Genomic DNA, 55245 nt, shown 5'->3' with positions numbered 1-55245 from the left:
GGCGTTCTTCTTCGTGGCGCGGACATGCTTGTAGCCGGCGCAAGTGTTGTAGATCGGCACGGTCTTGTGGGTACGGCCGCCGAGCAGCCGCCAGACCGGCTCGCCGAGCGCCTGGCCATAGATATCCCAGAGCGCGATGTTTACGGCGGAATTGCCGCGCACCTCGGCCCCGGAATCGCGCGCGCCGACATAGACGCTGCCCAACGTACGGTCGTGCAGCTCGATGTCGCGCGGATCCTTGCCCAGGAGGTAGGTGGCGACATTGTCGTGGATGTAGGAGGCGACCGGCCCCGGCGCCCAGAAGGTCTCGCCGGTGCCGATGAGGCCGGCATCGGTGTGGACGCGCAGCCAGAACAGGAACGGGAACTCCGCCAGCTGCAGCGTTTCGAGCGCAACGACTTTCATTTTTTCCTCCCTGCACAGACCGACCGCGCGGTCGGCGGACAATAGCACATCCCCGTTGACAGCCATTTATGGTACCGGTATCAATCCCGTCAAGATGGCCACCGGGAGGGTGCTCGCTTGCCTGCCGAAATTCTCGATACCACGCCGCGCAGAGCGCTGGTCACGGGCGCCGCCGGCGGCCTCGGCCGCGAGGTGGCGATACAATTGGCAGCCCGTGGTTGCGCGGTCGCCATCGCCGACATCAACGCCGAAGGCGCGGCCGAGACCGCTCGCCTTGTGAGGGAGAAAGGCGCCGAGGCCGAGACCATCGTCGGCGACTTCACCAGGGAAGGCGCGCCGGAGGCAGCGGTCGAAAAAGTGGTCGCGCGTTGGGGCGGCATCGACATCCTCGTCAACAATGCCGGTTATGGTGTGATCGAGCCCTTCCTCGACGCCACTTACAAATCCTGGACGCGCACGCTGGCGCTCAACGTCACCGCGCTTGCCATGGCCTGCAAGGCAGCGGGCCGGGTGATGCGCGATCAACGCTCGGGACGCATCATCAACATCACCTCACCCGGTTCGCGCATGGCGCTGCCCGACTACACCGCCTACACGGCGAGCAAGGCCGGCGTCGATTCCATCACCCGCGCCGCGGCGGTAGCGCTCGCACCCTACGGCGTACTGGTCAACAGCCTGGCGCCGGGCATGATGGACACCGAGATGCAGCGCTCGACCGAGGCCGATCTCGCCCGCGCCAACGGCCGCAACGATCTGCAGGCCTTCCTCGACGAGCGCACGCGCCGCATCCCACTCGGCCGCCGCGCCGAGATTTCCGAGGTCGCCGAGGCCGTCATCTGGCTCTGCCTCGATTCGCCGAAATACATGACCGCCGAGCGACTCAACATGTCGGGCGGGCTCGACAAGGACTGATCAGATGCTGCGCAACTCCCCTCCCGGCATCGCCGACATCAGCGCGCTCGAACGCAAGGCGACGCGGCTGCGCCGCCACATGCTGACCATGGCGCGCGGCCAGGGCCAGGGCTATATCGGCCAGGGCCTCGGCATCGCCGATGCGCTGGCCGCGCTGTATTTCCATGAGCTGCGCTACGACCCGCACAATCTGGCCTGGCCCGACCGCGACCGCCTCCTGTTGTCGACCGGTCACTATTCCATCGCGCTGTGGGCGGCGCTGGCCGAGGCCGGCATCATTCCGGTCGAGGAATTGGTCACCTATGGCGCCGACGACGGCCGGCTGGAGATGTCGACGCTCGACACCACGCCCGGCGTCGAAATGATCGGCGGCTCGCTTGGCCATGGGCTGGGACAAGGTGTCGGCCAGGCTCTCGGACTGCGCTTCGACCGCTCCGATGCGCGCGTCTTCGTCGAACTGTCCGACGGCGAGATGCAGGAAGGCTCGACCTGGGAGGCGGCAATGTCGGCCAGCCATTTCAAGCTCGACGGGCTGGTAGCACTCATCGACTGCAACGGCATCCAGGCCGACGGGCCTGTCGTGCTCGACATGGAGCCGGTCGCCGACAAATGGCGCGCCTTCGGCTGGGAAACATCCGAGATCGACGGCAACGACATGACGGCGATAGTCGGCGCGCTGGCCGGTGCACGTCAGCGCAACGGCAAACCGAAGGCGATCGTGCTGCGCACACTGCCCGGCAAGGGCGTTCCGCGCATCGAGAGCAGCGAGAAATCGCACTTCTTCCGCATCGACGTGGGGCAATGGGACGGCATCATCGCCGAGTTCGAGAAAAGCGCGGGAGCGGGCCAGTGAGCGGCGCGGCAATGGAGGCTGGCCGCACGCTGGTCATGGGCCAGGACGAAGCTGTTGGCGGCGACCGGCAGAGTGTCGACGCACCGTTCGGCCGCGCGCTGGCCCGGCTTGGCCAGAGCCATCCAGACATTGTCGGGCTGACCGCCGATCTCGGCAAATACACCGACATATTGCCGTTCCGCGATGCCTTCCCGGACCGCTTCTTCAATGTCGGCATGGCCGAGCAGAATCTGGTCGCCGTCGCCGCCGGACTGGCGCGCACCGGCAAGGTGCCGTTCGCCACCACCTATGGCGTGTTCGCGACGCGGCGCGCCTATGATTTCGTCGCCATCGCGCTTGCCCACTCCAACCTCAACGTCAAGATCGTCGCCGGCCTGCCGGGTCTCACCACCGGCTATGGCGGCACGCATCAGGCGATCGAGGACTTGGCGCTGATGCGCATGATTCCGGGCCTCACCATCATCGATCCCTGCGATGCGACCGAGATCGAGACGGCGACCGAGGCGATCGCCGAGCATCAGGGGCCGGTCTACATGCGGCTGCTGCGTGGCAGCGTGCCTGTCGTGTTCGAGCCGGGTTACCGCTTCGAGATCGGCAGGGCGCGGCGGCTTCGCAGCGGTTCGGATATCGGCATCATTTCGACCGGCTTCATGACCGAGCGGGCACTGGACGCGGCGGACGCTTTGCGCAAGCAGGGCATTTCCGCCGGCGTGCTGCATGTGCCGACCATCAAACCGTTCGACGCCGAAGCGGTGGCCGAATTCGCGGCAGATGTCAGCCATATCGTCACGGCGGAAAATCATGTCGTCGTCGGTGGTCTGGCCAGCCTGGTCGTCGAGACCTTGTTCGATGCCGGCATTGCGAAGAAAGTGACACGCATCGGCCTGCCCGACCGCTACATCGAATGCGGCGCGGTGCCGACCTTGCAAGCGAAATACGGCCTGACGACCGAGGCCGTCATCGCGACGATAGCCGCGCTTAGTTAGGGTTCCGCATGAAGATCACCGAGATCGAGACCTTCGCCGTCGGCGCCGGCTGGAAGAACTGGCTATTCGTCAAAGTGCATACCGACAAGGGCATCCACGGCATCGGGGAAGGCACACTGAACGGCTTCATCAAGACCACCGAAGCCGGCGTGCATGAACTCAAGCATCTCGCCATAGGCCAGGATCCGCGCCGCATCAACGCGTTGGCCAAGCGCTTGCTGGACAGCGTTTCGCTCGATGGCGGCCACATACACCGCACGGTGATCGCCGCGATCGAGGTCGCCTGCTGGGACATCCTGGGCAAGAGCCTCGGCGTGCCGATCCATCAGTTGCTCGGCGGCCAGGTGCGCGACAGCGTGCTCGGCTACGCCAATGGCTGGTACCGCACCGAGCGCACGCCCGAAGCTTTCCTCGATGCCGCCAAGGCGGTTCTGGCCAAGGGCTTCAGAGCGTTCAAGCTCGATCCGTTCGGCACCGCGCAGGGTTTTATTTCGCGCGAGGAGTTGGACCTGTCCTACGCGATCTGCCGGACCCTGCGCGACCGACTGCCGAAGGACACGCTGATCCTGATCGACGTCCATGCCCGCTTCACCGAGATCGCCGCCCTGCAGGCGGCGCAGAAGTTCGCCGACCTCGATATCTACTGGTGGGAGGAGCCGACCTCGCGCGACCGCCAGGAGACCGTGCACGAAGTGGCGCATCGCTCGCCGATCCCGGTGGCGACCGGCGAGATGTACGACACGGTCGGCCAGTTCTACACGCTGGCGGCCGGGGGCGGCGTCAACATCTTCCAGCCCGAGCCGATGTCGCTCGGCGGCATTGCGCCATCGATGCAGGTGGCCAACCTCGCGCTCGCGCATGGCAGCCATATCGCGCCGCACCAGAGCGGCGGACCGGTGGCGACGGCAGTGTGCCTGCAGCTGGCGGCGGCGGTGCCGAACTTCCTCATCCAGGAACATTTCGACGCCTTCAACGACCCGTGGACGCGCGACCTCGTGACCTGGCATCCGACCATCAACCCGGACAATGGCCATCTGTCGCTGCCGCACGCGCCGGGGCTCGGCATCGATCTCAACATCGATGCGATCAAGCATCACCCCTATGATCCCGACGCCTATCTCAACGTCCATGCCGAGGGCTGGGAAAAGCGCCTCGGGCGGCGCGAGGACACGGCAAAGAAACAGCCGTCCTGATCAAGCGCTCTCGCGGTCGACGATCTCGAAGCCGAGGCTGGTGATGGTCGGTACCTTGGTGTCGCCGCCGAGTCTTGCCAGTAATTGCCGCACGGCGCGCCGGCCCATCTCGTAGCGATTGACCTTCACGGTGGTCAGCGGTGGGTAGAGTTGGGCCGCGAGATCCATGTCGCCATAGCCGGCGATGGCGATCCTGCCCGGCACCGCCCAGCGACGGCGGTGGCATTCCTGCACGGCGCCGACGGCCAGCGTGTCGCTGGAGAAGAAGATGGCATCGATGTCCTTGTGGCGAGAGGTCAGCGTCACCAGCGCCTCGGCGCCGCCTTGCGCGGTGATCGGCACCTCGACCTCCATGTCGCCATGGTTCTTGATGCCGAGTTCGGTGAGCGCGGCGTGATAGCCGGTGCGGCGCTGCTGCAGGCGGTCATTGCCATGGATCGGCGTCGAAACGAAGCCGATCCGTTTGTAGCCCTTGGCCGCCAGATGCATGGTCATGGCGTAGGCGGTCTCGAAGTTGGACACACCGACCACCATGTCGATCGGCTTGCGGCCCTTGATCTCGGAAATCTCGACCACCGGCGCGCCGCTGCTCTTCAGCAATGCGCGCGCCGTTTCACTCTGTACGAAACTTTGCAGGATCATGCCGACCGGACGCCAGCCGAGCAGGGTGCGGATCGATTTCTCCTCTGCTTCCTGCGTGAACTCGCCCTGCACCAGGAGCATCGAATAGCCGCTCTCATGGCATTCGTCGGACATGCCCTGCACCTGCTCGGCGATGCCCGAATTGATCAGCGGTGGCACCACCGTGCCGATCATGCGACCATTGCCGCGCATGCTGGACGCCAGCCGGTTGGGCACGAAACCGGCCTGCTCGATGGCCCGTAGCACCTTGGCGCGCGTCTCCGGCGAGACCATGTCGGGATTGGACAGCACCCGCGACACCGTCATCGGCGCGACGCCGACGCGCTTGGCGATCTCACGGACGCCAAGGCGTCGCGGCTTCTTCTCGCCCGGGCTGTCCGGCCTGTCGGTCATCACAATGGCTCCAAGAGAGCGCGGTCCGCCAAAGCAATGTCCTCCGGGGTCGCGCGACAAACGCCATTCATAGCGGTTGCGGCGGACGCTTTCCAGCGATGCGCCCGACCATCGCGCGGTCGAAAACTTCACCGATCCGAAAGCCGGCGCATGAGACCGATGCCGCGCCAGCGCAGCGGGACCATGCTGCCGCCGATCCCGGACACCGGCCCGACCTCAAGCGCTTCAGCGTCGAGCGTCAGTGGGTCAGAAATTGCGCCCATAGCCTGCCATCCACCCACCGTCGACACCCAGCATCTGGCCTGATGTGTAGGTGTTCAGTGGATCGCAGAAGAACAGCACGGCTGCAACCGCTTCCTCGATGCTGCCGGCACGGCCGACAGGTGTGTGGCTGAGCATCGCCTTGTCGCCCGACACCATGGTTTCATCCTCGACCGCACCGACGCCGACGGCATTGACCAAGACCTTCGGGCCGAACTCCATGGCCAGCGTGCGCATGCCGGCAAGGATCGACGCATTCTCCATGGAAAAGCGCGGATGGCGGCGCATCGGCATGCCGGCGATCGCCGACAGCAGGAAGACAATGCGCCCCCGCCCACGCTCGGTCATGGTCACGGCAGCCTTGCGCGCGTCGGCATAGAGCGATCGCGGATCACCGGTCGCCGTTCCCGGCCGCAGCGGGCAGGAGATCAACAGGATATCGGCGGCGCGGGCATGAGAGCCTTCGACAAGATGGCCGCCATTGGCCTGCAGCGCGGCAAGCGCTGCCTCGGCAACCGGGTTGGTGTCGCCGTCCAGTGCGAAAGCGGTGCCCTCGAGATCGATTTCCATGGCGGCACTCACATCATGTATCCCGCCGTCCAGCCGCCATCGACGGCCAGCACCTGGCCGTTGACGTAGCTGGCGGCCGGGGAGGCAAGGAACAGCACGGCCTCGGCGATCTCCTCCGGCCGGGCAGGCCGGCCGAGCGGCACATGGGCAAGGAATTCCTGCGTGCGGCCCGCGAATTTGCCGTCGTCGCCGTAGAACAGCTTGGCGGTCAGCGCCGTCATCACCGAGCCCGGCGCGATCGCGTTGGTCAGGATGCCCTTGGCTCCGAGTTCGATCGCCATCGAGCGTGTCAGATGGATGATGCCGGCCTTGGCGGCGACGAACGGGCTTTGCAGGCGCATGGCGGCAAGGCCGACGACCGAGGCTATGTTGACGATGCGCCCGCCCTTGCCGGCGGCGAGCATGGGCACAAGCGCCGCGCGGCTCATGATGTAGAGGCCATCGAGATCGATGCCGGTGATGCGATCCCATTCCCCGGCCGGAAATTCATCGATGGTGACACGATGCGCCAGCGTGTTGACGCCGGCATTGTTGACCAGGATGTCGAGGCGGCCGTGGCGCTCCATGATCGCGGCGATCGCACTGTCGACCGATGCCACGTTGCGGATGTCGGCGGTGCAGGCCATTGCATTGCTCAAGCCTGCCGCGACCCGCTCCGCGCCTTCGCCGTCGATATCGGCGACGACGACCGCGGCGCCATTGTCGGACAGGCGCTTGGCGATGGAACTGCCGATCGCGCCCGCGGCTCCCGTGACCAGCGCCACCTTGCCTCGCAAATCGCAGCGCATGTCCCGTCAGCCCCCGAGCAATTCCCGGGTTATGCTATTATAATAATCTCAAGGCCCGGACAAGCAGGCGGGTCGTTGCAAAGCGGTTATTCCGCCGCCGCGCCGGCGACGTTTTTGCGGGCAGCGTCGACCATCAGCCGTCTTGCCCGGAACACGCCCCACTGCTGGTCGACCAGCACGCCGATGAGGATGACGCCTCCCATCACCGCGAAGTTGAGCGAGGAAGGGATGCCGAGCAGATTGACGAGGTTCTGCAGCTCCTGCAGCAAGACCGTGCCCAGGATGACGCCGATCAGCGAGCCCTCGCCGCCGCGCAGCGAGAAGCCGCCGAGCACCGCTGCCGCGATGGCGTAGAGCTCGTAGAACTGGCCGTGGCTGGCCGGCGAGATCGAGCGCGTGTACATGGCGAAATAGATCGCCGACAGCGCCGTCAGCACGCCGCAGATGACATAGGCGGCCATGACGACGCGGCCGGTGCGGATGCCGGAATATTTGGCCGCCTCCTCGTTCTTGCCGATAGCGTAGAGATAGCGGCCGAACACCGAACGGTGAAGCACCACCCACATGACGATGGCGATGACGATCAGCGCGATGAAGCTGTTGGGCACGCCCCAGCTGCGGCCGGCGGTGAGGAATTCGAGCTCGGGAAAGTTCTGACCGAAGGCGAAGCCGGCGGTGCCGTCGCCGGTGTAGAAGCGGGCGACGCCGCGATAGATCAAAAGGCCGCACAGCGTGACGACAAAGGGTTGCAGCTTGAGCCTGGTGATCAGCCAGCCGTGCACCAGACCGATGATGGCGCCGAGAGCGATGATCAGCACGAAGGCCAGCGGCCAGTCCAGGCCGCGCACGGCGATGAAGTCGATGAACAGTGTTCCCAGCAGCGCGACCACCGAGCCGACCGACAGTTCGATGCCGCCGGTGATGATGACGAAGGCCTGGCCGATCGACAGGATGCCGAACAGGCCGATCAGGTTCGAGGTGTTGGCGAGGTTGATCGGCAACAGGAAGCGGTGATTGATGGCCGTCACGACGGCGCCAACCACCAGGATCAGGATCAGCAGGCCGAGATCTTTCTTGCTCATCGTCTTCTCCCCAATGCCTGCCCGAGCGGGTTGCGCAGTCTTGCGAAACTCGCGGCAAAATTATTTCGGCTGCTTGCCCACCGCCAGCAGCAGCACGTTTTCCTGGCTGAACTGTTCCTTGTCGAGAATACCGGAGATCTGGCCCTCATGCATGACGGCGATGCGGTCGGACACGCCGATCACCTCCTCCATGTCGCTGGAGATCATCAGCACGGCGACGCCGGCATCGGCGAGCGCCCGCATCAGCCCGTAGATTTCCGCCTTGGCGCCGATGTCGATGCCGCGCGTCGGCTCGTCGAGGATCATCACCTTGGGATTCATGGCCAGCCACTTGCCGAGCACGACCTTCTGCTGGTTGCCGCCAGACAGCGTGCCGGTGCGGGTCTGCACCGACGGCGCCTTGATGCCGAGATTGCTCTTCTGCTTCTCGGCGGTGGTGGCCTCCGCGCTTGCCGATACCAGGGAGCGGCGCGCATGCGCCGGCAGGTTGGGCAGCGAAATGTTCTGGGCGATCGAGAGGTCCAGCAGGATGCCGGTCAGCTTGCGGTCCTCGGGCACGAGAAAAATACCGTGCGCGACGGCGTCCGCCGCGGAGCCGAGAACGAGCGGCTTGCCATCGCGCTCGAGCGCGCCGCCAAGGCTGCCGTCGATGCCGAAGAAAACCCGCGCCAGCTCGGTGCGGCCGGAGCCGACAAGCCCGGCAAGGCCGAGGATCTCGCCGCGCCTGACGTCGAGGTCGACCGGCCGGCTGGGATAGGCGGGGGTGCGGATGGCCTTGGCCGACAGGGCAACGGCGCCCGGTGCCCGCGCGGCCTCGGATGCCTTCTCGCGCTCCTTCAGCATGCGGCCGATCATCAGTTTGACCATCTGGTCGTGGTTGATGTCGCGCTTCTGCAGCGTGCCGGCAAGCATGCCGTCGCGCAGCACGATGACGCGGTCGGCGACGCGCTCGACCTCGTGCAGGCGGTGCGAGATGAAGATGACGCTGATGCCGTCGGCCTTCAGCGCCTTGATGACGTCGAGCAGCTTGTCGGTTTCGGCGAGCGGCAGGCTCGATGTCGGCTCGTCGAGGATGACCAGCCGCGCCTTGATCGACAGCGCCTTGGCGATCTCGACCATCTGCTGCTGGGCCAACGACAAAGCGGCGACGGGCGTATCGGCGGAGAAATTGGCGCCGACGCGCTTCAACAGCGGCGCCACCATGGTGCGCAGCCGGGCGCGGTCGACGAGCTTGAGCGGACCGGCGCGCAACGGCTCGCGGCCGAAGAAGATGTTGGCGGCAACGTCGAGATTGTCGAACAGGTTGAGTTCCTGGTGGACGAAGGCAATGCCCGACCCCAGGCTGCCTTCGACCGTCAGGCCCGTGTGGGCGGTGCCGTCGACCGTGATCGTGCCGGTGTCCGGCGTGGTGACGCCGCCGAGGATCTTCATCAATGTCGACTTGCCGGCGCCGTTTTCGCCGACGAGGCCGATGACCTCGCCGGGCCTGACCTCCATGGAGAAACCATCGAGCGCGACGACGCCCGGATAGGTCTTGCGCACGTTCTCGAGGCTGAGGAACGGAGCGGTCACCGATGCAGCAATGGATGTGTCGGAATAGTTCATCATGCCTGACAGCAGTTAGCGGGCCGGCCTCCCCGCAGACTGACGATCCGCGCCCGGTTCGTCAATGCGAGCAGCCGGCCCAAGCGAAGTTGAGCCGGCTGAACTGCCTGTTGTCTCAGTTTCCAGACATCGCCTTCAGATTGGCGGCATAGGCGTCGACGTCATCCTTGCCGATGATCTTGGTCGGGATGATGATGAGGCCGTTGGCCGGGATGCCCGACTTGTCGCCCTTGAGATAGGCGGCCATCAGCTTCATGCCCTGATAGGCCCATTCGAAGGGCTGCTGCACGACGGTCGCGGCAACCGTGCCTTCCTTGACGCCGCCCAGCGTGATCGGATCGTCATCGAAGCCGACAACGGTGATCGAGCCGAGCTTGCCGGCGTCGCGCAGCGCTTCATAGATGCGCGGCGTGTTGTAGGAGTAGAAGCCGACCATGCAGGTGACGTCGGGGCTGGCGACCAGCGCGTCCTCGACGTTCTTCTTGGCGCGTGCCTGGTCGATGTCGTCGCCGCGCACGTCGACCAGCTCGATCTTGGTGCCGGCCAGACCGTCCTTCATGCCCTGGATGCGCTCCTTGGCATTGTCGGCGCCGAGCAGGCCGACGAAGCCGAGGCACTTGCCGCCATTGGGCATCGCCTTCTTGGCGATCTCGGCCGCCTGCTTGCCGGCATCGACGTTGGACGAGCCGATATAGGCGACGCGCTTGGTCTGCGGGGCGTCGCTGTCGGTGGTGAACAGCGCCGTTTCCGAGGCGATCTTGTTGAGACCATCGGTGGAGGTCTTCGGATCGACGGCGGAAACCATGATGCCCTTCACGCCGGCCGTCACCAGATCGTCCATCAGCCGCTGCTGGATGGCGACCGAGGACTGCTCGGGATATTTGAGCTCGAGATTGTAGTCCGGCAGTTCGCCTTGCGCCTTCTTGACGCCGGCTTCGGCGGCCTTCCAGAAATCGGAAGCGCCGTTGACGACGAAGGCCAGGGTCGGCTTGTCGTCGGCGCGCGCGATTGCCGTCGCCGACAGGCCGAGCAGCAGCGCCGCGGCGGCTACGGATGCATTTCGTATCAAGGATTTCATGTTCAACCTCCCTTTTGGCTCAGTCGTTCGACTGACCGATCTTGCACTGACCTGATTTTGCATTTTTGCCGTCTGCGGCCTGGACGCCCTCCTCCTCAAGGGGTTCCCCGGCAACGAAAGAATGGCGTCGTTCCAGCCACGATCATGGACTTTAGAGACTCATCCATCGTTCGTAAATAGTCCGATTTGTCTGACATATCACATGTCCGAGACAGAGCTCGCGGCGGTATGATCCGCTCGCCATCGGGCCATCCATGCACACTTCCATCACGCCTGGACCGATAGGGCCGGGCGTGATGGATTGACGGTACAGCGCATTTTTGTATTAGTAAACAGTATTAGTTCCGGACATATCCGGACGCATCGTTGCGATGCCATCGCGGATTTGCCGACGAACTGCTGCCTTGGCCATACTGAAGCTCGAGCCTTGCGGTCTTTGTGTTCCCGGGGCATCCGGAACCGAATGACAAATGGGCCTTAAGGCTGATAATAGATATAAACGATGGCGGCCACTTTCTATAAGTCGGCGACACCGCACCATCTTGTCGGCCCGGCAGGCTGCCGCTAGACAGGCCGGGGATTGGGGACACGAGTGACATGAGCGAGACCAGGGATACGGACGGTCCGACCCTCGATACGGCTAGGCGCCGCAAGGCGCCGGCCAAGAGCGCCAGGGGTCGCGTTACCATGACCGACATCGCCAGGGCCGCCGGCTGCTCGCAGGCGACCGTTTCCTTCGTGCTCAACAATTCGCCCGGCATCAGGCTGTCGCAGCAGACGCGCGAGCGGGTGATCGAGGCCGCGCGTGCGCTCGGCTATGCGCCGCCGACCTTTTCCGCCCTGCGCGGCCCTGTCCCCGCCTTCGAGGGATCCGCCTTCGAAGGGCTTGACGGGGTGATCGGCTTCGTCGTCGACCAGCTCGCCACCAGCCCCGAGGCGGTGGTCGCCATCGAGGGCGCGCGCCAGGCCTCGTGGAATGCCGGCAACGTGCTCTTGGTGGCGCAGACCATGGGCGACGCCGTCATGGAGCCGCGCGCCATCGCGGCGCTGACCAAGCGGGGCATTTCGGCGCTGATCTACATGACCATCTTCACCCGCGAGATCACGGCGCCCGACTATCTCTACGGCCTCGACATCCCGGTGATCCTGCTCAACTGCTACACATCGGACTACGCCTTTCCCGCCGTGGTGCCGAGCGAGATCGCCGGCGGCCAGAGCTCAACCCGCCACCTGATCAGCCACGGCCACCGCCGCATCGCGACCATCACCGGCGAGCCCTGGATGCAGGCGGCACAGGACCGGCTGAAGGGCTACCGCCGGGCGCTCGCCACCGCCGACATCCCGTTCGATCCCGAACTTGTGGTCGAGGGCGACTGGTCGGCCAGCGCCGGCTATGCCGCGACCGTCAAGCTCTTGGCGCTGAAGGACCGCCCGACCGCGATCTTCTGCCAGAACGACCGCACCGCGATCGGCTGCTACGAAGCGCTGAAGGAAGCCGGCCTGCACATCCCGCAGGACATTTCCGTCGTCGGCTACGACGACGAGGAAATCGCCCGGCATCTGTTTCCGCCGCTGACAACCTCGATCCTGCCGCACATGGCGATGGGCCAATGGGCGATCGAGCAGCTCGAGGCGCCGGCACCGCCTGGACGGGGGCGCTATCCGATCACCAAGCTGGAGTGCCCGCTGGTGGAGCGGGAGTCAGTTAGGGCGGTGGCTAGCTAACGCAAATTGACTGTTTGTGCCCTTCCCGAGAGATGGGTGACAGTTCATTCCGGATAGATGGGTTACACTTTTGGCCCTTTGCAAGGAGAGCAAGGTGCCTTGGAAGGAGTGTAACGTGATGGACGAGCGGCTGAAGTTTGTCGCCCGGCTGCTGGACGGCGAGAAGATGGCCGTGCTTTGCCGGGAGTTCGATATCTCGCGCAAGACCGGCTACAAGATCCTCACCCGCTACAACGACAGCGGCCTGGAAGGGCTGACGGACCGGTCGCGCCGACCCTACCGCCACGCCAATCAGCTTCCGTTTCAAATCGAGAAGCTGATTGTGCGCCTGAAGCAGGACAAGCCGAACTGGGGCGCGCCGAAGATACGCGAGCGGCTGGCCCGGCTGTATCCCGATGTGCACAGGCCTGCGATCTCGACGGTGCATGCGGTGCTCGACCGGTACGGGATGGTCGAGCATCGCAAGCGGCGGCGCAACCGGGCGACGGGAACACCACTTTCAAAGGGCTGTCGCCCCAATGATCTGTGGTGCGCCGATTACAAGGGTGAGTTCATGCTCGCCGATCGGCGCTATTGCTATCCGCTGACCATAACCGACTTTGCCAGCCGCTATCTGATCGCCTGCGAGGCGCTCTCGACCACCAAGGAAGCCTATGCCTTCACCGTGTTCGAGAGCGTATTCAAGGAGTTCGGCCTGCCGAGCGCGATCAGGACCGACAATGGCGTGCCCTTCGCAAGCCCTAACGCTCTGTTCAATCTCAGCAAGCTGTCGGTCTGGTGGCTGCGCCTGGGCATCGACATCGAGCGCATCAAGCCGGGCTGTCCGCAGCAGAACGGGCGCCATGAGCGCATGCATCTCACCTTGAAGAAGGAGACCACCAAACCGGCAGGCGCCAACTTTCTTCAGCAGCAGGCCAGGTTCGATGACTTCATCGACGAGTTCAACTCAGAACGCCCGCATCAGGCGCTCGACATGGCCTGCCCGGCAGAGCGTTACGCACCCTCAACGCGACCCTATGCCGGCCTGCCCGATCTCGATTATCCGTTTCACGACAAGGCCGTCACCGTCACCACCTGCGGCCGCATCTGCTACAATCGCAAGAAGATCAACCTCAGCCTCGTCTTCGCCGGCCAGACCGTCGGCATCAAACAGGTCGAGGACCACATCTGGTTGGCCAGCTTCATGGATTATGATTTGGGATATTTCGATGACGAGACATGCAGGCTCGAACCACTCCAAAACCCCTTCGGGCCAAAAGTGTTACCCATGTCTCCGCTATAAACCGTAACCCATGTGTCCAGAATGGACCTTTGGAGGTTGGCGCACCCGACAGGATTCGAACCTGTGACCTCTGCCTTCGGAGGGCAGCGCTCTATCCAGCTGAGCTACGGGTGCTTCCCGGCGATCCGGAAAACGAACCAGCCGGTGAACCGGCAAGTCACGGCTTCTTAGCCGAAGCCGGGGCGGGCTTCAACGGGCAATTGGAGATTGGCGGCGCGTGCACAACCTACTGCCCCGCCTCGCTCCGCACCGTCCGCCGCCGGCGTGGCGCGCGCTTGGGCTTCTTGGCGCCGGTCAGTTCGTGCATGGCGTCGAGTTGCATCTGCTGCATTTCGGCCAGCCGCGTCCATTGGCGCGAGATGAGGTAGTCGAGCTTTTCGTGCAAATGGCGCACTTCCAGCTCGGCCTTGAGGTTGACCCGGTAGTCGTTGAAGGAGCGCAGGCGGTCCTTGGTCTCCTGGCGCTTCTGGCTCATCATGATGATCGGCGCCTGGATGGCGGCAATGCACGAGAGCAGCAGGTTGAGCAGGATGAAGGGATAGGGATCGAAGGCGGCGCGCATGCCGGCGATCAGGTTGATGCCTATCCACACCAGAAGCACGCTTCCGAACGAAATCAGGAACCACCAGCTGCCGCCAAAGGCCGCCATGTTGTCAGAGACGCGGTCGGCGAAGGTCCTGTGCTCCTCGAACTCCTCCTCCGAGTTTTCGGAAATGGTGTCCTGCCTGGCGATGCTTTCGACCACCTGCCGGTCGAGCTCGGAGAATTCGCCATGCTCCTGCTGCAGCAACTCCTCCATGTAGCGCATGCGGTAGCGGCCGAGCTCGGCGCGGCTGATGCGGGCGCCGGCCGGCAGGTCCGGGTGATCGGCGCGGATGCGGTCGGCGAGGCTCGGGCGCAGATTGTCGATGCGCACCAGATCGCGCTTGCGGAATTTCCGGCCCGATATCGCCGACGGTTTCTTCTTGGGCTTGCCGCGTGACGCGCCTGGACTGGCCGGCTCCGAGTCCGGCACGTCGGGCGTTTCGAGCTGCTCGTCCGAATTCTGATCCGCGTCGTGCTCCCCGATGGTGGGCGCCTCGAAATATTCGCCGCCACTGTCGTTCTGACTGTCCGCCGCTTGCTGCTCGGGCGCCTTGGGGATGGTGCTCATGGTGCGGGCTCCTGCTGTCGCGCTGCGAAGGACGATAAGCAGAGGTGGCGGCGCATAGCCAGCGCGACAGCGGATTTCGCATACCGGGACAAGCAATTTTGATCAATCGGAGGGGCGATGCTCTGGCTGCTGTGGCCGCTGGCCTTAGCGGGCTCATTGCGTGGACAATCAGAGACATTCAAGATTAGCCGAAGCCTCCCTGCTGCCCCCCTATTGCTGCTCGGCGAACATCAGCCTTGTCTTGGTGTCGGCAACCGTCGGCGACAGGCTGCGCTGGATCAGCGCCTCGACATGGTCGTTGCGCTGGCGCGCGCTGTCGGCACCCATCACCACCACGATCAGCTGGTGGCCGTCGGCGTTGTAGGAGGTGACGATGTTGAAACCGGAGGCCCTGATGTAGCCGGTCTTGATGCCGTCGACGCCGCGCACCCGGCCGAGCATGTCGTTGTGGCCGCGCACCAGCCTGCCGCGGAACATGAAGTCGCTTTCGGAGAAATAGTGGAACTGCTGCGGGAAGCGCGAATGCAGCGCCATGCCGAGCACCGCCATGTCGCGCGCCGTGGTCATCTGGCCGTCGTCGGGCAGGCCCGACGCATTGCGGAAGGTGGTGCTGGTCATGCCGATCTGGCGCGCCTTGGCGGTCATCATGGCGGCGAACTGATCCTCCGAGCCGCCGAGATATTCGCCGATCGCCACGGCAACGTCATTGGCCGATTTGACGACGATGGCGCGGATCGCCGAATCGACATCGATGGTCTCGCCGCGCCGGAAGCGCATCTTGGTCGGCGGCTGCGAGGCGGCATGGTCCGAAACCGGGATCTGCGTCTGCTTGGTGACGCGGCCGCTCTCCAGCGCCTCGAACAGGAGATAGAGCGTCATCATCTTGGTCAGCGACGCCGGATAGCGCTGCGCCGTCGAGTTGACCTCGAACAGCTGCTTGCCGGTCTTGGCGTCGACGACGATCGCGGCATATTTCTGCGGCGCCGCCGGCACCGCCAGCACCGCATCCGGCGGCGTCGTGGTGGTGCAGGCGGCAAGCAGCAGCAACAGGCCGAGGGCCGCGACAAATCTCTGGATGAGCGGAAGGGGACGCGGGTTGGACAAGGGCAAGTCTGTTCTGGCGATGCTGTTGCTGAGATGAGGCGAAGCTAACTTAACGCGCTCGATGCGTCCATTTGGTTAATGTCGGTCTCAGGGCAATTCCCCTGGGTTTTGAACTGGCCGCAACGGATTTGTCGTTACCTCCCAGCATTGGCGCTGCCCCTCACCCTTACCCTCTCCCCGTGAGAACGGGGAGAGGGGGTCGCCAGCGTTGGAGCAAGTCCCTTCTCCCGTACCTCACGGGGAGAAGGTGCCGGCAGGCGGATGAGGGGCGGCGCCGGCTTCGGATGTTGCCGCACACCCCGCCCCGAAATCGCCTGTTTCCTGTCCTTCTTGCCAAAGCCGCGTTTCCCGTGGGAAGGGGCGCGGCATTGGCTGGCTTGGGGGACTGGGGAATGGCGGACATCGGGGTTGGCGGCGCTGCGCCGTCGCTTATCAAGGCATCACTCAGCCGCACCGGCAAATGGGCCGGCGGCGTCGCTTTCGTCAGCGGTGCCGTTTCCGACGTGCTCAATCCGCTGGCGCCTTTTGCCGCTTATATCGCGCTGGTCGCCTCGGTGGCGGCGGTCATCATCGCCATTGCAATCGTGCTCAGGCTGGTGCTGGCGGCCAAGGCGCTGCCGGCGCTGGTGTTCGCCACCAGTGCGGCGGCTGTTGCCGGCGGCGTCTATGCCGTGCAGAAAGAGACCAATTCGCAGAACGGGGTGATCTCCAGCCTGGTGCCAGCGGTGGCCGGGCTACAGCAGTCGATGGGCATCGTCTCCGCCAAGGTGGCAAGGATCGAGCAGACGGTCACGCAAACGCAGAAGACGGTCGAACAGGTCAAGCAGTCGACCGACACGGTGGCGAAGAAGACCGACGAGATCGCATCCACCCAGCAGCAGCAGACGCAGCAGGGGGCCGAGACGCAAAAGACCGTCGAGGCGGTCAAGCAGACCACCGAGACGCTGGCCGCCGGCCAGGCTCAGCAGCAGGCGCAGACCAAGAAGCTTCAGGCGACGACCGAGCAGATCGCGGCCTCGATCGACACCATCGCCAAGGGTTTTGCCGCCCTTGCCGCGCAGGGCGGGGCCATCGCCGAGCCGAAGCGGCCGGACGAGTTCTACCACAATGCCCGCGTCTACGAATTATCGGGCGACATGCTCAATGCGCGGCGCTCCTATCTCGCCTTCGCCGGCTTCGATGTCGACGCCATCGACCCCTATACGCGCTTTGCCACGCTGCTTCGGGTGCAGGACGGCAAGACCGGCGCTCGCGAGGTGTTCGGTGCGCTCGCCGACAAGGGCAAGGCGCTGTCGATCAAGCTGGTGCACATCCTGCAGTTCGACGACGCCCAGCGCCTCGACAAGCTCAACGCCTTCATCGCTGCCAATGCGGATTTCGCGCCTGGCTATTTCCTTTTGGCGCAGGAGTTTTCCGAAGACCGCCTCGGCGCCCAGACGCTGGCCGACAAGCGCAACGAGGCCAGGGCGCTGACCAAGTTCGTTTCCTATGAAAAGGACGGCGGGCTGCTCAAATATTTCGTCGACCAGACCCAGCTCGCCGACTGGCTGGACCGCAGCCGCAGCCGGCTGGCCGCGCTTGGCGACGTGCTCGATCCCGCCCGCTTCGTGCCGTCGCTGACGCCGATGCGCTCCAACCAGGGCTGGTCGATGACGATCTCGCTGCCGGAGCCGGCGACCGGTATTTCCTGGCGCATGGGCGATAGCGGGCCGTTCACCGACACCGGCTTCCTGGCGATGAACGACCAGGCGACGGGCAAGCCGATGCCCAATCCGAGTTTCGAGTTGCCCGACAGCACGCAGGCCGGCACCATCGCCATCAAATATCTCGACATCAGGGGCCGCGAGACCGGCCCGTTCGACATCCGCTTCGACCCTGAGACTGCCCTTCAGCAAGGCAACAAGCAGATCCTCGACCAGTTCTGGACATCGTGGATCGCCTTCGATGCCAGCGGCAATCATGGGCTGGTCTATTTCACCCAGATGCTGTCCTACCGCTGCGCCATCAAGGAGGTGCACTACAGCCTGAACGGCGCGGCACTCGACAAGGAGATCAAGATGCCGGCTTGCGACAAGAAGGACCCCTACGCCATCCCTTACGACTACCAGCCCTACTTCAAGGTCGCCGACAGCGTGAAATCGATGTCGGTGCAAGTCACCTACACCGACGGGACAAGATCGCCGGTACGGGAATACAAGCGGCAATAATGGTTCGAGCTGGCTTCTCATCCTTCCCGACGTCTGCGCTGCCCCTCACCTGCCTGCCGGCATCCTCTCCCCGTATAGTGACGGGGAGAGGGGCGCATCAACGATTTCGCCAATCACCCGCGTTGCAGGTAAAGCACCGGCGGCACCGCTGCCTCCCTTCTCCCCGTCACTATACGGGGAGAAGGTGCCGGCAGGCGGATGAGGGGCAGCGCCCACCCTCGACGGTTGGTCTTCCACACTGCGTTTCCCGCTCCACATGATGCAAAATGCCCATTGTGATGCTTGCGCAATCCACGCCGAAAGGGTTCTGTCTGCGCCTCAGAATCGGTGAGAGCGCAATGACCATCAGCACGATCAAGGCAAAAGGCATTTCGGTTTCGGTTGACCTCACGGTCGGCCATCTCGCCGACATGGTCATCGACAGGGACGGGCGCCAGCTCAAGCCGCTGCATCGCGCGCCGTGGGTCGACGCACCCGAGACGTTGCCGAAAGACCTGCCGCAAGGCACCGTTCGCCTGTCCGGTGACTTCCTCTGCGCGCCGTTTTCGCGCAGCGATGTCGAGGACGCGCCGCTGCATGGCTGGCCGGCCAACAGCGCCTGGGATGTGGTCGACAGCGCCGCGACGGAAGATGGCTGGCGGGCCGTGTTCCGGCTGCGGCACACGGTGATGGGCGCCAGCGTCGACAAGATCCTCACTTTGCGCGACGACCATCCCTTTCTCTATCAGGAGCATGTGTTTTCCGGTGGCCATGGCGCCATTTCCGTCGCGCACCATCCGATGACGGCGATGACGAAAGGCGGCAAACTCGCCTTCTCGCCGAAGCGATTTGCCGCCACGCTGGACGACCCGCTGGAGCCGGATCCCGCACGCGGCCGCTTCATGCTGGCCTATCCGGCGAGCTCCGCCGATCTCAGCCGTTTTCCCGCCGCCGGCGGCGGCACGCTCGACCTGACCGAGTACCGCATGGACGATCGGCGCGAGGATTTCGTCACCTTGGTCGAGGCCGATCATGGCGGGCCGGGCTGGACCGCACTGGCGCGCCATGCCGAAGAGGACCTGGTGCTGGTGCTGAAGAACCCGGCCGAACTGCCGATCACCATGCTGTGGCTCAGCAATGGCGGCCGCGACTACGTGCCCTGGAGCGGCCGCCACCGCGGCGTGCTCGGCATCGAGGACGGCCGCGCCGCCGTCGGCCATGCCGCCTCGATCGGCGACAACTGGCTGAAGCGCGAAGGGGTGGCGACCGCGTTTGCGCTGGGTCGCGGCGTTTCCTTTCGCCATGTTATCGGCGCCATGCCCTTGTCCGGCGGCGAGCCGCCGCAGGCGGTCACGACGGCAAACGGCCGCATGCGACTGGCGGCCGGCGGCTGGACCCGGGAGGTTCCCTTCGACAGCGATTTCCTGCGCATCGGCCAGCCAGCGGCCTCATAGGCGGGATTGCGCGATCGCAGGGTTTGAAATTTCCGCCAATAGCCGCCAAGATGTGGCCGAAATCATCATGCGGAACTTGGTGGATTTGAAGCTCCGCCAGAGAGGCTCTCATGTCCGAAATCGCCCATCTCGCCGCCACCATCTTCAAGCGTGCCGGCAAGGCACAACGCTTCATCGTCGCGATCGCCGGCCCTCCGGGAGCGGGCAAGTCGACGCTGTCGGCAAGCCTGCGCGATCTGCTGCCCGAGGGTGCCGTGGAAGTCGTGCCCATGGACGGCTTCCACTATGACGACGTGGTGCTCGACCGGCGTGGCCTGCGCGCACGAAAGGGCGCGCCGGAAACCTTCGATTTCGCCGGCTTCGAGGCGCTGCTGAAGCGCATCCGCGCCGGCGAACCCGATATCGCCATACCGGTCTTCGACCGGAGCATGGAATTGTCGCGCGCCGCCGCCGCGATCATCGGCGCGGAGACCAAGTTCATCCTGGTCGAAGGCAACTACCTGCTGCTCGACGAGGAGCCGTGGTCGCGGCTGGCGCCGCTGTTCGATTTCTCGATCTTCGTCGACGTACCGCGCGCCGAACTCGAGCGCCGCCTGCTCGAGCGCTGGCACGGCCATGGCCGGTCCGACGCCGATGCGCGGGCCTGGATCGCCTCCAACGACATGCCCAACATCGACCGCGTGCTTGCCCGCCGCCGGGCCGCCGACCTCGTGGTCGGCGATTCCGCTTGATTCTACGGATTCTTCAGGGGGAACCTTAAGACTTTCAGGCCGTTATCGCCAACGAGGCACTTCCGCCAAAAAAGGATTCCGTCCGATGGCACAAAAGGCAAGAAAGCCCGCGCCCGCCAAGGGCAAGGCAACCCAATCGAAGGCCGGCGCCGGCCCGGCTATCGCCGAGCGTTCCAAGGATGCGGCAAAACCAACTTTCGGCAAGGCGGCGCCCAGAAAAGTGGTGCCGGGCGCAGCGAAGGCCACCGCCAAGGCCGCAAAGCCGAAGAAGCCGGCAAACGCCAACGACTCGTTGACGGGCAGCGCCATGCGCACGGCCAGGGCGACGGCCAACGTAGCGGCTGGCGCCGTCGTCATCGCCGCTAGGGGCGCTGCATCGCTTGCGGCTTCCGTCATGGGCAAGGGCGGTTCGAAAGCCAAGGCAAAGGCCAAGTAGCCGGAACCGCGTTTTCCGGCGACCTACACCTCAGCCCCTCGCCGGAATCGTGAGACCCTTCTGCACCGCCGGTCGCGCCAGGCCGCGTTCCAGCCACGCCGCCAGATTGGCGAAATCATCGAAGCCGACGAGTTCGCGCGCTTCGTAGAAGCCGATCAGGTTGCGCACCCAGCCGAGCAGGGAGATATCGGCGATGGTGTAGTCATTGCCCATGATCCACTTGCGACCCTTCAGCCTGTCGTCGAGCACGCCGAGCAGCCGTCGCGATTCATCGCGATAGCGCTCCAGCGGGCGCTTGTCGGCGATCTCACGCCCGGCGAATTTGTGGAAAAAGCCGAGCTGGCCGAACATCGGTCCGACCGAGGCCATCTGGAAGAACACCCACTGGATCGTCTCGTAGCGCCGCGCCGCGTCCGCCGGGATCAGCAGGCCGGTCTTTTCGGCGAGGTAGAGCAGGATGGCGCCGGATTCGAACAGGCCGATCGGCTTGCCGTCCGGGCCATTCGGATCGATGATCGCCGGTATCTTGCCGTTGGGATTGAGCGACAGGAATTCCGGTGTCCAGGTTTCATTCTTGCTGATGGCGATCAGATGCGGCTCGTAGGGCAGGCCGAGTTCCTCCAGGGCAATCGATATCTTCACGCCGTTCGGCGTTGTTGCCGAGTAGAGCTGGATCTGGTCAGGATGCTTGGCCGGCCAGCGTGTTGCGATCGGAAAGGCGGACAAGTCAGCCATGGAAAACTCCTGAATGGGGGGTGCGCCGAAAGGCGCGGTTTGGCGGGGGCGGCCAAGGATTAGGCGCGCGACAGGGCATGATCAATATGGCGGCGACAGCTTCGCCGTGCACGGACAGTCAACGGAACGGACGGTCCGGAATCAGACCGCCTTGAACGCCAGCACCGCATTGGTGCCGCCGAAAGCGAAGCCATTGCTGATCGCCGCGCGCACCTTGCGCTCGCGTGCCACGTTCGGGGTGACATCGAGGTCGCAATCGGGGTCGACCTCGCGAAAATTGGCCGTTGGCGGCACGATGCCCTCGCGGATCGCCATGACACAGGCGATCATCTCCAGCGCTCCCGATGCGCCAAGGCAGTGGGCATGCATCGATTTGGTCGATGACACCGACAGTCTGTAGGCGGCGTCGCCAAAGACGCGCTTGATCGCCGCCGTCTCGATCTGGTCGTTGGCCTTGGTGCCGGTGCCGTGGGCATTGAGATAGTCGACATCCTCGGGATTGAGCCCGGCGTCGGCCAGGCAGGCGCGCATGGCGGCCGTTGGCCCTTCGATGGTCGGCGCGACGATGTCGGAAGCGTCGGCGGAAAGGCCGGCACCAGCAATTTCGGCAAGAATGGTGGCACCGCGCGCCATGGCGTGCTCGTAGGTTTCCAGCACCGCCATGCCGGCGCCTTCGCCAAGCGACAGGCCCTGGCGGTCGGCGGAGAATGGCCGGCACGTATCCGGGGCCAGCACCCGCAGCGCTTCCCAGCCTTTCAGGATACCCCAGACCAGCGGTGCATCGGTGCCGCCGGCGACCATCACATCGGCGCGGCCAAGCCTGATCTGGTCGACCGCCGAGGCGATGGCGTGGTTGGACGACGAGCAGGCCGACGTGACACCGAAGACCGGACCGCGCAGACCGAGATTGATGCTGACCTGGCCGGAGGCCGCACTCGGCATCACCTTCGGCACGGTGAAGATGCCGGCGCGATTCCTGCCCTCGATCAGAATGGCGCGATAGTTCTCCTCGATCGCTTCCCAGCCGCAGACGCCGACGCCGACGATGGTGCCCATCCGATAGGTCGTGGCTTCATCCGCAACCAGGCCAGACTGCCGCAACGCCTCTCTGGCCGCGATCACCGCCAGCAGGCTGAAGCGGTCCATCGACACCAATTGCTTGCGATCTATGCCGTGATCAGGAAGCGTCTTGATTTCGCAGCCGACCTTGACCTTGAGATCATGCAGCTGCGGACTGCTGATCGCGCCGATGGCCGAGCGGCCGGCACGCATTTCGTTCCAGATCGCGGGTGCGTTGGTGCCAAGCCCGCAAATACCGCCCATGCCGGTGATGACGACGCGCTTATGCATTCAGTTCAAGCTTTTTTCGCGATCAGCGCGCGAACAGCTTCGACCATGTCGCCGACATTCTTCAGATTGCTCCAGGCATCGACCGTGTTCATCTCGATCTCGATGCCATATTCTTCCTCGAGATCAAAGATGATCTCCGTCAGCTCCAACGAATGGATACCAAGCGCTGTCAATTCGGTATTGGTGGTGATTTCCTCGCCGCCCGGCTCGGCATGAGCCTTGATCTTCGCGATGATATCCATTGCCAGCTGGTCGGCCATTCGGTTTCTTCCCCACTTTGTCGCGTTTCCCGACGCCAATTGAACAGCGCCCCTTGTTCTCCCGGTATCAAGCCGTCGTCGTCGCTCTATACCCCCGCCAAGCGCTGCATGACCGTACCAAGGTGGTTCCCTCTATAGAAACCAAAACGTTGTCAAGCAACAAGCTATATATCGACAAAGCCGCCGTAGTGCTTAACGTGCAGGCATGGATACGATCGAACATGGCGGGATTTCGACGCTGCCGGCCCAGCGCGCGGCGGGCGTGGCGCGGCTTTCCTGTGGTGTTGGCGGCGGTCGCACGCGCCTGCTGCGCCTCTATCAGGACGGCGCCGCCAAGATAAGGATGCCGACCGTCGCGGCCGATCCGCTCGAAGCGGTGCTGATCAATACCGCCGGCGGAATGACCGGCGGCGACCGTCTCGGCTGGCAGGTGGATGTCGGCCCCGGCGCCTCGGCGTCGGTAACGACCCAGGCCTGCGAAAAGATCTATCGCGCGGCGTCCGACCGTGCCGAGGTGCGGGTCAGATTGTCGGTCGGCGAAGCCGGCCGCATCGCCTGGCTGCCGCAGGAAACCATCGTCTTCGACCGGGCGGCATTTGCCCGTACGCTCGATGTCGAGCTTGCCGCCAACGCCGAGGCGCTGGTGCTGGAGGCCACGGTGTTCGGCCGCCTAGCCATGGGGGAGCGGGCGGCGCAGGGTAATTTCCACGACCGCTGGCGTGTTCGCCAGGATGGCTCCCTCATCCATGCCGAGGATTTCCGCATCGGGCCCGATATCGCTGCCATGCTCGGCCGCCCGGCGATTGCCGCTGGTGCGATCGCGATGGCGACGCTGCTGCTGGTGTCGCCGCGGGCCGATGCCCTGCTCGATCCGGTTCTGGAGATCGTCGGCGACCAGGGCAGCGCCAGTGTCTGGAGCGTGAGGAAATCTGGCAAGCTTCTTGCGAGGCTTTACGCTGACGACGGCTACCAGCTCCGCCAGCGGCTGGTTCCACTCGTCGAACTGCTCAACGGAAGGGCGGGCCTGCCCAAATTATGGTCACTGTGATCTTGTCTATGCCAGTCCGGGAAAACACATGAACCTGACGCCGAGGGAAAAGGACAAGCTGCTGATCGCCATGGCGGCGATCGTGGCGCGCAAGCGGCTCGAACGCGGCGTCAAGCTCAATCACCCGGAAGCGATCGCGCTGATCACCGACTTCGTCGTCGAGGGCGCCCGCGACGGCCGACCGGTCGCCGAACTGATGGAGGCCGGCGCCCATGTCGTCACCCGCGCGCAAGTGATGGAAGGCATCGCCGAGATGATCCATGACGTGCAGGTGGAAGCGACGTTCCCCGACGGCACCAAGCTGGTGACCGTGCACGAACCCATCCGGTGAGGTGAGAGATGCTTGAACTGCGCCCCAACTGCGAATGCTGCGACAAGGACCTGCCGCCGGAGGCGGCGGATGCGGTGATCTGCACCTTCGAATGCACCTTTTGCGCCGATTGCGCCGAAAACGTGCTGGACGGCGTCTGCCCCAATTGCGGTGGTAATTTTTCAGCCCGGCCGATCCGCCCGGCTGCGATGCTGAAAAAGTATCCGGCTTCGACCAAACGCGTTCTCAAGGCCGAAGGCTGCGGCCCGGCCCGCAAGGCCGCGTGAGCACCACGACACTTCAAACGGAAGGCAAATCGATGATGTCAGCCAAACGCCTGTGCCTCTCGGCGATCCTGCTGCTGGCCGCGGCCATGCCGGCCTATGCCCATGTCGGCGGCGGCACGACCTCCTCCTTCACGGCCGGCTTCATGCATCCGCTCTCCGGCCTCGACCATATGACTGTCATGATCGCGGTCGGTCTGTGGGCGGCGCTCAAGGGCGGCAAGGCAATCTGGGCATGGCCGGCGGCTTTTGTCGGCGTCATGCTGGCCGGCGGCACGCTCGGCATGCTGCATATGCCGCTGCCCTTCGTCGAACCGGCCATCCTGGCCTCGGTCGTGGCGCTCGGGCTGCTGGTGGCGCTGGCGGTCGATCTGCCGATTTCGGCCGGCGCCGCCATCATCGGCCTGTTCGCCCTGTTCCACGGCCATGCCCATGGCACCGAAGTGCCGGAAAACGCCGGCGGGCTTGAATACATGGCCGGCTTTGCCATTGCCACCGCGTTCCTGCACGCCATCGGCATCGCCGCATGCATTGGCCTCGGCATCAGGTTCCGTGGCTTGGCCCGCGCCGCGGGTGCGGCCTGCGCGGCGGTCGGTGCCGGTCTCGCCTTCGGCGTTCTGTGAGGGGCGCGATGATCCCGGGCGAAGTCATCACCGCAAGCGGCGACATCGAGCTGAACAAGGGCCTGCCGACCCTCACCATGAAAGTGGCCAACAGCGGCGACCGGCCGATCCAGGTCGGCAGCCACTACCATTTCTTCGAGACCAATGAAGGGCTGAAGTTCGACCGCGATCGTGCCAGGGGCATGCGCCTCGACATTGCCGCCGGCACGGCCATGCGCTTCGAGCCAGGCCAAGAGCGTGACGTGACGCTGGTGCCGCTCGGCGGCAAGCGCGAGGTCTACGGTTTTCAGCAGAAGGTGATGGGGAAGCTGTGAGATCGATGGCGTCTTATGCGCGTCGCCCAAAAGTGTCGAGCGGTGTTAGGGCACCGACATGCATAAAAACAAGTGGCGCTTTCGACTCAGTTCGACGGCTTTGCCGCGGCGTAGATGATGATCTTTCCTGGATCGTCGAATTCGACGGCGAGAACATCCTCGGCAAGCAGGCGCCGCGACTCGATGGCGTTGAACAGCAGGGCGTTGGCCTCGATCTCTTTGCGCAGTTCAGCAATGTCGTCCTGATGCTGCTTGAGCTTGCTCTCGATAACCGGCGGCGGGCCGCCTGCGCTGCGCGCGGCGTCGGTGAGGAACACGATATCGACCTTGTCGAGCTTGGACGTCTTGCGCACGGTGCCGATGTTCTCACGCGTCCGCTCTATCGCTGTGTTGACGTTCCCAGCTTCGGCGTTGGCCTTGGCCTCTTCCTGCCTGACCTCCGAGCCGATGATACGGTTGACGGTCTCCGGGCTTTCAAGGCCCTGCGCATTCAGCGCGGCGTGGGGGAGGAGGCTCACTGCCAGAAACGCAGTCGCCGCAATGGCATGCAGCCATCGGGCGTCGGGCAAGGTGGTGGTGGTGGTGGACATCGCTCGCTTTCGAGATTTGTTTCGGCACTCAGGAAGCGAAACGACTCCGGCCCTGCCACGGTTCCCTTGCCGATGCGGCCGGCGGGCCGCAATTTGGCCCGCCGCGCCGCGTCATCAGCTTGCCTTCTTGGTGATCAGGGTCAGCGCGCCGTTGGGCTGCATGCTGGCCGCGATCACTTGCGCCGAGGTAAGCCCCTTGGCTTCGAGCGCCGACTTGACCTCGGGCGTGGAGTCGATCGAACTGCGCAGTTTCTGCAGGCCGGCGTCGCCACGCTTGGCGATCACCTGGTTGACCTGCGTCTGCGTGGCTTCGGGCAGTTCCTTGATGTCGACGATGTTGACGCTCTGGATCGTCGGCGCGGGCGCCGGCGCACCGGGTGCCGCTGGCGTGGGCGCGGCGGGCGTTTGAGCCGGCGTGGGCTGTTGCTGGGCACTGGCGGCGCTCGCCAGCATCAGGCTGGCCGCCGCGAGAAGTATCATCTTGCGCATGGATTTTCCTTTCCATCGATTGACAAACGGTCGTTTTGGGGTGGCCGGCCTACCTCAACCGGGAAATGGGATCAGAAGGTGTCGCCCAGCGGGTCATTGCATGACCATAGGATGGCGACGCCATGGAGTTCGGCTGCGGCCAGAGCGTATTTCGGGAGCAATTGCTGATGGCTAGAATCAACCGCGCCGCCTACGCGCAGATGTATGGTCCGACTGTCGGCGACAGGGTGCGGCTCGCCGACACCGAGCTGTTCATCGAGGTCGAGAAGGATTTCACCATCCATGGCGAGGAGGTGAAGTTCGGCGGCGGCAAGGTCATCCGCGACGGCATGGGCCAGAGCCAGGTGTCGCGGGCACAGGGCGCCGTCGACACCGTCATCACCAACGCGCTGGTGGTCGATGCCAGCGCCGGCATCTTCAAGGCCGATATCGGCCTGAGCGACGGCCGCATCGCCGCCATCGGCAAGGCCGGCAATCCGGACACGCAGAATGGTGTCACCATCATCATCGGCCCCGGCACCGAGATCATCGCCGGCGAAGGCAAGATCCTGACCGCCGGCGGCTTCGACGCGCACATCCATTTCATCTGCCCGCAGCAGATCGAGGAAGCGCTGATGAGCGGCATCACCACCATGCTGGGCGGCGGCACCGGCCCGGCGCACGGCACGCTGGCAACGACCTGCACGCCGGGGCCGTGGCACATGGCCCGCATGATCCAGTCGTTCGACGCCTTTCCGATGAATATCGGCCTGTCGGGCAAGGGCAATGCGTCGCTGCCCGCAGCGCTCGAGGAAATGGTGCTGGGCGGTGCCTGTTCGCTCAAGCTGCACGAGGACTGGGGCACGACGCCGGCGGCGATCGACTGCTGCCTGTCGGTCGCCGACGACTACGACGTGCAAGTGATGATCCACACCGACACGCTGAATGAATCCGGCTTTGTCGAGAACACGGTGGCGGCGATCAAGGGCCGCACCATCCACGCCTTCCACACCGAAGGCGCCGGTGGCGGCCACGCGCCCGACATCATCAAGGTCTGCGGCCTGCCCAACGTCATCCCGTCCTCGACCAATCCGACAAGGCCCTACACGGTCAACACGCTGGCCGAGCATCTCGACATGCTGATGGTCTGCCATCACCTGTCGCCGTCGATCCCCGAGGACATCGCCTTTGCCGAAAGCCGCATCCGCAAGGAGACCATCGCGGCGGAAGACATCCTGCACGACATCGGCGCGTTCTCGATCATCTCCTCGGACAGCCAGGCCATGGGCCGCGTCGGCGAAGTGGCGATCCGTACCTGGCAGACCGCCGACAAGATGAAGCGCCAGCGCGGCTCGCTGCCGCAGGAAACCGGCAACAACGACAATTTCCGCGTCCGCCGCTACATCGCCAAATACACGATCAATCCGGCGATCGCGCACGGGCTGTCGAAGGACATCGGCTCGATCGCGGTCGGAAAGCGCGCCGACCTGGTGCTGTGGAACCCGGCCTTCTTCGGCGTCAAGCCGGACATGGTGCTGATCGGCGGCATGATCGCCGCCGCCCCGATGGGCGACCCCAACGCCTCGATCCCGACGCCGCAGCCAATGCACTACCGGCCGATGTTCGGCGCCTATGGCAAGGCAAGGACCAACTCGTCGGTGACTTTCGTCTCGAAAGCCGCGCTCGAGTCAGGTCTGCATGGCAGGCTCGGCGTCGACAAGCAGTTCGTCGCCGTGGAAAACACCCGTGGCGGCATCGGCAAGCATTCGATGGTGCTCAACGACGCCACGCCGCATATCGAGGTCGATCCCGAGACCTACGAGGTCCGCGCCGACGGCGAACTGCTGACCTGCGAGCCGGCAACCGTGCTGCCGATGGCGCAACGATACTTTCTGTTTTGACGCGAAATGGGGATCGGGCCGACCGGTGCAAAATCCGTTGCGGCTGGTGACCGGACGCCGCAATATGCGGCTCAATGAACCGCATGACTAGCCATGGCCACCGAAATCGCCTCTGCCCACGACGTCTTCCCGCATATCCGCATCGTCATGGGCATGGTGATCGGGCTCGGCGTCACCCGCCTTTTGTCGGGACTGGCGCGCATCGTCCAGCATCCCGGCCAGTACAAGCTCTATCCCGTGCATCTGGCCTGGGTCGCCTCGGTGCTTTTGATGCTAGTGCATTTCTGGTGGTGGGAGTTCGGCCTCTACGCCATCGAGACCTGGACCTTCGGCAAGTACCTGTTCATCATCTTCTACGCGATCACGCTGTTCCTGCTCTGCGCGCTGCTGTTTCCGGATTCCATGCTGGACTACACCAGCTACGAGGATTTCTTCTACTCGCGCCGGGGCTGGTTCTTCGGCCTTTTGGCAGCGACCTATCTGCTCGACGTCATCGATACGCTCCTGAAGGGGCCGGAGCATTTCGCCCGCTTCGGCAACGAGTACCTGTTCCGCACGCCGGTCTTCGTCGTGCTCTGTATCGTCGCGATCCTGGTGCGCGACCGCCGCTTCCACATCGCCTTTGTCGCGGCCGCGCTCGTCTATCAGATATCGTTCATCCTGCGGCTCTTCGACACGATCGTTTGAGCGGCGTTGGGTGGACCGCTGGTATGGTCTAGGCTTCTGAGAAAGCAGGGTTCAACAATGTACAAGGCCGTCGGATCGCGTGGGTCCCGGGTCAGCCGCGTTCTCTGGATGCTCGAGGAACTCGGGCAGCCCTATGAATTCGTCGAGGTCAAATTGCGTTCGCCGGAAGCCTATGCGTTGAACCCGTCGGGCAAGGTGCCGATCCTGATCGATGGCGACCTTACGGTAACGGATTCGGCGGCGATCTGCGTCTATCTGGCCGACAAGCACGCGGAGATGGGAATGGGTGCAAACCAGGGCGTTGCCGGCCGCGCCGAGATGGATTCCTGGATGCATTTTGCCCAATCGGAATTCGAAGCGCCGCTGTGGAACAAATTGCGCCACCGGTTCCTGCTGCCGAAGGATGTGCGGGTCGATGTCGGCCCCGCCGCGGCTCACGACTTTGCCACGGAGGTCAAGGCACTGGACCGCCGGCTTGGCGACAAGCCCTTTGCGCTGGGCGACCGGTTTTCCGCCGTCGACGTGTTGCTCGGCGACATGGGCGGCTGGGCTCGCGCGGGAAAATTCCCGATCGAGTCCGAGCGCGTCAACGGCTATTTCGACCGGGTGCTGGCGCGGCCCGCGCGGGCGCGGGCGCAGGCCAATGGAGGCTCCCTGAAATGAAGCTCAATCTCAACACCGACTTCACCAAATTCCCGCGTGCTGTCTCGGTGCTGCCTGCCGGCGGCGCCGGAACCACCGCGCCATCCGGTCGTGCCGTTCTCGCCCATGACGAGCGACATCTGCGCCGCCGGGCCATCGAACTTGCCGACGGCAGCAAGGTGCTGGTCGACCTGCCCGCGCCTGTCGCGTTGAACGATGGCGACCGTCTGGTGCTGGAGGATGGTCGCCATATCGAGATCATCGCGGCACCGGAAGATGTCTATGACATCCGCGCCCGCGATGCCGTGCATCTGAGCGAGCTCGCCTGGCATATCGGCAACCGCCATCTCGCGGCAAGCATCGAGGCCGGGCGCATCCTCATCCTGCGCGACCATGTCATCAAGGCGATGCTGGAGGGGCTGGGCGCCACGGTGCGCGACGTGTCCGAACCGTTCAAGCCGGTGCGCGGCGCCTATTCCGGCGGGCACGATCACGGCCATGGTCATGCAGAGGCGCATGCACACAGCCACGCCGAAGCGCACAGCCATGGCCATGGCGAAGCGCACTCCCATTCGCACAGCCACGCCGGCCACCACCACGACCATGACTGACCAGCCTTCCAACATCGCGCTCTTGCGGCTAATGGCGTGGCTGTCGCCGGCCTTTCCGGTCGGAGGCTTTTCCTACAGCCACGGTCTCGAGCGCGCGGTGCACGACGGGCTGGTTGCCGATGCCGGCAGCCTCGCCGGCTGGCTGGAAACGCTGGTCGAGATGGGCTCGGGCTGGAACGATGCCGTGCTGTTCGCCGAGAGCTGGCGCCGTGCGCGCCACGCCGGGGATATCGACGAGATTGCCGCGCTGGCCGAGGCTCTGGCCGGCTCGCGCGAACGTCATACCGAGACCATGCTGCAGGGCGCCGCCTTCCTGAAAGCAGCGTCGGCCTGGCCCAACCCCGTGCTGGAACGCCTGCCGGCCGAATGCGCCTATTGTGTCGCCGTCGGCGCCGTTGCCGGCTGCAATGGCATCGCGCTTCAGGACGCGCTGTCCGCCTTCCTGCAAGCCTTTTTCTCCAATCTCGTCCAGGCCGCGATCAGGCTCGGCGTCGTCGGCCAGAGCGCCGCCACCGCGTTGCTTGCCGGCTTCGAGCCTTTGGCCTTGGCGACCGCTGCCCGCGCTGTCCGTTCGTCGATAGACGATCTGGGCGGCTGCGCCTTCGTCTCCGATGTCATGGCGATGAAGCACGAAACCCAGTATTCGCGATTGTTCCGCTCATGATCGTCCTTGCCTTCGCGCTGTCCTTTGTTCTGCTGCTGATCACCGCGCTGCATGTCTACTGGGGCATTGGTGGCATCTGGCCGGGCAAGGATGCGGCATCCTGCGCCCATGCCGTCGTCGGCTTTCGCGGCGTCGATGACATGCCGACGCCGTTCGCCAGTTTCGCCGTTGCCGCGTGCCTCGGCCTGGCAACGCTCTGGCCGCTGGCGCTCATCGGCTTCTTCGCCTCGCCCTTTCCCAAGGAAGGCCTTGCTGCCACAGCGCTGCTCATCGGCCTGGTTTTCCTGGGACGCGGCATCGCCGGCTTCACGCCCTGGTGGCGGCGACTGGCGCCGGAGCAGCCTTTCGCGCGGCTGGATGTTCGTTACTATTCGCCGCTCTGCCTGCTGATCGGGCTCGGCTTTGCCATCCTCGCCATCACGGAGTTTCCCGCATGACACAGAAAAATGGCCCGTTGCGCGTCGGCATTGGCGGTCCGGTCGGTTCGGGCAAGACGACACTGACCGAAAAACTGTGCAAGGCGCTGCGCGACGAATTCTCGATCGCCGTCGTCACCAACGACATCTACACCAAGGAAGACGCCATGATGCTGGCCCGGCTGCAGGCGCTGCCCGAGGATCGCATCATGGGTGTCGAGACCGGCGGCTGCCCGCACACCGCCATCCGCGAGGATGCCTCCATCAACCTGCAGGCGATCGCCGAGATGAATCGGAAATTTCCGGATCTCGACATCGTCTTCATCGAATCCGGCGGCGACAACCTCGCCGCCACCTTCTCGCCGGACCTTGCCGACCTGACGCTCTATGTCATCTCGGTCTGCCAGGGCGAGGAGATCCCACGCAAAGGCGGGCCGGCGATCACGCGCTCCGATTTCCTCATCATCAACAAGAGCGATCTTGCGCCCTATGTGAACGTCAACCTCGAAATCATGGAGAGCGACGCCGGCCGCATGCGCGGCAAGCGGCCGTTCGGTTTCACCGATCTGTCGCGCGGCAAGGGGCTGCAGGAGGTCATCGATTTCATCGTCGAGCATGGCGGCTTGCGTGCCGGCACCACTGCCAGCACGGCAGCCTGACAGACAGCAGCTTCTCTCCTGCACCAACCAAAATCCGTTGCGGGCGGACGTAGGTCGCGGCATTCTTGCTGAAATCGGAGATTTCAAGATGAGCATTGCCCGCCTGCAGAAAGAAACGCTGACCAATCTGCCTTTCTACGAAGAGCGAGTCGATCTCGCCTGCGCCTTTCGCTGGACGGCGCGGCTCAACATGCACGAGGCGGTGGCCAACCATTTTTCGCTGGCCATCAATGATGACGGCACGCAGTTCCTGATGAATCCCAACCAGGTGCATTTCTCGCGCATCAAGGCGAGCGACCTGCTGCTGATCGATGCCAACGATCCCGATACGCTCTCTGGCCCGAACGCGCCCGACCCGACGGCGTGGGGCCTGCACGGCGCAATCCATCGCAATGTGCGGCACGCGCGCTGCGTCATGCATGTCCATTCGATCCATGCCACGGTGCTGGCGTCGCTCGCCGACTCTCGCCTGCCGCCGGTCGACCAGAATTCGGCGATGTTCTTCAATCGCCATGTCGTCGACGGCCACTATGGCGGACTGGCCTTCGAGGAAGAGGGCGAACGCTGCTCGCAACTGCTCGTCGATCCCAAGGTCAAGGTCATGGTGATGGGCAATCACGGCGTGCTGGTCATCGGCGACACGGTCGCCGATGCCTTCAACCGCATGTTCTATTTCGAGCGCGCCGCCGAGACCTATATCAAGGCGCTGTGGACTGGCCGACCGTTGCGCGTGCTCTCGGACGCGATCGCGGAGAAGGCGGCGAGCGAAATGGATGACTATCCCGGCCAGGCCGAACGCCATCTCAGCGAGTTGAAGGCGATCCTCGACGAGCAGGAACCGGCCTACCGGAACTGAGCCTTCTGGAAACTAGCTAAAGTCCGAGCTCTTTCCGCAATTCCTCGGTGCTGGTGATAACGACAGCACCGGGCGGCCCATCCATCGGCTTTTCTGGCCAGAAGATCGTCTTCATCCCCGCCGCCAGCCCGGCCATGGCGCCCGGCCAGCTGTCGTCGATCGCTACCGCCTGCGCGGGATCGACACCGGCCAGATGCGCGGCGCGCAGGAACGGTTCGGGGTGCGGCTTGCCTTCGCGCACATCATTGCGGCTGATCGTCTTCATGCCGGGATAGGTCAGCCCGACCGTACGCAAATTGGCATCGACGATCATCCGGTCCGAATTCGATACGACGGCTTGCGCCACGCCCCTTGCCCGCAAATCGTTGAATATCTCGATCGCGCCGGGGCGCGGCTTCAGGCTCTCGACAAGCGGCAGATAGTGCTCGTATTTGCGGACGATCCAGTCGTCGAAGGGCAGATCCAGGCCGAACTCGTCGCGCATCATTTCGTAGACCGGCCAGGCGGCGACACCGAGCACGCGCTCATGCAGGTCGGGCGGCGGCACGAGGCCGACATTGCGCATCGCCGCCACCAGGGCGGCTTCGTGCAGCGGTTCGCTGTCGACCAGCGTGCCGTCCATATCCCAGAAAACCGCTTTCGGTGTCATGCAGAAAATCCCTTTTTCTGATCCCTTAAAGGGTTTGCGCCGGGAGATAAACCTTCCTGCCAGCTATCCCTTGTCGTCTGTCCAGGGCCGAAACCACCTGTCGTCCCCCGCTCGACATGAGCGAGGGATGGCATTTCCGTCGTGGGCATATCGCAGCGCAAGCAATTGCCCTGGAGATTGACAATTGCGCAGGAGGCTTTTCCCTGTAAGAGTAGCGGCGAACCGCCCTGATGACCGGCGGCTTCGGGAGGCAGGACGTGAGTACCCGGCAGGATGGCGGCAGCAACAGGCTGGACGACGCGGCGCGCGCCGGCTGGCTTTATTACGTTGCCGGCAACACGCAGGACCAGATTGCCGCCACGCTCGGCATCTCACGGCAGACGGCACAGCGGCTGGTATCGCTGGCGGTATCGGAAGGGTTGATCAAGGTTCGCGTCGACCATCCGATCGCCAACTGCCTTGATCTGGCGGCACGGTTGAAATCACGCTTCGCGCTCGATCTGGTCGAGGTGGTGCCGAGCGATCCCAACTCATCCTCCACCACCATCGGCATCGCCGAGGCGGCCGCCGCCGAGATTGAGCGGCGGCTGCGATCGCCGACCCCGATTGTCATGGCGATCGGCACCGGGCGCACGCTGAAGGCGGCGATCGAGCAGCTGCCGCCGATGGACTGTCCGCAGCACAAGGTGGTGTCCTTGACCGGCAACATCTCGCCGGACGGCTCGGCCGCCTTCTACAACGTCATCTTCACCATGGCCGACAGGGTGAAGGCGCGATCCTTCCCTATGCCGCTGCCGGTCATCGCCTCTTCGCCGGAGGAGCGCGAGATGCTGCTCAAGCAGCCGATGATCCAGCCGACGCTGGCGCTGGCCGCCGAGGCCGACGTCACCTTCATCGGCATTGGCGATCTCGGTCCCAAGGCGCCGCTCTACGAGGACGGCTTCATTTCGGAAAGCGAGTTGAAGGCGCTGCAGAAGGCCGGCGGCATCGCCGAAATCGTCGGCTGGGTGTTTGATCGCGAAGGCCGCATGATCGAAGGCATCACCAACGACCGGGTGTCGTCGGCTTCGCTGCCGTCACGCGAAAAATCGCTGGTCATCGCGCTTGCCATGGGCGAGCGCAAGCTGCCGGGTATCCTGGCGGCGGTGAACAGGCGGCTGGTCAACGGGCTCATAACCGATGAACGGACGGCGGCAGCCCTGCTGGCCGGCGGATGACACCGAACCGCTTTCGCTTGCGGGACTGTAACGGCACTGCGACCGATCTGGGATAAGGCCAGTCAAGCTATTTGCCCGGCCCGAAAGGGTCGTTGCCATCGAGGAAACCGAGGTCGCGTTGCAGATGCGGGGAGAGGTCCCTGATGTCGAGATGCGCTCTTTTTCTGACCGCGAACCAGCCGAATCCGTCCGCGAGCCACGAAATCCAGCGATGATCCGGTGCGGGAGTGCATTTTTGCTGCGCCATGGTCATGATCGTCAACCTTCGCTATCTTGCGCCCAAACGACGGGCTGATGCTGAATGTCGGTCTTGCCGGCCGCCTTTGCCAATCGAACGTCGATAAGGACCCATAAGGAGGCTTTATGCCGGACCTTGGCTCGCGACAGGTTTCGCAGCTCCCGCCGCTGCAGGCGATCCGGGTGTTCGAAGCGGTGGCGCGGCATCTTTCCTTCACCAAGGCCGCCGAGGAGCTTGCCATGACGCAGGCGGCGGTCAGCTATCAGATCAAGGTGCTGGAGGAACGGGTCGGCGCGCCGCTTTTCCTGCGGCGGCCGCGCCAGATCGCGCTGACCGAGGCCGGACAGCGCCTGGCGCCGGCGGTCAGCGAAGCCTTCGCCATTCTTGGCCAGGCCTATGCCGCGGCGCGTGGCGGCGCGGATGGCTTGTTGTGCGTCACCACGGTGCTGACCTTTGCCTCGAACTGGCTGGCGCATCACCTGGGCTCGTTCCAGATCGCGCATCCGGCGCTTGCCGTGCGGCTCGAAACGTCGAGCCGGCTGACGGATTTCGCCCGCGAGGATGTCGACCTCGCCATCCGTTCGGGTGGCGGCAAATGGCCGGGGCTGGAAGCCCACAAGCTGCTCGATGCCGATTTCACGCCGATGCTGAGCCCCAGGCTCGCGGCGAGCATTGGCGGCGTCAAGCAACCGGCTGACCTGTTGCGGCTGCCGATCCTCGATCCCGGCGACATCTGGTGGACGCAGTGGTTTTCGGCTGCCGGCGTGCATTCGCACGACCTTGCCAGTCGGCCCGGCAGCAGCATGGGGGCACAGGCTTATGAGGCCAATGCGGCAATCGCCGGTCATGGCGTGGCGATCCTGACCAGGGCGCTGTTCAAGGCGGAGCTGGCTGACGGCCGCCTGATCCAGCCTTTCGACCTGGTGGGTGACGACGGGCACGCCTATTGGCTGGTCTACCCGGAGGCGCGCCGCAACGTGCCGAAGATCCGCGCCTTCCGCGATTGGCTGCTGGCCGAGATAGCCGGCTGAGAGGCAAGGCCTCCGGCACCCCCCACGCAATCCTGCACGCCGTTCTGTCCTGCCACCTGACGAAGGCGGCGGGCAAGGCTCGCCCTCGCACTATCCCCCGTCCATTGCCCAGCACCGTCGCACAGTGCTGCGCTGCAGCATCGAATCCGGCTTGACATAATTAACACTAAATGAGTAATTGCTCACAGCCAAGGCAAATGCTCATCTTGGTTCATGGGAGGAATTTGATGAAACTTCGCACGCTCACCCTGGGCTTGTTGTCGGCCAGCGCTCTTGCCTTCGCCGCACACGCCGAATCCATCACCATCGCCACCGTCAACAATGGCGATATGGTCCGCATGCAGAAGCTGACCGACGACTTCACCAAGGCTAACCCGGACATCACGCTCAACTGGGTTACGCTCGAGGAAAACGTGCTGCGCGAGCGCGTCACGACCGACATCGCCACCAAGGGCGGCCAGTATGACGTGATGACCATCGGCACCTACGAGGTTCCGATCTGGGCCAAGCAGAGCTGGCTGTTGCCGCTCGACAAGCTCGGCGATGACTATGATGCCAAGGATATCATCCCGGCCATCGCCGGCGGTCTTTCGGTCGACGGCAAGCTCTATGCCGCGCCCTTCTACGGCGAAAGCTCGTTCGTCATGTACCGCAAGGACCTGATGGACAAGGCAGGGCTGAAGATGCCCGACGCGCCGACCTGGGACTTCATCAAGCAGGCCGCCGACAAGATGACCGACCGCGCCAATGGCGTGAATGGCGTGTGCCTGCGCGGCAAGGCCGGCTGGGGCGAGAACATGGCCTTCCTGACGGCGATGTCGAACTCGTTCGGCGCCCGCTGGTTCGATGAGAACTGGAAGCCGCAGTTCGATCAGCCTGAATGGAAGAACACGCTGCAGTTCTATGTCGACCTGATGAAGGCCGACGGCCCCGAGGGCGCGTCCTCCAACGGCTTCAACGAAAACCTGGCGCTGTTCCAGCAGGGCAAGTGCGGCATGTGGATCGACGCCACCGTCGCGGCGTCCTTCGTTTCGGACCCGAAGAACTCGACCGTCGCCGACAAGGTCGGCTACGCGCTGGCACCCGACAATGGCCTGGGCAAGCGCGGCAACTGGCTGTGGGCATGGTCGCTGGCGATCCCTGCTGGTACGCAGAAGGCTGACGCCGCCGAGAAGTTCGTTTCCTGGGCGACCAGCAAGCACTACGCTGAACTGGTTGCCTCGAAGGAAGGCTGGGCCAACGTTCCTCCGGGCACGCGCTCCTCGCTCTACGCCAATGCCGAGTACCAGAAGGCGGCTCCGTTCGCCAAGATGACGCTGGACTCCATCAACGCCGCCGATCCGACGCATCCGACCGTCAAGCCGGTGCCCTATGTCGGCGTCCAGTTCGTCGCCATCCCTGAGTTCCAGGGCCTTGGCACCACTGTCGGCCAGCTCTTCTCGGCGGCTCTTGCCGGCCAGTCGAGCGTCGACGATGCGCTGAAGCAGGCCCAGGACGCTGCCACCGCGGCAATGACCGAAGGCGGTTATATCAAGTAAGGCTCCTCCCGGTGCCGAATGCCGGTCGCCTTCCTGACCGGCAACGGCCGCCCGAGTCCCAGTTCGGGCGGCCGCCTTTAGCGCCTCTGAAAATTCAGTCTGACCAGTGAAGGGTGACCGTCATGGCTACTCAGCAGACCCGTTCGCTTGCCCGTTTCATGATGGCGCCATCCGTGGTGCTGCTGTTCGTCTGGATGATTGTGCCGCTGGTCATCACCATCTGGTTCTCCTTCCAGCAGTACAACCCACTCAACCCGATCCGTGACGGCTTCGTTGGCTTCTCGAACTACGCGCTGTTCTATTCAAACCCGGCCTTCCTGCAATCGATCCTCAACACGCTCACGCTGGTGGTCAGCGTGCTTCTGATCACGGTGATCGGCGGCATCCTGCTGGCGCTTCTGATCGATCAGCCGATGTGGGGACAAGGCATAGTCCGCATTCTCGTCATTTCGCCGTTCTTCGTCATGCCGCCGGTGGCAGCATTGGTCTGGAAGAACATGATCATGCACCCGCAATATGGGGTGTTCGCCGATATAGCACGCTTCTTCGGGGCCCAGCCGATCGACTGGTTCGGGCAACACCCGATGCTGGCGATCATCATCATCGTCGCCTGGCAGTGGTTGCCTTTCGCGACGCTGATCCTCTTGACCGCGCTGCAGTCGCTCGACGGTGAGCAGAAGGAGGCGGCCGAGATGGACGGCGCCGGCTTCATCAGCCGCTTCATCTATCTGACGCTGCCGCACATGTCGCGCGCCATCACGGTCGTCATCCTGATCCAGACGATCTTCCTGCTCTCCGTCTATGCCGAGATCCTCGTCACCACCAATGGCGGCCCAGGATACGCCTCCACCAACCTGCCCTTCCTCGTCTACCAGAAGGCCTTGCTGGAATTCAAAATCGGCCAGGCATCCGCCGGCGGCGTGATCGCCGTCATTCTCGCCAACATCGTTGCCTTCTTCGCCATGCGCGCCGTCGGCAAGAACCTGGACAAATAGGGAGGATACGATGGCACGCTCAGTCACCACCCAGCACAAGACGATCGCGACCGCGGCGGCCTGGATCGTCGCCCTGCTGATCTTCTTCCCGATCCTCTATACGATCATCACCTCGTTCAAGTCGGAACAGGAAGCCATCCAGGGCTTCAGCATCATCCCGTCGGGGACGATGGAGAGCTATGCCGAGGTCCAGGCGCAGAGCGGCTACTTCAAATTCTTCTTCAACTCGGTGCTGCTCTCGGTCGGTTCGACCATCCTGGCCCTGCTGGTCGCCATACCGGCGGCATGGTCGATGGCCTTCTCGCCGACCAAGCGAACCAAGGACATCCTGATGTGGATGCTGTCCACCAAGATGATGCCGGCGGTCGCCGTGCTGTTCCCGATCTACCTGATCTTCCGTGACACCGGCCTGCTCGACAGTCGCATCGGCCTGATGGTCATGCTGATGCTGATCAACCTGCCGATCGTGGTGTGGATGCTCTACACCTACTTCCGCGAGATCCCTGGCGAGATCCTGGAAGCGGCGCGCATGGACGGCGCTTCGCTGTGGAACGAGATCGTCTATGTGCTGACGCCGATGGCGGTGCCAGGCATTGCCTCGACCATGCTGCTCAACATCATCCTGGCCTGGAACGAGGCATTCTGGACGATCCGCCTGACCACCACCGAGGCCGCGCCGCTGACGGCCTTCATCAGCTCGTTCTCCAGCCCGCAGGGCCTGTTCTGGGCCAAGCTTTCGGCGGCTTCGACACTGGCGATCGCGCCGATCCTGATCATGGGCTGGTTCAGCCAGAAGCAGCTGGTGCGCGGCCTGACGTTTGGTGCGGTTAAGTAACGGACGTTGCCTGAAGCAAACGACGAAAAATAACCCCTCGGGGAGGAAACCATGGGAAACATCACGCTCAAGAACGTCTCCAAGTCCTTCGGAGCGACGTCCATCATCCCCGGCCTCGATCTGGTGATCGAGAATGGCGAGTTCGTCGTCTTCGTCGGCCCGTCGGGTTGCGGCAAGTCAACACTGCTGCGCCTGATCGCCGGGCTGGAGGACACCAGCGGCGGCACCATCAACATCGACGGCCGTGATGTCACCGGCGAAGCGCCGGCCAAGCGCAAGCTCGCCATGGTGTTCCAGTCCTACGCGCTCTACCCGCATATGACGGTGGCCAAGAACATCGCCTTCCCGCTGAAGATGGCGGGCGAGGACCAGGCCACCATCGACAGGAAGGTGAAGGACGCGGCGCGTGTGCTGAACCTCACCAACTACCTCGAACGCCGGCCCGGCCAGCTTTCCGGCGGCCAGCGCCAGCGCGTCGCCATCGGCCGCGCCATCGTGCGCCAGCCCTCGGCCTTCCTGTTCGACGAACCGTTGTCCAATCTCGACGCCGCGCTGCGCGGCACGATGCGGCTGGAGATCAGCGAGCTGCACCATCAGCTCAAGACCACCATGATCTACGTCACCCACGATCAGGTCGAAGCCATGACCATGGCCGACAAGATCGTCGTGCTGAACGCCGGCAACATCGAGCAGGTCGGCTCGCCGATGGAGCTCTACAAGACACCGAAGAACCTGTTCGTGGCCGGCTTCATCGGCTCGCCGAAGATGAACCTGATCGAAGGCGCGCCGGCGGCCAAATACGGCGCCAAGACGATCGGCATCCGTCCCGAGCACATGGAGATCTCGACCACCGCTGGCGAATGGAAAGCGACGGTCGGCGTTGCCGAGCATCTCGGCTCCGACACCTTCCTGCACGTCCAGGCCGATGGCGTCGGTCCGCTGACGGTGCGCGCCGACGGCGAGCTGGCCGTGCATCATGGCGACACCATCTATCTGACGCCCGACAAGGCCAAGCTGCATCGTTTCGGCGCCGACGGAAAGGCGATGTGACCATGCGACTGGCCGGCAAATCGGCGCTGATCACGGGCTCCGCCCGTGGCATCGGCAGGGCTTTCGCGGAGGCCTATGTCGGCGAAGGCGCCACCGTCGCCATTGCCGACATCAATCTGGAGGCTGCGCAGAGGACAGCCGCCGAGATCGGCGCAAAGGCCTATGCGGTCGAGCTCGACGTGACCGATCTCGCCTCGATCGAGGCGGCGGTGAAAGCCGTCGAGGCGAAGACCGGCGGCCTCGATATCCTGATCAACAACGCCGCCCTGTTCGATCTCGCGCCAATCGTCGAGATCACCAGGGCGAGCTACGACAGGCTGTTTTCCGTCAATGTCGCCGGCACGCTGTTCATGCTGCAGGCCGCCGCCCGCTCGATGATCGCGCGAGGCAAGGGCGGCAAGATCATCAATATGGCGAGCCAGGCCGGACGGCGCGGCGAGGCACTGGTCGGCGTCTATTGCGCCACCAAGGCCGCCGTCATCTCGCTGACCCAGTCGGCGGGGCTCGGCCTGATCAAGCACCGCATCAACGTCAACGCGATTGCTCCCGGCGTGGTCGATGGCGAGCATTGGGATCATGTCGATTCGCTGTTCGCCAAGTACGAAAACCGGCCGAAGGGCGAGAAGAAGAAGCTGGTCGGTGACGCCGTGCCCTACGGCCGCATGGGCACGGCCCATGACCTTACCGGCATGGCGGTCTTTCTCGCCAGCAGCGACGCCGAATACATCGTCGCCCAGACCTACAATGTCGATGGCGGCCAGTGGATGAGTTGAGGGCGGGGACGGCCTCTTCTCCTCGTTCCTCCGCGCGGAGAAGAGGCCGACATCAAGGTGAGGGGCAGCATCTACCTCGGAAGATTGCACCGCGCCTCACCTTACCTCTCCCCCGTTAAAGACGGGGAGAGGGATGTAACGAAGGCCGCAGCCCGGCCAAAGGGTAAAACAGATGATCGTGAAACTCTCGTCTTCAAACCTCTCCAAACTGCCCGCCAAGGTCGCCGGTCCGAAATATGACCGCGCGGCGCTCAAGGCCGGCATCGTGCATTTCGGCGTCGGCAATTTCCATCGCTCGCACCAGGCCGTCTATCTCGACGACCTGTTCAATTCGGGCATCGGCCACGACTGGGCGCTGGTCGGCGCCGGCGTGTTCGAGGGCGAGAAGATCGGCCGGGCCAAACTGGAAGAGCAGGACTGGCTGACCACCGTGGTCGAGCAGGACAGTGGCCATATGAGTGCCCGCGTCACCGGCGCGATGATCGACTTCCTGATGCCCGGCGATGCGGCCGGCATCATCGAACGGCTGGCGGACCCGGCGATCAGGATCGTTTCGCTGACCATCACCGAGGGCGGCTATTTCATCGACCCGGCCTCCGGCGTGTTCAACCCGACCCATCCCGATATCGTCGCCGATGCCCAGCCAGGCGCCACGCCGAAGACCGTGTTCGGCATCATCCTTGCCGGACTTGTACGCCGCCGCGATGACGGCATCGTACCGTTCACCGTGATGTCCTGCGACAACATCCCTCACAATGGCCATGTCACCTCCGACGGCGTCATCGGCCTGGCGCGCCTGATCGACGAGGACCTGGCGAACTGGGTCAGCAACCATGTTGCCTTTCCGAACGGCATGGTCGATCGCATCACGCCGGCCACCACCGATCGCGAGCGCGGCATACTGGCCAGGGACTTTGGCGTCGAGGACAACTGGCCGGTGTTCTGCGAGCCCTTCCGGCAATGGGTGCTGGAAGACCATTTCACCGATGGCCGTCCGCCATTGGAAAAGGTGGGCGTGCAGTTCGTCAAGGACGTTGCACCCTATGAGTTGATGAAGATCCGCATCCTCAATGGCGGCCATGCCACCATTGCCTATCCGGCCGGGCTAATGGACATCCATTTCGTCCATGAGGCGATGCAAGAACCTCTGGTCGCCGGCTTCCTGGCCAAACTCGAAAGGGAAGAGATCATTCCGACCGTGCCACCGGTGCCGGACACGGTTCTGGAAGAGTACTACCAGCTCATCGAGAGCCGCTTCTCCAATCCCAAGATCGGCGACACGGTGCGCCGTCTCTGCCTCGACGGCTCCAACCGCCAGCCGAAATTCATCATCCCGACCATCGCCGACCGCCTGAAGGCGGGAAAAAGCGTCGCCGGCTTGGCGCTGGAATCAGCGCTGTGGTGCCGCTACTGCTTCGGCACGACGGACAGCGGCGCCGTCATCGAGCCCAACGATCCGAGCTGGGACCGGCTGCAGGCGACGGCAAAGGCGGCCAAGGACGCGCCTGCCGCCTGGCTTGCCATGGAGGACATCTATGGCGATGTCGGCCGCGCCGTACCCTTCGTCGAGGCGTTCGCTCATGCCCTCGACGTGTTGTGGACGGATGGCGCGCGGGCCACGCTGACGCGCTACCTCGCCGGCAAGCTCTGAGACCATCCGAAACCATGGCGCCTGAACTGGTCATCTTCGACTGCGACGGCGTGCTGGTCGACAGCGAAGCGCTCTCCGTCTCGGCGCTGATTGGCATGATCAAACTTGCCGGGGGCAGCGTCAGTGAGGACACCGCCTACGAGCATTTCCTCGGCAAGAGCATGAAAAGCGTCCGCGAGATCCTCGGCCGCGACTTCGGGCTCGACATAACCGACAGGCACCTGACCGAGATGCGCGTCGAATTGATGCGCAGGTTCCGCGAGGAGCTGAAGCCTATCCCCGGCGTCACGGAAATGCTGCCGAAGCTCGGTCTGCCGTTCTGCGTCGCGTCCTCGGGCACGCTCGACCGTATCCGCTATGCGCTCGACGTCACCGGATTGCTTGGGCTGATGGAGCCGCATCTGTTCAGCGCCGGCATGGTGGCCAAGGGAAAGCCCGCGCCGGACTTGTTCCTGCATGCCGCCGCCAGCATGCGAGCCCAGCCGCGCAAATGCGTCGTCGTCGAGGACAGCCCGGCCGGCATCGCCGCGGCACGGGCGGCGGGCATGCGCGTCCTTGCCTTCACCGGCGGCTCGCATGCCGGCAACAACCCCACCTTGAAAGCGCGGCTTGCGTCGAGTGAACCGGACTTTATATTCGCTGACATGCTGCAATTGCCCGATCTGATTGCAGGCCTGGGAGCGAGAGTTAAAGCATCTTGACGAAACAATTTGTCTGCGCGGTCGATGTCGGCACCGGGAGCGCCCGCGCGGGCATTCTCGACACCACTGGCAGCTTGCTCGGCCGCGCCGAGCGGCCCATCGCCATGAACCAGCCAAAGGCCGATCACGCCGAACATGATTCGCGCGATATCTGGTCGGCGGTCTGCAGCGCCGTGCGCGCCGCGCGCGAAAAAGCCGGCGTCGCCGCCGAAGATATTGTCGGCATCTCCTTCGACGCCACCTGTTCGCTGGTGGTGCGTGACCGGCAAGGTGGCCAGATCAGCGTCTCGGTCAGCGGCGACAAGCGTTGGGACACCATCGTCTGGCTCGACCATCGCGCCATTGCCGAGGCCGACGAATGCACGGCAAGCGGCCATGCCGTGCTCGACTACATCGGTGGCGTCATGTCGCCGGAAATGGCGACGCCGAAGCTGATGTGGCTGAAACGCAACCTGCCCAAGACCTGGAATGAAGCCGGCTATTTATTTGACCTGACCGACTTCCTGACCTGGCAAGCGACAGGCTCGCTGGCCCGCTCGCAATGCACGCTGACAGCCAAATGGACCTATCTGGCGCATGAAGAGATCGGCTGGCGGCGCGATTTCTTCGAAATCGTCGGCCTCGAGGATCTTTTTGAGCACGGCAATTTGCCGGAGAGAGCCAGCCCGGTTGGCGCCGATATCGGTCAATTGACCGCGCAAGCGGCGGCGGAGCTTGGCCTGACGGAAAAGTGCCGGGTCGGCGCTGGCGTCATCGATGCCTATGCCGGGGCGCTTGGCGTGCTCGGCGGCTTTGCCGGTGACGAACAGAATATCGGCCGGCATCTGGCGCTGATCGCCGGAACATCCTCCTGCGTCATGGCGATGTCGCCCGACCCGCAGCCTTTCGCCGGCGTCTGGGGCCCCTACTATGGCGCGGCACTGCCGAAGCTGTGGCTGTCGGAAGGTGGCCAGTCAGCCACCGGCGCCCTGCTCGACCACATCATTCGCTGGCACGGCGCCGGCGGCGAGCCGGATGCCGCCATGCATGCAAAAATCGCCAGGCGGGTCACCGAACTGCGCACCATCGAGGGAGAAAACCTGGCCGCGAGGCTGCATGTGCTGCCGGATTTCCACGGCAACCGCTCGCCGCTTGCCGATCCACACGCCGTCGGCGTCGTCAGCGGGCTGACGCTGGATTCCTCCTTCGACAGCCTGTGCAAGCTCTACTGGCGCACCGCCGTCGGCATCGCGCTCGGTGTGCGCCATGTGCTGGAGGCACTGAACGAGAACGGCTACCTGATCGACACGCTGCATGTCACCGGCGGCCACACCAAGAACCCGCTTTTGATGGAGCTCTATGCCGACGCCACCGGCTGCACGGTGATCGAGCCGCTGGCCGACGAGGCGGTGCTGCTCGGAACCGGCATGGTGGCGGCCACCGCGGCCGGGCTTTTCCCCGACCTCAACGCCGCCTGCCTTGCCATGCAGCAGGGCGGCAAGCGGCGGGCGTCCAATCCCACGGCAACCGGGCGCTTCGACCGCGATTACCGGATTTTCCTCGAGATGCACCGGCAGCGGCAGGTGCTGGACGCGATCCGGTAGGGCGCTGTCGCGTCACTGAATCAGCAGGGAGGCGCCGGACTTGGCATCGAACAGATGCAGGCTCGATTCGTCGAAGGTATAGCGCACATCGCCGCGGATGACGGGACAAGCGCGACTCGAAACCAGCGCGCTGATTTCCTTGCCGCCCAAACCGAATGTCACCAGCGCATCATTGCCATGGAACTCGATGAGATCAGCCGTGCCTGCCAGGAGGTTCCCGGAGGCGTCGGGGGCTGCGGGCTTGAGGTCCGGGGGCCTGATGCCAAGCACCGCGCGCTCGCCATGTTGAAGCTTGAACCGTGAGCCATCGATGCTGAAGACCGTCCCGGCATTGGTCAGCGTCCAGCCGTCTGCTTTCCGGCCTATGGTGACGTCGATGAAGTTCATGTTCGGCGTGCCTATGAATCCGGCAACGAACAGATTGCCCGGCCGCTCGTAGATTTCCGCCGGCGAGCCGATCTGCTCGATCCTGCCGTCGCGCAGCAGCACGATGCGGTCGGCGAGCGTCATCGCCTCCAACTGGTCGTGGGTGACGTAGACGGTGGTCGTGTTCAATGACTGATGCAGGCGGGCGATCTCGACGCGCATGTGGTTGCGCAGCTTGGCGTCCAGATTGGAAAGCGGCTCGTCGAACAGGAACACTTTTGGCGTCTTGATCATGGCGCGGGCAATCGCCACGCGCTGCTGCTGGCCGCCGGAGAGTTCAGCCGGCTTGCGGCTGAGATAGGGGTCCAGGCCAAGCGTCTTCGAGACGGCTTCGACACGCTGCTGAATCTCGGCCTTCGGCACCTTCTGGCGCTTCAGGCCGAAGGCGATGTTGTCGAAGATCGTCATATGCGGGTAGAGCGCGTAGTTCTGGAACACCATGGCGATGCCACGGTCGCCGGGATCGAGGTCGTTGACCACCTTGCCGCCGATCGAGACCTCGCCGCCGCTGATGTCCTCGAGCCCCGCCAGCATGCGCAACAAGGTCGACTTGCCGCAGCCCGACGGGCCGAGGAAGACGACGAATTCGTGTTCCTCGATGCTCAGATTGAGGTCTCGGATGACGGTCGTGGCGCCATAGGATTTCTCGACATGGGAGCAGGTGATCGCGGACATGGTTCGGTCAGCCCTTCTCGCTCGAAATCAGGATCTGCAGCTTGACGTCTTCCGGGCGGCCCGCAGCCGCCCGCTCGAACGCCTCGATGCTGTCGGAGAAATCATAGGTGCCGGTGATCAGCGGATTGAGGTCAACCTTGCCTGACGCGATGAGCTGCAAGGCGCGGTCGAAAATGTTGGCGTAGCGGAACACCGTCTCGATGCGCACTTCCTTCGATATGGCCGCCGGCACGTTGAGCGACACCGGCTCCACCGGCAGCCCGACCAGGACCACTGCGCCGCCGGGACGCACGACATCGAACAGATTGGCGAACGCCTTCGGGCTACCGCTGGCCTCGAAGACAATGTCGGCTCCCCAATTGTCGGTCGCCACCGCCACCGCATCGGCCAGCGACAGCTCCCCGATGTTGACCGGGACGATGCCCGGATACCGGGCCGCAATTTCGAGCTTGGGGGCGGAGAAGTCGGAAATCAGCACCTTCGAGCAACCGCCGGCAAGCGCGGCAAGCGCGATCATGATGCCGATCGGGCCGCAGCCGACGACAACCGCCACGTCGCCCGGAACGATGCGCGCGCGGGCGGCCGCCTGCATGCCGATGGCAAAGGGCTCGACCATCGCCCCTTCGGCGAAGGAAACATTGTCCGGCAGCCTGTAGGTGAACGCGGCCGGATGAACAGCTTCAGGCGCCAGAATGCCGTGCACTGGCGGTGTCGCCCAGAAGCTCACGTCCGGGTCGACATTGTAGATGCCAAGTTTTGTTGCCCGCGACGACAGGTTCGGCACGCCCGGCTCCATGCAGACGCGATCACCAACCTTCAGCGTTCGGACATTGGCGCCGATTTCGACGATCGTACCGGACGCTTCATGGCCGAGCACCATCGGCGCACGCACGACGTAGCTGCCGATGGCGCCATGGGTGTAGTAGTGCACGTCGCTGCCACAGACGCCGACCGTGTGGATGGCTATTTTGACGTCGTCCGGCCCGACGTCGAGCGGCAACGCAATCTCGCGCAGGGCCAGCTCGCCCTTTTTCTCAAGCACCAATGCCCGCATCGTATCGTCCTCGCTTCAAGTCTTTTTCTGCCGGAAAACGGAATTCAGGAAGCCGCTGAGCACGCCGAGAAACAGCAGCGGCGGCAGCGACAAGAGCACGACCGAGGCGTTGAGGATGCCCCACGGCACGTTCATGCCTTGCTGGGACAATTCCGAAGCCACGATCGGCAAGGTCTTGGCGTTGGAGCTGGACAGCATCAGCGCGATCAGGAACTCGTTCCAGACCAGCACGAAGCTGAAGGCGACCGCGCCGGTCAGCGAGCGCGCCGCGACCGGCAGCGCGATCCGCCAGAACACCGAATAGGCGCCGTAGCCATCGACGAAGGCGGCTTCTTCGACCTCCTTCGGCACGGCCTGGAAAGCGGGAATGGCCAGCCACATGATCACCGAGATGGTCAGCAGCGAGTAGGTGACGATCAGCGCGGCCAGCGTGTCGTAGAGCCCGAGTTGCAGCCAGATCACCATCAACGGGATGGCCACCGCCACCGGTGGCAGAAAGCGCAGCGACAGCACGAAGAACTGGATGTCGCCGGCCCAGCGGTTGGGGTAGCGCGCGACCGAATAGGCGGCGGGCAAGCCAAGCACCACGCCGATCAGCACCGCGACGCCGCAGGCGATGACCGAGTTGTAGAGGCCGGTCATGACGCTGTCGCGGCCGATGATGTAGCTGATATTGGCCAGTGTCGGGGTGAACACCAGGCGCGGCACGCGGGTGATGATGTCGACATTGTTCTTGAGCGAATTGAGCGCCGTCCACAGCAGTGGAAACACCGCCATGAAGCCGGCAAAGGCCAGCACAGTCTTGCCGATCAGGCGGCCCGGCCTCATGCCTGCACCCGCTTCCACAGCATGGTGAAGGTGATGACGGTGGCGATCATCATCAGCACGGCCATCGCCGAGGCATAGGACACCTTACCGGACTCGATGAAGCCTTGCGAGAAGGCGTACATGTCGAGCGTTTCGGTCGCCACGCCTGGTCCGCCACGCGTCATCACGTAGATCAGGTCGAAGGACCGCAGCGACTCGATCATCTTGACGAACATCAGGCTGATCAGCGGTGCCTTCAGCATTGGCAGAGTGACATAGGCGTGGATCTGCCAGCGCTTGGCATGGTCCAGCCGTGCCGCCTCGATCGGCTGCGGCGGCAGCGTTTCCAAAAGCTTCAGCACGATGACGGCGAAGAACAGGCCCCACTGCCAGACATCGACCGACGCGACGGCAAACAAGGCTGTCGCCGGCTTGGACAGCGGGTCGAAGATCAGCCCGCCGGTCAGCAGCCGATAGGGATAAGTGGCGATGCCGTAGAGCGGATGGTAGGCGAACTTCCACACGAAGGCCGCCGAGACACGTGGCAGCAGCACCGGGATGATGAACAACAGGCAGTAGATATTGCGCAGGCGCGGCGACGCGACCTCGAACATCAGCACGCCCAGCCCGATCGCAACGGCCATTGTCGCCACGACGGTGACGATCTCCCACTTCACCGACACCCAGACGGCGTTGAGAAAACGCCGGTCGAAGAACAGGTCGTAGAAATTCGAGAACCAGACATAGGAATAGGCTGTCGAGGAGAGCTCACGGTTCTGCAAGGCGATGACGATGGCGTAGAGAGTCGGCACCATCGACAGCACCAGCAGGATGGCAAGCGTCGGAACGATGAAGGTGACCGGCAAGGATGAGTGTCGGGCCATTGGTATCTATCCGGCAACAGTTCAGCAGCGAGGCGGAAATCCCGCGGCGCGCAGGCCCCGGCATTCGCTCGAATGCCACGGACTGCGCGCCGCAGAGGGAGGATCCTTTATTTCTTCACCAGCTCGTTGGCGTAGGCTTCAAGCTCGTTGAGGCCACCCTTGATGTCGGTTCGGGTGCCGGTGACCAGCTCCTCGAGGATGATGCCCCAACGGTCGCCAAGATCGGGCCAGCGCGGGTCCTGCCAGAAGTTGACTGCCGTGACCTTGCCCGTTTCGGCCAGCGCCTGTCCGAGATCAGCACCGTAGATATCGGCGAATTCCTTGCTGGACAGAATGCTGGTGCGGTTCAGCTCACCGAACTGGTGGGCATCAAGCCGGCGCTTCTCGTTTTCCTTCGACGTTGCCCAGGCGATGAACAGGCCGGCGCATTTTTTCGAAGCGTCGTCGGCGTTGGCCTTCGCCGCGATGGCAAGGCCATGGCCGTAGCCGCCGCCGGTGAGCGGCGATGGCGGCGGCAGGAAGCCGACCTTGCCGACAACCTGCGAGGTCTTCGGGTCGACCGACATGCCCGACAGCGGCGTCGATTCGACGAGGATGGCAACCTGACCCGACAGGAAGGCGCCGGTCGATTCATCCCAGCTGCCGGTCTGCGTGCCAGGTGCCGAGTCCTTGAACAGCTTCAGATAGGTCTCGGTCGCCTTGACCGCGGCGTCCGAATTGAAGACCGGCTTGTCGCCGTCGAACCACTGGCCGCCATAAGCCTTGAAGAAGGGCATCCAGCGCCAGACATTGGCACCAGAACCGCGTGCGCCGCGCAGTGCGATGCCATACATGCCCTTGTCGGGATTGGTCAGCTTAGGCACGTCGGCGATCAGCTCGTCCAGCGTCTTGGGCGGCTGGATGCCGGCGGCCTCAAGCACGTCCTTGCGGTAGACCATCAGGTCGCCGCCGCCGGTCAGCGGCGCGAACCAGACCTTGCCGTCATAGGTGGCGACTTTCTGGCGGCCCGGATCGAAATCGGCGTAATCATAGTCAGCCGGATAATAATCGGTCAGCGGCACGATCCATTTTGAAGAGGCAAACAAGGCGACGTTGGCCTCGTCGACATAGTAGACGTTGTAGTTGCCGACGGTGGACGCATCGGCGCGCGACTTTGCCCGGCGGTCGTTCTCGTTGAGATAATCGATCTGGAAGCTGGCGCCGGAGAGCTTCTGGAACTCGGCCTTGGAGTCCTCCAGAAGCGTCAGGCCGTCACGTGGCTGCGCCAGCACCTTGACCGGCGCCGAGCAGACCGGCGCCTGCGCCAAGGCGATGGTGGAAACGGTAGCGGAAAGCACAAAAGCTGCGCCAAGGCTGGCAGCAAGCCGAACTGGTTTCATGATCTTTTCTCCTCCAGGGACACTTCGCAGGAAGCGGACATCCTCGGGTTATGCGATCCTCACCATCGCCCGAGTGACATGCCACCCATCGCCAAAATGCGGAGTTGCCGCGGGCCATGCTAGAAGCCCCGTTGCAGCCGACCTGTACTTTCATGCATTGTGCAGCGCAAAAACCCGCATTCGTTTAGGATGCTCGTCACACGAGTATCGATGGCGCCCGGAGCGGTGATTTTGGAGTGCGCTTATGCGCGCATTGTCAGCCGCTGCCGCGACAGCCGGCGGTAGGACGACGGCGTCAACTTATGCTTGCGCATGAAGGCGCGGTTGAAATTCGAGATGTTCATATAGCCGACCTGGAAACAGATGTCGGTGATCGGAATCTCGGTGTCCGCCAAGAGCTTGCAGGCCTGCCAGAGTCTTAGCTTGGCGAGGTGGTCGCTGAAGCTGTTGCCGGTGTTCTTCTGGAAGAAGCGCGAAAACGTGCTTTCGGTCATACCGGCCAGTTCCGCCACCTCCGGCAGCTTCAAATCCTCGGCGAAGTGCTGGAAGAGATAGGTCAGCGTGCGCTGGATGATGTCGAGCGAGGCGGCATCGAGAACCGGAGAGAAATCCGGGGACGACAACAATTCATACTCGTCGGTCCTGGCCAGCAGGTCGACCAGTTCGAGGAACAGGCAGAGCCGGGCTAGCCCATGCACGTGCCCCATCCGTTCCAATAATTCAGCGCCTTCGAGCGCCGTGCGGCCATGGAAGAGGATGCCGCGCAGCGATCGCTCCAGAAACGGTTCCAGTTCGCGCAATTCCGGCAACAGGCCCGCCGATCCCCGCAGCCTTTGCGCATCGAACTGCAGGACGATGTCGCGGCCTTCAATCAACTCGCCCGGCTGTACCGCCGTCACCCAATCATGCGGCAGGCCGCCGCCGACGATGGAGAGATAGCCCGGGCCGAATTCGCCGATATGGTCGCCGACCAGCGCGACGCCGGAGGATTTTCGCAGCAGGTGGATTTCATATTCAGGGTGGAAGTTCCAGACATTGCGCTCCCAGGGATAATCGTCGAGCCGCCACAGGAAACTGTCGCTCGCCTCGGTGACGATGTGCTCGAAGGACGGTGCTGTCCGCGGGATCGCGGCCGGGTTCTTTCTGCGCCTGAACTGCATCCTACCTCCTGGCAAACCCGGGATCCGTGGTGGCACCCTCACTCGTCCATGCAATCCGTAGCAGCCGATTGCTCGCATGTGAAATGGGGATCAGTTCCCGCAGTGAGTGAGGTTCGGCGCTGTGAGCGGCAATCGCCGGCTCCAAAGTCCCCAGGCTGGCTCAATCTGTTCTCGCCCCCTCCTCTCTTGCCTTCATGTCGCGTTTCGTACAAAAGCTGACGCAAACGCCGCGAAACCGAAGGTTTTGCCGTTTGACAGGCGGCTTCCGGCTCTTTGCCGACGTGCCGTAGCTGGAAAGAGCGGAAAATGTCTGCGATCGAAGCCGGTGCTCGCGCACCGGAACATCTTTGGCGTCAGGAAATCAGGGCGACGCTGGCGCTCGCCTGGCCAATGGTGCTGACCAATCTCGGCCAGACCGCGATGACGGCCACCGACGTCATGATGATGGGTCGGTTGGGACCGGACACGCTGGCCAGCGGCGCGCTTGGCGCCAACCTCTATTTCATGCCGCTGATCTTCGGCCTCGGCCTGATGCTGGCGACCTCGCCGATGATCGCCACCGAGCTCGGACGCCGCCGTCATTCGGTGCGCGACCTGCGCCGCACGGTACGCCAGGGCCTGTGGCTGGCGATCCTGATCTGCATCCCGATCTGGATCGTGCTTTGGCATGGCGAGGCCATTCTGTTGGCCATGGGCCAGGAACCGGCGCTGGCGCGTCAGGCCGGCATCTATCTGCGCTACCTCGAATGGGCGGTGCTGCCGTTCTACGGCTACATCGTGCTGCGCTCGTTCATCTCGGCACTGGAGCGGCCGGGTTGGGCGCTGGTCATCGTCTTCGTCGCCGTTGCCTGCAACGTCTTCTTCAACTGGGTGTTCATGTTCGGCAATCTCGGTGTCGAACCGATGGGCATCGCCGGCTCCGGCCTCGCCACCACGCTGTCCAGCACGCTGATGTTCATCGGCATGGCTGTCGTGGTGATGCTGGAGAAGAAATTCCGCCGCTACCATCTGTTCGGGCGTTTCTGGCGCGCCGACTGGCCGCGCTTCAAGGGCCTGTTGCGGCTCGGCCTGCCGATCGCCGGCATCCTCGCCTTCGAGGTGACCATCTTCAATGCGGCGGCGCTGCTGATGGGCCTGATCGACGCGGATTCGCTGGCCGCGCACGCGATCGCCATCCAGATCGCCTCGATCAGCTTCATGGTGCCGCTCGGCCTCAACCAGGCGGTGACGGTGCGCGTCGGGCTTGCCCATGGCGCCGGCAATCCGGAAGGCGTTTCCCGCGCCGGCTGGACCGCCTTCGTCATCGGCGTCTCATTCATGGCGCTGATGGGACTGGTGATGATCCTGTGGCCGCATCCGCTGATCAGCGCCTTCATCGATCTCAGCAACCCGGCCAATGCCAGGGTGATAGGGCTTGCCGTGTCGTTCCTGGCCTTCGCAGCGCTGTTCCAGGTCTTCGACGGCGCGCAGGCGGTCGCCGCCGGCATGCTGCGCGGCCTGCACGACACCAAGGTGCCGATGATCTACGCCGCGATCGGCTATTGGGGTGTCGGCCTGCCGCTCGGCGTGCTGCTCGCCTTCCATTTCGGCCTGCATGGCGTCGGCATCTGGATCGGCCTGTCGTCGGGGCTGGCCGTGGTGGCGGCCCTGCTTCTGGTGCGCTGGCTGCGGCGGGATAGGATCGCGCCGCCGCTCGCTTTCGGTCATTGAACGCAGACGGCCGCCGGTCTGGCGGCCGTCATGTCCCAACATTGCGGCTCATTAAACGGAGCCTTCATGTCGGCCCATGAAACGTCTGCTTTGCGCCGATTGTGTTGAAAAACTCAGGCTTGAAGCAGCTCTGAAGCACGGATTCAATCTCCTTGGCCAAGGAGATTGAGTCGATGATGGGCGAACCGACGGTGATGCAGGAGGCGCTGTTCTACGAGTTCAGCATCGAGGGTCACGTCCCTGCTGACCATCTATTGCGCTCGATCGACCGCTTCGTCGACCTGTCGGGGCTGCGCTCGCATCTGCGGCCGTTCTACAGCGAGATCGGTAGGCCCTCGATCGATCCGGAACTGATGATCCGGATGCTAATCGTCGGCTACTGCTTCGGCATCCGTTCCGAGCGGCGGCTTTGCGAGGAAGTGCATCTGCATCTCGCCTATCGCTGGTTTTGCCGACTTGGCCTGGAGGGTGATGTCCCCGATCATTCCACCTTCTCGAAGAACCGGCACGGCCGCTTTCGCGACAGCGATCTGCTGCGCGAACTCTTCGAGACGACGGTGCGCCGTTGCATCGAAGAAGGTCTCGTCGGCAACGAGGGCTTCGCCGTCGATGCCAGCCTCATCAGGGCGGACGCGAACAAGCAGCGCTCTGCCGAGGGATCGGAGCAGGTCGACTGGGAGACGATGGCGGCAACACGCCGTTCGGTACAGGAGTATCTCGACACGTTGGACGATGCCGCGTGGGGTGGAGCGAGCGAGGTGAAGCCGAAGTTCATATCGAGGTCCGACCCGGCGGCTCAGTGGACGGGAGCGATGAAGGGGCATGCCTTCTTCGCCTACGCCACCAACTATCTGATCGACCTGGATCACGCCGTCATCGTGGACGTCGAGGCAAGCCGCGCCATACGCCAGGCGGAAGTCGGCGCGGCACGCACCATGATCGATCGCGCCCGGGATCGCTTCGGCCTCTATCCGGAACGCCTGGCCGCCGACAGCGCGTACGGCTCGGCCGAGATGTTGGGCTGGTTGGTGCACGAGCGCGGGATCGAGCCGCATATCCCGGTCTTCGACAAGTCGGAGCGTCGCGATGGGACCTTCGAGCGGGCAGAGTTCAGCTATGATCGCAAGCGCGATCTCTACACCTGTCCAGGCGGCAAGGAGCTCAGGCAGTATCGTCGGCGGTTCGCTTCACCCCGCGACGGTGTCGACGACGAGGGCTTCATGCGCTACCGCGCCAGCAAGCTCGACTGCGACGCCTGCGCCCTCAAGCCTCGATGCTGTCCGAACGGTCCAGCCCGCAAGATCCTACGCTCTATCCACGAGGGTGCGCGGGACATGGCCCGCGATATTGCCGCCACCGACGCCTATGTCACCTCGCGTCGCGAGAGGAAGAAGGTCGAGATGCTGTTTGCGCACCTCAAGCGCATCCTGAAGCTGGATCGCTTGCGACTACGAGGACCAAACGGTGCTCGAGACGAGTTCCATCTGGCAGCCACCGCCCAGAACCTCAGGAAACTCGCCAAGCTGATTCCGGTGCCGATGCCGAAACCGGCATGAGGCGGAAGGCGTTTGCTCACGACCTAGCATCAGTCGATGTCGTGGCCGAGACGCGGCCGGCTTTTTCAACAATATC

58 protein-coding genes and 1 tRNA gene (1 of these 59 only partly in view) are annotated in these 55245 nt (G+C 63.9%); 35 read left to right on the top strand and 24 right to left on the bottom strand.

From position 1 onward, the window contains the following. On the bottom strand, positions 1 to 405 hold the 5' portion of the coding sequence (locus tag BLS48_RS26015) for a mandelate racemase/muconate lactonizing enzyme family protein (protein WP_091584283.1). 816 nt of this gene lie to the left of the window's left edge; 405 of the gene's 1221 nt are visible here — the first part of the coding sequence; the start codon lies at positions 403 to 405; the stop codon falls past the left edge of the window. 117 nt (positions 406 to 522) lie between these two features. Between BLS48_RS26015 and BLS48_RS26010 the strand changes: the two genes are divergently transcribed. The 4 genes from BLS48_RS26010 to BLS48_RS25995 are packed head-to-tail and all read left to right on the top strand — an operon-like array spanning position 523 to position 4349. Next, entirely contained in the window at positions 523 to 1317 is a 795-nt protein-coding gene (locus BLS48_RS26010) for an SDR family NAD(P)-dependent oxidoreductase (protein ID WP_091584087.1), read from the top strand. Between the two features lie 4 nt (positions 1318 to 1321). Then, positions 1322 to 2170: a transketolase gene (locus BLS48_RS26005; protein ID WP_091584085.1), complete on the top strand. Its 849-nt coding sequence runs from the start codon at positions 1322 to 1324 to the stop codon at positions 2168 to 2170. An 11-nt stretch (positions 2171 to 2181) separates the two neighbouring features. Further along, positions 2182 to 3156 (top strand): transketolase family protein, encoded by a 975-nt coding sequence (locus tag BLS48_RS26000; protein WP_425284748.1) that lies wholly within the window; start codon positions 2182 to 2184, stop codon positions 3154 to 3156. 8 nt (positions 3157 to 3164) lie between these two features. Then, a complete protein-coding gene (locus tag BLS48_RS25995) occupies positions 3165 to 4349 on the top strand; it encodes a mandelate racemase/muconate lactonizing enzyme family protein (protein ID WP_091584079.1) in 1185 nt (394 codons plus the stop codon). Here the strand turns inward: BLS48_RS25995 and BLS48_RS25990 are convergent, their stop codons facing one another. The 7 genes from BLS48_RS25990 to BLS48_RS25965 all read right to left on the bottom strand — a co-directional run bounded on the left by BLS48_RS25990 (position 4350) and on the right by BLS48_RS25965 (position 10768). Then, complete coding sequence (locus BLS48_RS25990; protein ID WP_091584280.1) at positions 4350 to 5384, bottom strand: LacI family DNA-binding transcriptional regulator; 1035 nt, start codon at positions 5382 to 5384, stop codon at positions 4350 to 4352. Positions 5385 to 5512: 128 nt separating this feature from the next. Further along, positions 5513 to 5647 carry a hypothetical protein gene (locus BLS48_RS36615; protein ID WP_280142543.1) on the bottom strand — a complete coding sequence of 45 codons (135 nt, stop codon included), beginning with the start codon at positions 5645 to 5647 and terminating at the stop codon, positions 5513 to 5515. Next, on the bottom strand, positions 5631 to 6215 hold the full coding sequence (locus BLS48_RS25985) for an SDR family oxidoreductase (protein ID WP_091584076.1): 585 nt from the start codon (positions 6213 to 6215) through the stop codon (positions 5631 to 5633). Before BLS48_RS25985 ends, BLS48_RS36615 begins: the two co-directional genes overlap by 17 nt. Before the next feature lie 8 nt (positions 6216 to 6223). Next, on the bottom strand, positions 6224 to 7003 hold the full coding sequence (locus BLS48_RS25980) for an SDR family NAD(P)-dependent oxidoreductase (protein WP_091584074.1): 780 nt from the start codon (positions 7001 to 7003) through the stop codon (positions 6224 to 6226). Positions 7004 to 7089: 86 nt separating this feature from the next. Continuing rightward, complete coding sequence (locus tag BLS48_RS25975; RefSeq protein WP_091584071.1) at positions 7090 to 8085, bottom strand: ABC transporter permease; 996 nt, start codon at positions 8083 to 8085, stop codon at positions 7090 to 7092. 60 nt (positions 8086 to 8145) lie between these two features. Continuing rightward, positions 8146 to 9693: a sugar ABC transporter ATP-binding protein gene (locus BLS48_RS25970; RefSeq protein ID WP_425284747.1), complete on the bottom strand. Its 1548-nt coding sequence runs from the start codon at positions 9691 to 9693 to the stop codon at positions 8146 to 8148. Positions 9694 to 9805: 112 nt separating this feature from the next. Further along, the gene (locus BLS48_RS25965) at positions 9806 to 10768 is read right to left on the bottom strand and encodes a sugar-binding protein (RefSeq protein ID WP_091584278.1); all 963 of its coding nucleotides are present in this window, start codon (positions 10766 to 10768) and stop codon (positions 9806 to 9808) included. Positions 10769 to 11365: 597 nt separating this feature from the next. On the opposite strand from BLS48_RS25965, the gene BLS48_RS25960 reads away from it, so the two are divergent. Beyond that, positions 11366 to 12493, top strand: coding sequence for a LacI family DNA-binding transcriptional regulator (locus tag BLS48_RS25960; RefSeq protein WP_167365250.1), 1128 nt, complete (start codon positions 11366 to 11368; stop codon positions 12491 to 12493). 94 nt (positions 12494 to 12587) lie between these two features. Then, complete coding sequence (locus BLS48_RS25955) at positions 12588 to 13775, top strand: helix-turn-helix domain-containing protein (protein WP_425284746.1); 1188 nt, start codon at positions 12588 to 12590, stop codon at positions 13773 to 13775. A gap of 37 nt (positions 13776 to 13812) precedes the next feature. Here the strand turns inward: BLS48_RS25955 and BLS48_RS25950 are convergent. The 3 genes from BLS48_RS25950 to BLS48_RS25940 form a co-directional block, all read right to left on the bottom strand. Next, positions 13813 to 13889, bottom strand: a tRNA-Arg gene (locus BLS48_RS25950). Between the two features lie 112 nt (positions 13890 to 14001). Next, positions 14002 to 14928: a DUF1003 domain-containing protein gene (locus BLS48_RS25945; protein WP_091584066.1), complete on the bottom strand. Its 927-nt coding sequence runs from the start codon at positions 14926 to 14928 to the stop codon at positions 14002 to 14004. A gap of 210 nt (positions 14929 to 15138) precedes the next feature. After that, positions 15139 to 16032: a D-alanyl-D-alanine carboxypeptidase family protein gene (locus tag BLS48_RS25940; RefSeq protein WP_091584064.1), complete on the bottom strand. Its 894-nt coding sequence runs from the start codon at positions 16030 to 16032 to the stop codon at positions 15139 to 15141. Between the two features lie 392 nt (positions 16033 to 16424). Here BLS48_RS25940 and BLS48_RS25935 point away from each other — a divergent pair, with 392 nt between their 5' ends. The 4 genes from BLS48_RS25935 (at position 16425) to BLS48_RS25915 (ending at position 20839) form a co-directional block, all read left to right on the top strand. Further along, positions 16425 to 18239, top strand: coding sequence for a methyl-accepting chemotaxis protein (locus BLS48_RS25935; protein ID WP_091584061.1), 1815 nt, complete (start codon positions 16425 to 16427; stop codon positions 18237 to 18239). A gap of 338 nt (positions 18240 to 18577) precedes the next feature. Then, a complete protein-coding gene (locus BLS48_RS25925) occupies positions 18578 to 19672 on the top strand; it encodes a hypothetical protein (protein WP_091584272.1) in 1095 nt (364 codons plus the stop codon). Between the two features lie 110 nt (positions 19673 to 19782). Further along, positions 19783 to 20403 carry a nucleoside triphosphate hydrolase gene (locus BLS48_RS25920; RefSeq protein WP_091584058.1) on the top strand — a complete coding sequence of 207 codons (621 nt, stop codon included), beginning with the start codon at positions 19783 to 19785 and terminating at the stop codon, positions 20401 to 20403. 85 nt (positions 20404 to 20488) lie between these two features. Next, positions 20489 to 20839, top strand: coding sequence for a hypothetical protein (locus tag BLS48_RS25915; protein WP_091584056.1), 351 nt, complete (start codon positions 20489 to 20491; stop codon positions 20837 to 20839). 30 nt (positions 20840 to 20869) lie between these two features. On the opposite strand, the gene BLS48_RS25910 is transcribed toward BLS48_RS25915, so the two are convergent. The 3 genes from BLS48_RS25910 to BLS48_RS25900 all read right to left on the bottom strand — a co-directional run bounded on the left by BLS48_RS25910 (position 20870) and on the right by BLS48_RS25900 (position 23184). Further along, on the bottom strand, positions 20870 to 21574 hold the full coding sequence (locus BLS48_RS25910; RefSeq protein WP_091584053.1) for a glutathione S-transferase family protein: 705 nt from the start codon (positions 21572 to 21574) through the stop codon (positions 20870 to 20872). A 141-nt stretch (positions 21575 to 21715) separates the two neighbouring features. Beyond that, positions 21716 to 22924, bottom strand: coding sequence for a beta-ketoacyl-[acyl-carrier-protein] synthase family protein (locus BLS48_RS25905; RefSeq protein WP_091584051.1), 1209 nt, complete (start codon positions 22922 to 22924; stop codon positions 21716 to 21718). A 5-nt stretch (positions 22925 to 22929) separates the two neighbouring features. After that, positions 22930 to 23184, bottom strand: coding sequence for an acyl carrier protein (locus tag BLS48_RS25900; protein ID WP_091584048.1), 255 nt, complete (start codon positions 23182 to 23184; stop codon positions 22930 to 22932). 205 nt (positions 23185 to 23389) lie between these two features. Between BLS48_RS25900 and BLS48_RS25895 the strand changes: the two genes are divergently transcribed. The 5 genes from BLS48_RS25895 to BLS48_RS25875 are packed head-to-tail and all read left to right on the top strand — an operon-like array spanning position 23390 to position 25763. Then, entirely contained in the window at positions 23390 to 24232 is an 843-nt protein-coding gene (locus BLS48_RS25895) for an urease accessory protein UreD (protein ID WP_091584045.1), read from the top strand. Positions 24233 to 24260: 28 nt separating this feature from the next. Then, entirely contained in the window at positions 24261 to 24563 is a 303-nt protein-coding gene (locus BLS48_RS25890; protein ID WP_023693076.1) for an urease subunit gamma, read from the top strand. An 8-nt stretch (positions 24564 to 24571) separates the two neighbouring features. After that, a complete protein-coding gene (locus tag BLS48_RS25885) occupies positions 24572 to 24829 on the top strand; it encodes a DUF1272 domain-containing protein (RefSeq protein WP_091584042.1) in 258 nt (85 codons plus the stop codon). A gap of 32 nt (positions 24830 to 24861) precedes the next feature. After that, positions 24862 to 25449, top strand: coding sequence for a HupE/UreJ family protein (locus tag BLS48_RS25880; RefSeq protein ID WP_091584040.1), 588 nt, complete (start codon positions 24862 to 24864; stop codon positions 25447 to 25449). Between the two features lie 8 nt (positions 25450 to 25457). After that, positions 25458 to 25763, top strand: a complete 306-nt coding sequence (locus BLS48_RS25875; RefSeq protein WP_091584037.1) for an urease subunit beta — start codon at positions 25458 to 25460, stop codon at positions 25761 to 25763. Between the two features lie 86 nt (positions 25764 to 25849). On the opposite strand, the gene BLS48_RS25870 is transcribed toward BLS48_RS25875, so the two are convergent. Together BLS48_RS25870 and BLS48_RS25865 are read right to left on the bottom strand one after the other, a co-directional pair. Beyond that, a complete protein-coding gene (locus tag BLS48_RS25870) occupies positions 25850 to 26353 on the bottom strand; it encodes a hypothetical protein (RefSeq protein WP_091584035.1) in 504 nt (167 codons plus the stop codon). 114 nt (positions 26354 to 26467) lie between these two features. Then, positions 26468 to 26842 carry a hypothetical protein gene (locus BLS48_RS25865; protein WP_091584032.1) on the bottom strand — a complete coding sequence of 125 codons (375 nt, stop codon included), beginning with the start codon at positions 26840 to 26842 and terminating at the stop codon, positions 26468 to 26470. A gap of 167 nt (positions 26843 to 27009) precedes the next feature. Here BLS48_RS25865 and ureC point away from each other — a divergent pair, with 167 nt between their 5' ends. The 8 genes from ureC to BLS48_RS25825 all read left to right on the top strand — a co-directional run bounded on the left by ureC (position 27010) and on the right by BLS48_RS25825 (position 33257). Further along, a complete protein-coding gene (ureC, locus tag BLS48_RS25860) occupies positions 27010 to 28722 on the top strand; it encodes an urease subunit alpha (protein WP_091584029.1) in 1713 nt (570 codons plus the stop codon). Between the two features lie 93 nt (positions 28723 to 28815). After that, positions 28816 to 29409, top strand: coding sequence for a hypothetical protein (locus tag BLS48_RS25855; protein WP_091584027.1), 594 nt, complete (start codon positions 28816 to 28818; stop codon positions 29407 to 29409). Positions 29410 to 29466: 57 nt separating this feature from the next. Continuing rightward, positions 29467 to 30072 (top strand): glutathione S-transferase family protein, encoded by a 606-nt coding sequence (locus tag BLS48_RS25850; protein WP_091584024.1) that lies wholly within the window; start codon positions 29467 to 29469, stop codon positions 30070 to 30072. Next, positions 30069 to 30662 carry an urease accessory protein UreE gene (gene ureE, locus BLS48_RS25845; protein WP_091584021.1) on the top strand — a complete coding sequence of 198 codons (594 nt, stop codon included), beginning with the start codon at positions 30069 to 30071 and terminating at the stop codon, positions 30660 to 30662. Before BLS48_RS25850 ends, ureE begins: the two co-directional genes overlap by 4 nt. Further along, a complete protein-coding gene (locus tag BLS48_RS25840) occupies positions 30655 to 31326 on the top strand; it encodes an urease accessory protein UreF (protein WP_167365249.1) in 672 nt (223 codons plus the stop codon). The genes ureE and BLS48_RS25840 overlap by 8 nt, the downstream gene beginning before the upstream one ends. After that, entirely contained in the window at positions 31323 to 31763 is a 441-nt protein-coding gene (locus tag BLS48_RS25835; protein WP_091584016.1) for a DUF3995 domain-containing protein, read from the top strand. The genes BLS48_RS25840 and BLS48_RS25835 overlap by 4 nt, the downstream gene beginning before the upstream one ends. After that, positions 31760 to 32401: an urease accessory protein UreG gene (gene ureG / locus BLS48_RS25830; RefSeq protein ID WP_091584014.1), complete on the top strand. Its 642-nt coding sequence runs from the start codon at positions 31760 to 31762 to the stop codon at positions 32399 to 32401. Before BLS48_RS25835 ends, ureG begins: the two co-directional genes overlap by 4 nt. 88 nt (positions 32402 to 32489) lie before the next feature. Beyond that, positions 32490 to 33257, top strand: a complete 768-nt coding sequence (locus BLS48_RS25825; protein WP_091584011.1) for a class II aldolase and adducin N-terminal domain-containing protein — start codon at positions 32490 to 32492, stop codon at positions 33255 to 33257. A gap of 16 nt (positions 33258 to 33273) precedes the next feature. Here the strand turns inward: BLS48_RS25825 and BLS48_RS25820 are convergent, their stop codons facing one another. Next, positions 33274 to 33906, bottom strand: a complete 633-nt coding sequence (locus BLS48_RS25820) for an HAD family hydrolase (RefSeq protein WP_091584008.1) — start codon at positions 33904 to 33906, stop codon at positions 33274 to 33276. Positions 33907 to 34163: 257 nt separating this feature from the next. Here BLS48_RS25820 and BLS48_RS25815 point away from each other — a divergent pair, with 257 nt between their 5' ends. Next, the gene (locus tag BLS48_RS25815; protein WP_091584269.1) at positions 34164 to 35123 is read left to right on the top strand and encodes a sugar-binding transcriptional regulator; all 960 of its coding nucleotides are present in this window, start codon (positions 34164 to 34166) and stop codon (positions 35121 to 35123) included. Positions 35124 to 35190: 67 nt separating this feature from the next. Here the strand turns inward: BLS48_RS25815 and BLS48_RS25810 are convergent, their stop codons facing one another. Further along, the gene (locus tag BLS48_RS25810; RefSeq protein WP_091584267.1) at positions 35191 to 35376 is read right to left on the bottom strand and encodes a hypothetical protein; all 186 of its coding nucleotides are present in this window, start codon (positions 35374 to 35376) and stop codon (positions 35191 to 35193) included. Positions 35377 to 35486: 110 nt separating this feature from the next. Here BLS48_RS25810 and gcvA point away from each other — a divergent pair, with 110 nt between their 5' ends. The 9 genes from gcvA (at position 35487) to BLS48_RS25765 (ending at position 45518) form a co-directional block, all read left to right on the top strand. Beyond that, entirely contained in the window at positions 35487 to 36392 is a 906-nt protein-coding gene (gcvA, locus tag BLS48_RS25805; protein WP_091584006.1) for a transcriptional regulator GcvA, read from the top strand. A 227-nt stretch (positions 36393 to 36619) separates the two neighbouring features. Further along, positions 36620 to 37930, top strand: a complete 1311-nt coding sequence (locus BLS48_RS25800) for an ABC transporter substrate-binding protein (protein ID WP_091584003.1) — start codon at positions 36620 to 36622, stop codon at positions 37928 to 37930. A gap of 122 nt (positions 37931 to 38052) precedes the next feature. Beyond that, a complete protein-coding gene (locus BLS48_RS25795) occupies positions 38053 to 38925 on the top strand; it encodes a carbohydrate ABC transporter permease (protein ID WP_013528414.1) in 873 nt (290 codons plus the stop codon). Between the two features lie 10 nt (positions 38926 to 38935). Next, complete coding sequence (locus tag BLS48_RS25790; RefSeq protein ID WP_091584001.1) at positions 38936 to 39760, top strand: carbohydrate ABC transporter permease; 825 nt, start codon at positions 38936 to 38938, stop codon at positions 39758 to 39760. 51 nt (positions 39761 to 39811) lie between these two features. After that, complete coding sequence (locus tag BLS48_RS25785) at positions 39812 to 40810, top strand: ABC transporter ATP-binding protein (protein ID WP_091583998.1); 999 nt, start codon at positions 39812 to 39814, stop codon at positions 40808 to 40810. A gap of 2 nt (positions 40811 to 40812) precedes the next feature. Beyond that, the gene (locus tag BLS48_RS25780) at positions 40813 to 41583 is read left to right on the top strand and encodes an L-iditol 2-dehydrogenase (protein ID WP_091583995.1); all 771 of its coding nucleotides are present in this window, start codon (positions 40813 to 40815) and stop codon (positions 41581 to 41583) included. Between the two features lie 172 nt (positions 41584 to 41755). Then, positions 41756 to 43234: a mannitol dehydrogenase family protein gene (locus tag BLS48_RS25775; RefSeq protein ID WP_091583992.1), complete on the top strand. Its 1479-nt coding sequence runs from the start codon at positions 41756 to 41758 to the stop codon at positions 43232 to 43234. 14 nt (positions 43235 to 43248) lie between these two features. Beyond that, complete coding sequence (locus tag BLS48_RS25770) at positions 43249 to 43935, top strand: HAD family hydrolase (protein WP_091583989.1); 687 nt, start codon at positions 43249 to 43251, stop codon at positions 43933 to 43935. Further along, entirely contained in the window at positions 43932 to 45518 is a 1587-nt protein-coding gene (locus BLS48_RS25765) for an FGGY-family carbohydrate kinase (protein ID WP_091583986.1), read from the top strand. Before BLS48_RS25770 ends, BLS48_RS25765 begins: the two co-directional genes overlap by 4 nt. Positions 45519 to 45530: 12 nt before the next feature. On the opposite strand, the gene BLS48_RS25760 is transcribed toward BLS48_RS25765, so the two are convergent. The 6 genes from BLS48_RS25760 to BLS48_RS25735 form a co-directional block, all read right to left on the bottom strand. Further along, on the bottom strand, positions 45531 to 46619 hold the full coding sequence (locus BLS48_RS25760) for an ABC transporter ATP-binding protein (RefSeq protein ID WP_091583984.1): 1089 nt from the start codon (positions 46617 to 46619) through the stop codon (positions 45531 to 45533). A 7-nt stretch (positions 46620 to 46626) separates the two neighbouring features. Further along, entirely contained in the window at positions 46627 to 47673 is a 1047-nt protein-coding gene (locus tag BLS48_RS25755; protein ID WP_091583981.1) for an NAD(P)-dependent alcohol dehydrogenase, read from the bottom strand. 15 nt (positions 47674 to 47688) lie between these two features. After that, entirely contained in the window at positions 47689 to 48501 is an 813-nt protein-coding gene (locus BLS48_RS25750; RefSeq protein WP_091583978.1) for a carbohydrate ABC transporter permease, read from the bottom strand. Further along, a complete protein-coding gene (locus BLS48_RS25745; RefSeq protein ID WP_091583976.1) occupies positions 48498 to 49364 on the bottom strand; it encodes a carbohydrate ABC transporter permease in 867 nt (288 codons plus the stop codon). Before BLS48_RS25745 ends, BLS48_RS25750 begins: the two co-directional genes overlap by 4 nt. A gap of 107 nt (positions 49365 to 49471) precedes the next feature. After that, complete coding sequence (locus BLS48_RS25740) at positions 49472 to 50743, bottom strand: ABC transporter substrate-binding protein (RefSeq protein ID WP_091583973.1); 1272 nt, start codon at positions 50741 to 50743, stop codon at positions 49472 to 49474. A gap of 242 nt (positions 50744 to 50985) precedes the next feature. Further along, on the bottom strand, positions 50986 to 51903 hold the full coding sequence (locus BLS48_RS25735) for an AraC family transcriptional regulator (protein ID WP_091583971.1): 918 nt from the start codon (positions 51901 to 51903) through the stop codon (positions 50986 to 50988). Positions 51904 to 52209: 306 nt separating this feature from the next. On the opposite strand from BLS48_RS25735, the gene BLS48_RS25730 reads away from it, so the two are divergent. Together BLS48_RS25730 and BLS48_RS25725 are read left to right on the top strand one after the other, a co-directional pair. Beyond that, entirely contained in the window at positions 52210 to 53613 is a 1404-nt protein-coding gene (locus BLS48_RS25730) for an MATE family efflux transporter (RefSeq protein WP_091583968.1), read from the top strand. Positions 53614 to 53786: 173 nt separating this feature from the next. Continuing rightward, entirely contained in the window at positions 53787 to 55169 is a 1383-nt protein-coding gene (locus BLS48_RS25725) for an IS1182 family transposase (protein WP_091584264.1), read from the top strand. The last annotated feature ends 76 nt before the right edge of the window (positions 55170 to 55245 follow it).

The organism is Mesorhizobium qingshengii, from assembly GCF_900103325.1.
In the GTDB taxonomy this organism is placed as follows: Bacteria; Pseudomonadota; Alphaproteobacteria; order Rhizobiales; family Rhizobiaceae; genus Mesorhizobium; species Mesorhizobium qingshengii.
The sequence above is the reverse complement of the archived record's forward strand: the minus strand, read 5'-3'. Positions and strand labels throughout refer to the sequence as shown.

What these genes read in the sequence shown, in the direction of transcription:
- BLS48_RS25735 (WP_091583971.1), bottom strand. Translation starts at nt 51,903, where the DNA reads ATGCAGTTCAGGCGCAGAAAGAACCCGGCCGCGATCCCGCGGACAGCA.
- BLS48_RS25915 (WP_091584056.1), top strand. Translation starts at nt 20,489, where the DNA reads ATGGCACAAAAGGCAAGAAAGCCCGCGCCCGCCAAGGGCAAGGCAACC.
- BLS48_RS25990 (WP_091584280.1), bottom strand. Translation starts at nt 5,384, where the DNA reads ATGACCGACAGGCCGGACAGCCCGGGCGAGAAGAAGCCGCGACGCCTT.
- BLS48_RS25825 (WP_091584011.1), top strand. Translation starts at nt 32,490, where the DNA reads ATGAGCATTGCCCGCCTGCAGAAAGAAACGCTGACCAATCTGCCTTTC.
- BLS48_RS25745 (WP_091583976.1), bottom strand. Translation starts at nt 49,364, where the DNA reads ATGGCCCGACACTCATCCTTGCCGGTCACCTTCATCGTTCCGACGCTT.
- BLS48_RS25725 (WP_091584264.1), top strand. Translation starts at nt 53,787, where the DNA reads ATGATGGGCGAACCGACGGTGATGCAGGAGGCGCTGTTCTACGAGTTC.
- BLS48_RS36615 (WP_280142543.1), bottom strand. Translation starts at nt 5,647, where the DNA reads ATGGGCGCAATTTCTGACCCACTGACGCTCGACGCTGAAGCGCTTGAG.
- BLS48_RS25910 (WP_091584053.1), bottom strand. Translation starts at nt 21,574, where the DNA reads ATGGCTGACTTGTCCGCCTTTCCGATCGCAACACGCTGGCCGGCCAAG.
- gcvA (WP_091584006.1), top strand. Translation starts at nt 35,487, where the DNA reads ATGCCGGACCTTGGCTCGCGACAGGTTTCGCAGCTCCCGCCGCTGCAG.
- BLS48_RS25730 (WP_091583968.1), top strand. Translation starts at nt 52,210, where the DNA reads ATGTCTGCGATCGAAGCCGGTGCTCGCGCACCGGAACATCTTTGGCGT.
- BLS48_RS25810 (WP_091584267.1), bottom strand. Translation starts at nt 35,376, where the DNA reads ATGACCATGGCGCAGCAAAAATGCACTCCCGCACCGGATCATCGCTGG.
- BLS48_RS25965 (WP_091584278.1), bottom strand. Translation starts at nt 10,768, where the DNA reads ATGAAATCCTTGATACGAAATGCATCCGTAGCCGCCGCGGCGCTGCTG.
- BLS48_RS25865 (WP_091584032.1), bottom strand. Translation starts at nt 26,842, where the DNA reads ATGCGCAAGATGATACTTCTCGCGGCGGCCAGCCTGATGCTGGCGAGC.
- BLS48_RS25985 (WP_091584076.1), bottom strand. Translation starts at nt 6,215, where the DNA reads ATGGAAATCGATCTCGAGGGCACCGCTTTCGCACTGGACGGCGACACC.
- BLS48_RS26005 (WP_091584085.1), top strand. Translation starts at nt 1,322, where the DNA reads ATGCTGCGCAACTCCCCTCCCGGCATCGCCGACATCAGCGCGCTCGAA.
- BLS48_RS25970 (WP_425284747.1), bottom strand. Translation starts at nt 9,693, where the DNA reads ATGATGAACTATTCCGACACATCCATTGCTGCATCGGTGACCGCTCCG.
- BLS48_RS25780 (WP_091583995.1), top strand. Translation starts at nt 40,813, where the DNA reads ATGCGACTGGCCGGCAAATCGGCGCTGATCACGGGCTCCGCCCGTGGC.
- BLS48_RS25790 (WP_091584001.1), top strand. Translation starts at nt 38,936, where the DNA reads ATGGCACGCTCAGTCACCACCCAGCACAAGACGATCGCGACCGCGGCG.
- BLS48_RS25870 (WP_091584035.1), bottom strand. Translation starts at nt 26,353, where the DNA reads ATGTCCACCACCACCACCACCTTGCCCGACGCCCGATGGCTGCATGCC.
- BLS48_RS26000 (WP_425284748.1), top strand. Translation starts at nt 2,182, where the DNA reads ATGGAGGCTGGCCGCACGCTGGTCATGGGCCAGGACGAAGCTGTTGGC.
- BLS48_RS25905 (WP_091584051.1), bottom strand. Translation starts at nt 22,924, where the DNA reads ATGCATAAGCGCGTCGTCATCACCGGCATGGGCGGTATTTGCGGGCTT.
- BLS48_RS25755 (WP_091583981.1), bottom strand. Translation starts at nt 47,673, where the DNA reads ATGCGGGCATTGGTGCTTGAGAAAAAGGGCGAGCTGGCCCTGCGCGAG.
- BLS48_RS25875 (WP_091584037.1), top strand. Translation starts at nt 25,458, where the DNA reads ATGATCCCGGGCGAAGTCATCACCGCAAGCGGCGACATCGAGCTGAAC.
- BLS48_RS25740 (WP_091583973.1), bottom strand. Translation starts at nt 50,743, where the DNA reads ATGAAACCAGTTCGGCTTGCTGCCAGCCTTGGCGCAGCTTTTGTGCTT.
- BLS48_RS25855 (WP_091584027.1), top strand. Translation starts at nt 28,816, where the DNA reads ATGGCCACCGAAATCGCCTCTGCCCACGACGTCTTCCCGCATATCCGC.
- BLS48_RS25935 (WP_091584061.1), top strand. Translation starts at nt 16,425, where the DNA reads ATGGCGGACATCGGGGTTGGCGGCGCTGCGCCGTCGCTTATCAAGGCA.
- BLS48_RS25980 (WP_091584074.1), bottom strand. Translation starts at nt 7,003, where the DNA reads ATGCGCTGCGATTTGCGAGGCAAGGTGGCGCTGGTCACGGGAGCCGCG.
- BLS48_RS25900 (WP_091584048.1), bottom strand. Translation starts at nt 23,184, where the DNA reads ATGGCCGACCAGCTGGCAATGGATATCATCGCGAAGATCAAGGCTCAT.
- BLS48_RS25945 (WP_091584066.1), bottom strand. Translation starts at nt 14,928, where the DNA reads ATGAGCACCATCCCCAAGGCGCCCGAGCAGCAAGCGGCGGACAGTCAG.
- BLS48_RS25925 (WP_091584272.1), top strand. Translation starts at nt 18,578, where the DNA reads ATGACCATCAGCACGATCAAGGCAAAAGGCATTTCGGTTTCGGTTGAC.
- BLS48_RS25880 (WP_091584040.1), top strand. Translation starts at nt 24,862, where the DNA reads ATGATGTCAGCCAAACGCCTGTGCCTCTCGGCGATCCTGCTGCTGGCC.
- BLS48_RS25760 (WP_091583984.1), bottom strand. Translation starts at nt 46,619, where the DNA reads ATGTCCGCGATCACCTGCTCCCATGTCGAGAAATCCTATGGCGCCACG.
- BLS48_RS25995 (WP_091584079.1), top strand. Translation starts at nt 3,165, where the DNA reads ATGAAGATCACCGAGATCGAGACCTTCGCCGTCGGCGCCGGCTGGAAG.
- ureG (WP_091584014.1), top strand. Translation starts at nt 31,760, where the DNA reads ATGACACAGAAAAATGGCCCGTTGCGCGTCGGCATTGGCGGTCCGGTC.
- ureE (WP_091584021.1), top strand. Translation starts at nt 30,069, where the DNA reads ATGAAGCTCAATCTCAACACCGACTTCACCAAATTCCCGCGTGCTGTC.
- BLS48_RS25975 (WP_091584071.1), bottom strand. Translation starts at nt 8,085, where the DNA reads ATGAGCAAGAAAGATCTCGGCCTGCTGATCCTGATCCTGGTGGTTGGC.
- BLS48_RS25960 (WP_167365250.1), top strand. Translation starts at nt 11,366, where the DNA reads ATGAGCGAGACCAGGGATACGGACGGTCCGACCCTCGATACGGCTAGG.
- BLS48_RS25840 (WP_167365249.1), top strand. Translation starts at nt 30,655, where the DNA reads ATGACTGACCAGCCTTCCAACATCGCGCTCTTGCGGCTAATGGCGTGG.
- BLS48_RS25820 (WP_091584008.1), bottom strand. Translation starts at nt 33,906, where the DNA reads ATGACACCGAAAGCGGTTTTCTGGGATATGGACGGCACGCTGGTCGAC.
- BLS48_RS25795 (WP_013528414.1), top strand. Translation starts at nt 38,053, where the DNA reads ATGGCTACTCAGCAGACCCGTTCGCTTGCCCGTTTCATGATGGCGCCA.
- BLS48_RS25785 (WP_091583998.1), top strand. Translation starts at nt 39,812, where the DNA reads ATGGGAAACATCACGCTCAAGAACGTCTCCAAGTCCTTCGGAGCGACG.
- BLS48_RS25835 (WP_091584016.1), top strand. Translation starts at nt 31,323, where the DNA reads ATGATCGTCCTTGCCTTCGCGCTGTCCTTTGTTCTGCTGCTGATCACC.
- BLS48_RS25775 (WP_091583992.1), top strand. Translation starts at nt 41,756, where the DNA reads ATGATCGTGAAACTCTCGTCTTCAAACCTCTCCAAACTGCCCGCCAAG.
- BLS48_RS25890 (WP_023693076.1), top strand. Translation starts at nt 24,261, where the DNA reads ATGAACCTGACGCCGAGGGAAAAGGACAAGCTGCTGATCGCCATGGCG.
- BLS48_RS25800 (WP_091584003.1), top strand. Translation starts at nt 36,620, where the DNA reads ATGAAACTTCGCACGCTCACCCTGGGCTTGTTGTCGGCCAGCGCTCTT.
- ureC (WP_091584029.1), top strand. Translation starts at nt 27,010, where the DNA reads ATGGCTAGAATCAACCGCGCCGCCTACGCGCAGATGTATGGTCCGACT.
- BLS48_RS25920 (WP_091584058.1), top strand. Translation starts at nt 19,783, where the DNA reads ATGTCCGAAATCGCCCATCTCGCCGCCACCATCTTCAAGCGTGCCGGC.
- BLS48_RS25750 (WP_091583978.1), bottom strand. Translation starts at nt 48,501, where the DNA reads ATGAGGCCGGGCCGCCTGATCGGCAAGACTGTGCTGGCCTTTGCCGGC.
- BLS48_RS25885 (WP_091584042.1), top strand. Translation starts at nt 24,572, where the DNA reads ATGCTTGAACTGCGCCCCAACTGCGAATGCTGCGACAAGGACCTGCCG.
- BLS48_RS25850 (WP_091584024.1), top strand. Translation starts at nt 29,467, where the DNA reads ATGTACAAGGCCGTCGGATCGCGTGGGTCCCGGGTCAGCCGCGTTCTC.
- BLS48_RS25770 (WP_091583989.1), top strand. Translation starts at nt 43,249, where the DNA reads ATGGCGCCTGAACTGGTCATCTTCGACTGCGACGGCGTGCTGGTCGAC.
- BLS48_RS25895 (WP_091584045.1), top strand. Translation starts at nt 23,390, where the DNA reads ATGGATACGATCGAACATGGCGGGATTTCGACGCTGCCGGCCCAGCGC.